Source organism: Rhodococcus sp. (in: high G+C Gram-positive bacteria) (genome assembly GCF_049299235.1).
Classification (GTDB): domain Bacteria; phylum Actinomycetota; class Actinomycetes; order Mycobacteriales; family Mycobacteriaceae; genus Rhodococcus.
In genome coordinates this window covers 1-57671 of the sequence record NZ_JBAQXC010000288.1, presented here as the reverse complement: position 1 = coordinate 57671, position 57671 = coordinate 1, and the positions used below count along the sequence as shown (strand labels likewise).

The window sequence follows — 57671 nt, the reverse complement described above, 5'->3', positions numbered from 1 at the left end:
GCGTGGGTGGGTGACTCGGCGGACGCCCCGGCCGCCGACACCGGCCACGATCTCGGCGGCCGGGCCGTGCTGCCCGGATTCGTCGAAAGCCACTCGCATCTGGTGTTCGCGGGCGAACGCGCCGAGGAATTTGCCGCCCGAATGTCGGGCGAGAAGTACGCCGCGGGTGGTATCCGCACCACCATCGAGGCGACACGCGCCGCGAGCGACAACGACCTCGCCGCGAACGTGCGCCGCTTGCTCGACGAATCACTGCGTTCGGGCAGCACCACCGTCGAATGCAAGACCGGCTACGGGCAGACCACAGCCGACGAACTGCGCAGCGCGCAGATCGCCGGACGCTTCACCGACGAGGTCACCCTGCTCGCGGCGCACGTCCCGCCGCCCGAGTTCACCGGCCGCGCCGACGATTACGTCGCGATGGTGGTCGACGAGATGATTCCCGCCTGCGCCCCGCACGCGAAGTGGATCGACGTATTCTGCGAACGCGGCGCCTTCAACCGTGAACAGGCGCACGCGGTGCTCGGCGCCGGTATCGCGCACGGACTGATACCCCGTGTGCACGGCAACCAACTCGGCGAGGGTCCGGGCGTCCGCTTGGCCGTCGAGATGGGTGCGGCCTCGGTCGACCACGTCACCTACGTCGACCGCGCCGACATCGACGCCCTCGCCGGTAGCTCGACGGTGGCGACCCTGCTGCCGGGCGCCGACTTCTCCACCCGCAACAAGTATCCCGACGCTCGCGCGCTTCTCGACGCAGGCGTCACGGTCGCGCTGGGCGCGGACTGCAATCCCGGCACCTGCTACACCACCAACCTCCCGTTCTGCATCGCCATCGCCGTCCGCGACATGCACATGACGCCCGACGAGGCCGTGTGGGCCGCGACGGCCGGCGGTGCCCGTGCGTTGCAACGCGAGGACGTCGGTAGCCTGCGCATCGGTGCCCGCGCCGATGCAATCGGACTGGACGCACCGTCGCATCTGCACCTGGCCTACCGTCCGGGTGTGCCGCTGATCCGCGAGGTGTTCAAGGACGGCGTGCTCGCCGCCGACAGCACCGCGACCACCGCAGGGAGCCACGCATGAGCTACCAGATCGACGTCGACATCGCCCCCGTACCCTGGTCCGGTCGCATCGACGGCGACACCCCGGACCATCTGCGCTGGCACCAGGCCATCACCCCGTATGCCCCCGAACCCGGCTCCGGCACCGTCCTGATCGGGTTCGCCAGCGACGAAGGTGTCCGCCGCAACAAGGGACGGCGCGGCGCCGCGAGCGGTCCCGACGCGCTGCGCGGCGCCCTCGCGTCGATGGCGCTCCCCGAACCGTTACCCCTCACCGATGCCGGCACCATCACGGTGACCGGCGAGGACCTCGAAAGCGGCCAGGCCGCCCTCGGCCGGGCGGTATCGGCGGCACTCGATGCCGGGCGACTCCCGGTCGTCCTCGGCGGCGGTCACGAAGTCGCCTACGGCACCTACCTGGGTGTCGCCGCATCCGAACTGCGGCACCGACATCCCCGCCTCGGCATCCTCAATCTCGACGCGCACTTCGATCTCCGCACCGACCCGGTGCCGAGCTCGGGCACACCGTTCCGGCAGATCGCCGAGGCCGAGGACACCGCGGGCACGAGGCACCGGTACGACGTCCTCGGTATCAGCCAGCCCAGCAACACCACCGCGCTGTTCGACACGGCGCGACGCCTCGGCGTCCGGTTCCTCCCCGACGACCGGTGCGGTCTCCTGGACCGCGCCGTCGTGGACGAGTTCGTCGACGACTTCCTCGCCGATGTCGACATCGTCTACCTGACAATCGATCTGGACGTCCTACCCGCCGCCGTCGCCCCCGGCGTGAGTGCACCCGCGGCCTACGGTGTCCCCCTCGAAACGATCCAACACGTCTGCGACCGGGTGAGTGCCAGCGGACAACTCGCCGTCGTCGACGTCGCCGAACTCAACCCGTCGCTCGACGTGGACGGCCGCACCGCCCGGACGGCGGCCCGACTCATCCACCGCATCGTCGGCGCACACGTCCCGCCCACGAGGTCGTGAACCACATCGGTTCGGGGCACTACTCCGGGAAGTGGAGTTCCTCGATGCGAACGCGTTCCCGCACCGCATCCGCATCGACCGTGTACAGCGCGTCGAGGTAGGCGACGGCGAACGAACCCGGCCCCGCCGAGTTCCCCTCCGCGATCTCGGCGGCAACCGCGACGTGCGAGTGCGCGGCCGCTAGACCGATCAGCGGAGTCGGCGCCACCGCCAGATAGGCGGCGACCAGACCACCGAGAGAACAACCCGTGGCGGTCACGCGCGGCAACAGCGCACTACCTCCTGCGATACGGACCCCCACGATCGCACCATCACGCCCACGCCCGACCAAATAGTCGACCGGACCGGAAGCCGATACCACATCAGCATATTCGAGCAACGCACACGCAGCAGGCAGCGCAGCCTCAGCCGTGGCCGCGCTGTCGACGCCGCGAGTGTCGCCACCGAACCCGGCAAGCGCGATGATCTCCGACGCATTGCCACGAATCGCGGTGGGACGCAACACCAACAACTCGACGGCCAACCCGGTGCGCCACGGCAATCCCCCGACACCGACCGGGTCGAGCACCCACGGGATTCCGGCGTCATGCGCGGCGCCGGCAGCCGCGATGAACGCCGCAGCCGTACCGTCGTCCGGTGTGCCGAGATTGACCAGAACACCACCGGCGATCCGCGCGAATCCGGCCGCCTCATGGACATTGTCGATGTGCGCGTTGACAGCTCCGGCCGCGAGCAACACATTGGTCACGAAATTCGCCGAGACAACATTCGTCAACGACTGCACCAGCGGCACCCGGGTGCGCAACGCATCGAGCGCGGCAGCCACCTCGTCAGCGGTCGGGGCGTTCGATGTCACGCACACTCCTGTCGGAGAAGGAAATTCGGGTAGCTCCGCCGACCGCGCAGCACCGGCTCAGCGTCCACTGTCGGCACCGCCGATGCGTCCACTGTCGGCACCGCCGATGCGTCCACTGTCGGCTCCCCCGAAGATCCTCTCGACAACACCACGGGCACGGCGCGTCACCCGCAGGTAGTGGTCGAGGAACTCCGACGCGTCACCGGTCCATCCCGCAACCCTCGCGACGGCGGTGAGTACCTTGCCCGGGCCGGGCAGTTGATCGGTCGGTTTGCCCCGCACCAGCACCAGCGCATTGCGGGCACGGGTCGCCGTGATCCAGGACTCGCGCAACAACTCGACATCCTCCTCGCTCACCAACTCGGCGGCGCCGATCGCATCGAGCGTCTCGAGCGTCGAGGTGTTGTGCAGCGCCGGGATTCGATCGGCGTGCTGCAACTGCAGCAACTGCACGGTCCATTCGATGTCCGCGAGTCCGCCGCGACCCAACTTGGTGTGTGTCGCGGGGTCCGCGCCGCGTGGCAGTCGCTCCGCGTCGACGCGGGCCTTGATCCGCCGAATCTCGCGGACAGCGTCCTGCGACACCCCGCCCGCCGGATAGCGCACCGCGTCGATCATGTGCAGGAAACGCAAGCCCAGATCCGGGTCGCCTGCCGCGGGGTGCGCGCGGAGCAGTGCCTGCACCTCCCACGCCTGCGCCCACTGCGCGTAGTACGCCTGGTACGCGGTCAACGTCCGCACGAGCGGCCCACTCCTGCCCTCCGGCCGCAGACCGGCGTCCACTTCGAGAGGCGGGTCGGTACTCGGTGCGCCGAGCAGTGTGCGGACCTGTTCGGCGATCTGGTTGGCCCACTTCACCGCCACGGCGTCGTCGGCACCGGGCAGCACCTCGCACACGAACAGCACATCAGCGTCGGATCCGTAGCCGAGTTCGGCACCGCCGAGCCTACCCATACCGATGACCGCGATACGCGCCGGTGCCGGGCCCTGCTTCTGCTCGGACGCGCGGATCACCGCGGCCAACGCCGCCTCCAGCACCGCGGACCACACGCTCGACAACGCCCGGCACACCTGGGGAACGTCGAGCATGCCGAGGATGTCGGCGCTCGCAACACGGGCGAGTTCGGCGCGGCGCAACGACCGGGCCGCACCGATCGCACGGACCGGATCGTCGTACCGCGCCGACGAGGTGACGATCGCCTTGGCGACCTCGTCGGGTTGCGGTTCGAGCAGTCGCGGTCCGCTGACACCGTCGGCGAACAAACGCACCACATCGGGGGCGTTGATGAGCAGGTCCGGGACGAACGCAGACGATCCGAGCACCGTCATCAGCCGTTCCGCGACCGACGGTTCGTCGCGCAGAGTCCGCAGGAACCACACCGCGTTGTACATGGCATCGGACAGCCGACGGTAGGCCAACAATCCCGCATCGGGATCAACTGTGTCGCTGAGTGATTCGAGTAGCTGAGGAAGTATCAGCGCCTGGATTCGCGCTTTCCGCGAGGCACCTCCGGACAGGGCGGTCAGGTGCCCGAGTGCGTGCTCCGGTGCGCTGTAGCCGAGTGCCGCGAGCTGACGTACAGCACCTTCCGGCGACAGGCTCACCGCATCCGCGTCGAGTCGCGCCACCGATTCGAGGAGCGGCCGGTAGAACAGCTTGGCGTGCAGTTTACGGACCCGAGCCGAGTTCCGTTTAACCTCCGACTCGAGCACCCCGAGCGCATCGTTGCGGCCGTCCGGCCGCATGTGTGCGGCACGCGCCAACCAGCGCAGCGCTTCGCGGTCGTCTGCGGGCGGTAAAGTATGGGTGCGTTTGAGTTTCTGCAGTTGCAACCGGTGTTCGAGCAACCGCAGGAACTCGTACGAGGCCCGCAGGTTCGCGGCATCGTCGCGACCGACATATCCGCCGTCGGCGAGCGCCGACAACGCCTCGACGGTGTTGGGCACTCGCAACGATTCGTCGGCACGGCCGTGCACGAGTTGCAGGAGCTGGACGGCGAATTCGACGTCGCGCAGGCTGCCGCGGCCCAGTTTGAGTTCACGGTCGCGCAGTTCCGCCGGCACGAGTTCCTCGACGCGACGACGCATCGCCTGCACTTCCGGCACGAACGCTTCACGCTCGGATGCTGTCCACACCATCGGACTGAGCGCCTCGATGTAGCGGCGGCCCAGTTCCAGGTCGCCCGCCATCGGGCGGGCCTTGAGCAACGCCTGGAATTCCCACGTCTTGGCCCAGCGGGTGTAGTAGGCGATGTGCGAGTCGAGGGTGCGGACCAGTTCGCCGCGTTTCCCTTCGGGGCGCAGTGCCGCATCGACTTCGAAGAACGCCGATGTGCCGATCCGCATCATCTCACCGGCGATGCGGCTCGCGCGGGCATCGGCCGGCTCGGCCACGAACACGACATCGACGTCGCTGACATAGTTCAATTCGCGTGCACCGCATTTACCCATCGCGATGACAGCGATGTCGATCGGGCACGGACCGTCCGGAATGATCGTCGCCACCGCGACGGCCAGCGCCGCAGTCAGCGCCGCGTCGGCGAGATCCGCGAGCATGTGCCCGACCTCGATATACGACAGGACCGGCTCGTTCTCGACGGTCGCGGCGAGATCCGCGGCGGCGATGAGCATCAACTGATCCCGGTAGCACGTGCGCAGCACCGGAATCGCGGCCGAACCGGAGACCGCGGCGCGATAGACCAGCGGGTCGTTGCCGCCCCCGGGTTCGGCGACCGCATCGACGCTGTCGAGCATGCGTGCGGTGAACGAGTGCCGGTCCGGCAGTTCCAAGGTTCCCGTGAGCATCTGCCAGCGATCCGGGTGCGCCACGACGTGATCTCCCAGTGCCGCGGACGCACCGAACAGCCCGAACAACCGTCCCCGTAGCCCCTTGTCGAACCGCAGCGCGGTGTCGAGTTCGGTCCATCCCGCGTCCCCGAGTGCCTCGTGCAGGCGCGCGAGGGTCCGGAGCGCGAGGTCGGCATTCGCGGCTCGGGACAGCGACCACAACAGTTCGATGCTGTCGGTGCCGTTCCATGCGAGTTGTGCGAGTTCGGCTGCGGCCGTGGGTTCGACGAGTCCCAGCCGGCCCGGTCCGGGAATCGCGGACCGGGCGGGCGGCGGTTTCACCACGCGCCCACCCCCGGTTCCGTCCCGGCCGGTTTCCTGTCGACGTTCCCTGCCCGCGGTCGCACGCCACTCACCCTACTCACGTCCGGCTACAGACCGAGATACTGCTCCAGCTCGAACGGTGTGACCTGACTACGGTAGTTCTCCCACTCCCGCCATTTGTTGCGCAGGAAGAAGTCGAACACGTGCTCGCCGAGCGCTTCGGCGACCAGTTCGCTCTTCTCCATCTCGCGCAGGGCGATGTCGAGGTCGGTCGGCAGTTCGCGGTAGCCCATCGCGCGACGCTCCGCGGAGGTCAACGCCCACACGTCGTCCTCGGACTCGGGCGCGAGCTCGTAGCCCTTCTCGATACCGCGCAGTCCGGCGGCCAGCAACACCGCGAACGTCAGGTACGGGTTGCAGGCCGAGTCGGGGGTGCGGATCTCGACGCGCCGCGACGACGCCTTGTTCGGCGTGTACATCGGCACACGCACCAGCGCCGAGCGGTTCGACGGGCCCCAGCAGGCGGCCGTGGGGGCTTCGCCACCGTGCACGATGCGCTTGTAGGAGTTCACCCACTGATTGGTGACGGCGCTGATCTCGTTGGAATGTTCGAGGATTCCGGCGATGAACGCCTTGCCGGTCGCGGAGAGCTGCAGCGGATCGTCGGGGTCGTGGAACGCATTGTTCTCGCCCTCGAACAGGCTCATGTGCGTGTGCATCGCGGAACCCGCGTGCTCCTGGAACGGCTTGGGCATGAACGTCGCGCGGACTCCTTCGGCCATCGCGATCTCTTTGACCACGTAGCGGAAGGTCATCACGTTGTCGGCCATCGACAGCGCATCGGCGTAACGCAGGTCGATCTCCTGCTGGCCCGGTGCGGTCTCGTGGTGACTGAACTCCACCGAGATGCCCATCGATTCGAGCGCGTCGATCGCGTGCCTGCGGAAGTGCGGCGCCGACCGGTGCACGGACTGATCGAAATAGCCGCCGTCGTCGGCCGGAATCGGTGCCGCGCCCGCCTCACCGTTCTCGATGAGGAAGAACTCGATCTCCGGGTGCACGTAGCAGCTGAAGCCCAGGTCGGATGCCTTGTTGAGTTGACGGCGCAGCACGTGCCGCGGGTCCGCCCAGCTCGGTGTTCCGTCGGGCATGGTGATGTCGCAGAACATCCGTGCCGAATACTGGTGGGCTCGATCGTCCGTCCACGGCAGCACCTGGAAGGTGGTGGCATCGGGGCGCGCCACCATGTCGGCCTCGGAGATGCGGGAGAAGCCCTCGATGGCCGAGCCGTCGAACCCGATGCCCTCCTCGAAGGCTCCTTCGAGCTCGGCCGGGGCGATCGCCACGGATTTCAATGTGCCCACGACGTCGGTGAACCACAGACGCACGAACCGAATGTCGCGCTCTTCGAGGGTGCGGAGCACGAACTCCTTCTGGCGATCCATAGGGCGAGACTAGGCACTGGGCGTTAACTCCGTGTTACATCGGTGAGTTATCGGTACGGCGTGTCGCTCACACTCACCGGCGGTCAGCAGTGCGGGTCGGATTCCGGCACCTCGAGCGACACCAGATACCGGATCACCGGGTCGTCGACGCACTGCTCCCCGTCGAGTACCACCGTGTGCTGCGTTCCGGTGAAACTGATGAGTGCGCCCCCCAACTGACGGGCCAGATCCACCCCGGCCTGGTACGGAGTCGCGGGGTCCTCGGTGGTCGAGACGACCAGCACCGGCGCCAGCCCCGGGACGTCCGGGGTGTGCGGCTCTCCGGTGTTGGGAACCGGCCAGATCGCGCACAGGTCGAGCGGCGCCTGCCCCGTCCCGCGTCCGTCGTCCAGGAACGGCGCGACCTCCCGGAACCGGGTGTCGGCCTCGCCCGCCACAGCCCGATCGGTGATCCGCGGGTCGTCGACGCACCGGATCGCGTTGAACGCGTCGTTGATGTTGCTGTAGGTGCCGTCCTCGGCGCGCCCCTCGTACATGTCGGCGAGCAACAGCAGCGTGTCGCCGTCGCCGTCGGACAGCGACGTCAGGCCACCGCGCAGCGACCCCCACAGACTCGGCGAGTACAGCGCCTGTTGCACACCGGTGATCGCGTCACGGTGACTGAGCCCCCGCGGATCGGTGGTGCGCGCAGGGGTCGCGACGAGCGGATCGACCAGCGCGCGGAATCGGGTGACCGCCTGCGCAGGATCGTCGCCGAGCGCGCACGTGTCGTAGCCGGCGCAGTCCGCGGCGAACGCGTCGAACGCCGTCTGGAATCCGGCGGCCTGCAGCATCACCTCGTCGACGGGCCCCTGCTCGGGGTCCAGCGCACCGTCCAAGACGAGCGCGCGGACACGATCGGGGAACGTCTCCGCGTACACAGTGCCCAGGCGCGTGCCGTACGAGAAACCGAGGTACGTCAACTTCTCGTCGCCGAGGACCCCTCGGATCACGTCCATGTCGCGAACCACCTCGCGCGTCCCGACATGGGCGAGCAGATCCACCCCCGACCGCTCGACGCACGCGTCGGCGTACTCCTGGTTGCGCTTCTCGGATTCGGCGATGCCCTCGGGTGTCATATCGCCGTCGTCGAGTGCCCGCTCGGCGTCCGCCTCCGCGTCGGTCAGGCAGAGCACCGCGGGTTCGGACTCGCCGACACCACGCGGATCGAACCCGATGACGTCGAATCGATCGGCGAGTTCCGTCGAGGTGGCGACGGTGGCCATGCCGAGACCGGACGCACCCGGCCCACCCGGATTGACCAGCATGGATCCGATCCGATCACCGCTCGCCGCCACCCGCGAGATCGCGATCGTCGCGGTGGCGCCGTCGGGGTCGGCGTAGTCGAGGGGGACGGTGATGCGCGCGCACTGCGCGCCCGCACGTTTCAGATAGCTGCCGTCGGCGCCGAAGTCCGTGCACGACTCCCACGTCACCGGTTGCTCGTAGAACCGTTCCAGTCCGTCCGGAACACCGACCGGGGCCGCGGGCACCGCTGTCGTCGTGGTGCTCTCGGGAGCGGAACTGCACGCGGTGACCAGCGCGAGACCGGCGACCGCCACGCCGGCGAGGACACGGGAGCGGAGCCCGCTGGTGGGTTTCGGCCCTGCGGTGGGTTTCGGCCCTGCGGTGGGTTTCGGCCCTGCGGTGAGTTTCGGCACGGCACCGATGCTAGCCACGGCGTCTGCCGGACCGAACAGGCAGCGAACTGTGACCAATCGCACCGACCGGCCCGATGCACCCGCAGCGGGGACGGTGGCAGACTCGGGGTCGTCATCACCAACCCGGGGACCCGAACGGGCCTCGAGGCAGAAAGGGACAGCGATGTCCGACAACATGACTTCCGTGTACGGCGGCGGAGCCGCGTCCGAGACCCCCAAGCGCAAGACTCGCGTGCATCATCTGCAGGCGATGAAGGCCGAGGGCCGACGCTGGGCCGAGCTGACCGCCTACGACTACTCCACCGCCCGCCTCTTCGAGGAGGCGGATATTCCGGTGCTGCTCGTCGGAGATTCCGCCGCGAACGTCGTCTACGGCTACGACACCACCGTGCCGGTCACCGTCGACGAGATGTTGCCGCTGGTCCGCGGCGTCGTCCGCGGCGCACCGCACGCGCTCGTGATCGCCGACCTGCCGTTCGGCACGTACGAGGCGTCACCCGAGCAGGCACTCGCGACGGCGATCCGGTTCATGAAGGAGGGCGGCGCCCACGCGGTGAAGCTCGAGGGCGGCGAACGCGTTGCCCCGCAGATCGCGGCGATCACCGCGGCCGGCATTCCGGTGCAGGCCCACATCGGATTCACCCCGCAGTCCGTCAACACCCTCGGCGGGTTCCGTGTGCAGGGCCGCGGCGACGGTGCCGAACAACTCGTCGCCGATGCGATCGCGGTCGAAGAAGCCGGCGCGTTCTCCGTCGTGATGGAGATGGTCCCGGCCGAACTGGCCGGCCAGGTAACCCGCAAGCTGACCATCCCCACCGTCGGTATCGGCGCGGGCAGCGAGTGCGACGCACAGGTTCTGGTGTGGCAGGACATGGCCGGGTACACCAGCGGCAAGACCGCCAAGTTCGTCAAGAAGTTCGGCAACGTCGGCGACGAACTGCGGCGTGCCGCAACGGAGTACGCCGCCGAGGTCGCCGCGGGCACGTTCCCCGGCCCGGAGCACTCGTTCTGACCGCCCCGGCTGATCGGCGTCACACCCGGTAGGGATGGCTTTGGAACCGGTGCGGCGGTTACAGTAACCGCCGGTAGCGGACGGGCCGGACGGCCCGCTCCCGGTTGCGCCGGACACCTTATGGGGGGCATTGGATGAAGCGACGTCGTTTCCTGCAGGCATCGACCTTGGCGGCAGCCGCCATGTTCGGTCCGGGACTCGCCGGGGCTCGCCCCGCGTCCGCCCTGCCGGTCGGATCCGACGCCTACCCGCGTTTGGTACCCGAACTCTTCGCCGCTCCTCCCACCGCACCCGACCACTCCGAGGTCATCGTCGTCGGATCCGGTTTCGGCGCGAGCGCCGCCGCGCTGCGCCTGGCCGAATCCGGCAGCCGTGTCACCGTCCTCGAACGTGGCCTGCGCTGGCCGCGCGACCCGCAGCGCGAAATTTTCACCACCGACCTGCTCGCCGACGGCCGCGGCCTCTATCACCGCAAGGCGTTCATCGGACCGACCGGCGTCCCGGTCATCTGCGACGATTTCGCCGGTGTCCTCGACGTCGTCGACTATCCGAATCTGTCGGTGTGGAACGGTGCCGCGGTCGGTGGTGGCTCGATCGTGTTCACCGGGGTGATGATCGCGCCGGAGCAGCGCTTCTTCGAGCACGTGTTCGGTTCCCGGCTCGACTATCGGGAGATGAACTCCACCTGGTATCCGAAGGTGCGGTCGATGCTGCGCCTTCAGGCGATGCCCGACGACGTCTATGCCGCCGCCGAGTTCACCCACTCGCGGCGGTGGGACGACGACGCCCGCGCCGCCGGATACGCCCCGCACCCCATCGACGGCATCTGGAACTGGGATGTCGTGCGGGACGAGCTCGCCGGACGGGTCCGACGCTCGGCGATCGCCGGTGAGAGCAACCTCGGCAACTCCAACGGCGCCAAGTTCGACCTGACCCAGAACTACATTCCGGCGGCCGAGAACACCGGACGGGCACTCGTGTGCCACGCGCACCGGGTGCTCGCCGTCGGTCAGGAACCCGACGGCCGGTACCGCGTCGAGGTCGACGTCGTCGACCCGTTCGGTGCGGTACTGCGCTCGCAGACACTGACCTGCGACAAGCTTGTGCTCGGCGCCGGGTCGGTCGGCACCACCGAACTGCTGCTGCGTGCCCGCCACACCGGAGCGCTGGCGAACCTCAACGACCACGTCGGCCGCGGCTGGGGCACCAACGGCGACGCCGTGCTGGTCCGTTCGTTCGCCGTCACCGACGGTTTCGGTGGCGATCAGGGTGCCCCGTCGGCATCGCGGATCGTCGACGAGACCGGGATGCCGCTGAGTCTCGAGAACTGGTTCGTGGCGGGTACTGCGAAGGATGTGGGCATGCTCGCGTCTCTCGGCATGACCCTCGACTCGCGCCGCACCGACGTCACCTACGACGCCGGCACCGACCGGGCCGTCGTGAACTGGCCGGCAGGCGGCGAACGGGACAGTGTCGACGCGCTGCGCGCCGTGCACAACGCGATGGCGGAGGCCGGGGGCACCGTGCCGGGGGCGAAACCGATGGCCACGGACGTCAACGCGTCCTTCACTGCTCATCCGCTCGGCGGTGCCGTCCTGGGTGAGGTCACCGACGGCTACGGTCGTGTGCACGGGCATCGCGGCCTGTACGTCGTCGACGGCGCCCTGATCCCCGGGAGCACCGGCACGGCGAATCCGTCGCTGACGATCGCCGCGCTCGCCGAACGCAACATCGCGCGGATCATCGCCGACCGCGGGTGAGTGGTGGCGGCGGCAGGCTCCGGTGCGCGGGTGGCACACTCGGTGTCGACATCGACCCGCCCGACCCCAGAGGTGAATCCATGACCGGACTCCGACGCACACTGACCGCGGCCGTCGCCGCTGCCGCCACGATCACTGTGCTCGGCGCCTGCGCGCCCGGATCCGCCCCCGCGCCCGGCACCCCGACCGATCCCGCACCCGCCGACGCCGGCACCCCCACAGCACTTCCCGGTGGGGTCACCGAGGCGCAGGCAGCGGACCTGTGTACCCGGATCGACGGCCAGTTGCAGAGCTGGCGCACTTACACGCCGTCGATGAGCAAGCCGGGCCTGAATCTGCTCGTCGGCGAGTGGGGCGCCGCGAACGGCGTCGATCTGATCGCGCTGGCCGGTGACCGTGGCCGCATCGACGAGATCACCGCCGCGCAATGCCCGGATATTCGCGACGAGGCACTGAAGGCGCTCGAGATCCCGGACTTCGCGTCCTCGCTCGTGGGCTACTGATGACGCCTGGACTGCCGATGACACCGCGGCGCGGGCCGTATCCCCCGATCGCGCCGCACGAGCAGGGCATGCTCGACGTCGGCGACGGCCAGCACGTGTACTGGGAGGTCAGCGGCAACCCGAACGGCAAGCCCGTGGTGTTCCTGCACGGCGGCCCCGGCGGCGGAACATCCCCGGCGCACCGGCAGTTCTTCGACCCGGCCGCCTACCGCATCGTGCTGTTCGATCAGCGCGGCTGCGGCCGGTCCGTACCCCACGTCGCAGACGGTGCGGACCTGTCCACGAACACCACCGACCATCTGCTCCGCGACATCGAACTGTTGCGCACGACCCTCGGAGTCGACCGCTGGCAGGTGTTCGGCGGCTCCTGGGGATCGACGCTCGCGCTTGCGTACGCGCAGCGGCATCCCGAGCGAGTCACCGAACTTGTCCTGCGCGGGATATTCCTGTTGCGGCGCAGCGAGATCGACTGGTACTACAACGGTGGGGCCGGACAGATCTACCCCGATCTGTGGGAGAAGTTCTGCGCACCGCTCGCCGGCGCCGCACCAGGCGAGCATCCGGTCGACACCTACCATCGACTGCTGCACTCCCCCGATCCGGACGTCGCGCTCGACGCAGCGGTCGCGTGGTCGACGTGGGAAGGTGCGACGAGTTCGCTGCTGCCCCGGCCGGAGCATGTCGCCGAGACCGGGCAGCCGCGGTTCGCGTTGGCGTTCGCCCGGATCGAGAACCACTATTTCCACCATCGCGGCTTCCTCGACGACGGCCAGTTGCTGCGGGATGCGCACTTGCTGAAGGGTATTCCCGGGGTCATCGTGCAAGGCCGCTACGACGTGGTGTGCCCGGCGACGAGCGCGTGGTCGCTACATCGGGCGTGGCCGGAGTCGACGCTGCACATCGTCGACGATGCCGGGCACGCCGCGAACGAACCCGGCATCATCCATCGCCTCGTCGAGGCCACCGACCGGTTCCGGTAGTCGCGCGGTCGAGCACCGCCGGGGCCACCATCCGCGTTGAGAATTGATTCGACAAGTGTCAATATTGATACATGTCGAAACAGCTGGGCCCGGACGATGAAGCGTGCTGCTCGCCGTTGGTGTGCGAGCCCCTGACCGCGGATTCGGCGGGTGACCTGGCGCGGATGTTCAAGGCACTCGGGGATCCGGTCCGCCTCCGGTTGCTCAGCCTCGTCGCCTCCCACGCCGGCGGCGAGGCCTGCGTGTGCGACATCTCCGGCTCGTTCGATCTGTCGCAGCCGACGATTTCCCATCACCTCAAGGTGCTTCGCGAAGCCGGACTGCTCGACTGTGAACGCCGCGGGACCTGGGTGTACTACGGGGTGATCCCGTCGGCGTTGGCACGACTGTCCGCGATCCTGTCACCCGAATCAGGTGTCGCCCAGGGTTCGACCTGCACCTCCGTCGCTGCCGATGCGGGCGCGGGCGCGGTGACACGGTGACACGGTGACACGGTGACCGAGCCGACCGACCACCGTACTGTCGTCGGCAAACTCTCCACCCTCGACCGATTCCTTCCGATGTGGATCGGCGTCGCGATGGCCGCCGGTCTGCTGCTCGGCCGCCTGATCCCGGATCTCGGGGACACTCTGAGCGCTGTCGAGATCGACGGCATCTCGTTGCCGATCGCCCTGGGCCTGTTGATCATGATGTATCCGGTGCTGGCGAAGGTCCGCTACGACCGCCTCGGCACCGTCACCGGCGACCGCAGACTACTGATCGGGTCGCTCGTGCTGAACTGGGTCGTCGGCCCGGCGCTGATGTTTACCCTGGCCTGGATCTTCCTTCCGGATCTGGCGGAGTACCGGACCGGCCTGATCATCGTCGGCCTGGCCCGCTGCATCGCCATGGTGATCATCTGGAACGATCTGGCCTGCGGTGACCGCGAAGCCGCCGCCGTACTGGTAGCGATCAACTCAGTATTCCAAGTCGTCATGTTCGCGGTGCTCGGCTGGTTCTATCTCTCCGTCCTGCCCGGCTGGCTGGGCCTCGAGCAGACCACCATCGACACGTCACCGTGGCAGATCGCGAAGTCTGTGCTGATCTTCCTCGGTATCCCACTGCTCGCCGGGTTCCTCACCCGCTACTACGGCGAGAAGGCGAAGGGCCGCACCTGGTACGAGCAGAAATTCCTCCCCCGAATCGGCCCGTGGGCGCTGTACGGTTTGCTGTTCACCATCGTCATCTTGTTCGCCCTGCAAGGGGATCGGATCACCTCGCACCCGGTCGACGTCGTGCGCATCGCGATCCCGCTGTTGGCGTACTTCGCAATCATGTGGGGCGGTGGCTTTCTCCTCAGCGCCGTCATGGGTCTCGGCTACGAGCGCACCACCACCCTCGCGTTCACCGCCGCGGGCAACAACTTCGAACTCGCCATCGCCGTCGCGATCGCGACCTACGGCGCCACCTCCGGGCAGGCCCTCGCCGGGGTGGTCGGCCCGCTGATCGAGGTGCCGGTGCTCGTCGGCTTGGTGTACGTCTCCCTCGCGCTGCGCACACGCTTCACCCCACCCGCAACCACGACCACCGCCGCCCCGGCGGCAATGAAGGAGCCCTGACATCGTGGCCGCACCGTCCGTGTTGTTCGTCTGCGTCCACAACGCCGGCCGCTCCCAGATGGCCGCCGGATTCCTCACCGCGCTGGCCGAAGACCGGATCGAGGTCCGCTCCGCCGGCAGCACACCGGCCGACCGGGTCAATCCGGCGGCGGTCGCGGCGATGGCCGAAGTCGGTATCGACATTTCCGAACAGAACCCGAAGATCCTCACTGTCGACGCCGTGCAGGCATCCGATGTGGTGATCAGCATGGGGTGTGGGGACACGTGCCCAGTCTTCTCCGGAAAGTCCTACCGCGATTGGGTTCTCGACGACCCTGCCGGGCAGGGCATCGACGAGGTTCGGTCGATCCGCGACGCGATCAAGACCAGAGTCGAGGCCCTGATCGCCGAGTTGACCACGCAACCTTTCCCGCGCTGACTGCGTCGTGGTGATCTGCAGCAGCAGTTTCCGTCAGCAGCGGCCTCCGTCAGCAGCAGGACGTTGCGGGCGCATTTCCTCGATTCGCCTCGGCCTGCGCGGCGGCGGTACCGCAGCACAGCCCACCCTCGACGCCGACCCGGTCGTCGAGATGTTGCGGGCTCTTCCCGAACGTCTCGGAATCTGCGAGGACGGTGTAGACCTCCCACTTCTCCCCGTCCGGACCGGTCACCCACACCTTGTCCTGGGTGGAGAAGCAACAGGTGGTGCCGATCTCCTCGTCGGTGAACAAGCCCGCACCGGTAAGGCGGGCAATCTCGGCGTGCACCGTCTCCGTCGATTCGACCTCGACGCCGAGGTGGTTGATGGTGCCGCCCTTTCCTGGATTTTCGAACAGCACCAGCTTCAGGGGTGGCTCGGCGATCGCGAAGTTCGCGTATCCGGGCTCGAGCTTGGCCGGTGCGGTGCCGAACAGTTTCGCGTAGAACGGGACCGCTTCCCGCAGGTCGTCGACGTTGAGGGCAAGTTGTGCGCGTGACATGACCATCCACCTTCTCTACATATGTCGAATTTATCCCTCGTTCAGGATTACACCTTTTTCACATAAGTCAAGATGGTCCGGTAGGATCGTCGCCATGCCCAAGGCACTCCCGGTCATCGACGTCTCCGCCCCCATCTGCTGCGCCCCCATCTCGGCCGCATCGATGACCGACGCCACCGCGCTCGAGTTGGCATTGCGCCTCAAGGCGCTCGCCGACCCGGTTCGCATCAAGTTGATGTCGATCCTGCTCACCGACGCCGAGAACGCTGTGTGCACCTGCGACCTCGCCGTCGGCCTCGGCCTCGCCGAATCAACCGTCAGCCACCACCTCACCCAACTCCGCAAGGCGGGCATGGTCGAATCGCAGCGCCGAGGCATGAACGTGTACCACTTGGCCGACAGGCGGGCGCTCGACGCACTACGCACCGTCCTGGACCCGAACTGTTGCCGCTGAACAACGCGAACTCACGCCCCAGTGGCCGGACAGGTCACCGGCGTTCCTCACTGCGATGTACGGAATCCGTACCGCGACAGGCGATCCAGAAATATTACAGAGTTCGGTAGCGCCGAACAGTCAGACCGTGAGGTCAGGACTCAGTCGCCCAGGAGCCCGAATCCGACGACCGCCGGATCCGACTCCCAATCCAGGTTGTGCACCCGGATTCGGCCGAACTCGTTGCCGCCGACCGTGATCGCGGAGGCACCGTCGACGGCGACCACAATGTTGGTGTGCTGACCGACCCAACTGGTGTTGTCGTAGAGCACCACATCACCGACGCCTGGCCGATAACCGGAACCGATGGGTTCGAAACGGCCTTCCTGCTGGTAGTACTCCTGCAACGTATACACCCCCGGGATCCGCCAGTACCCCGAATTCGGATTCGACAGCGGCATGCCGGCTTCACGCATGATCCAGCTCACGAAGTCGGCGCACCACGGTTCCTCGACACCCTCGGAATAGAAGGTGCCGGGCCGCTGCGAGTCGTGTTCCTGTGCGAGCAACTCGACGACCCGAGCCTGCGGTGGCGCCAGCGCCGCCGTGTCGATCTCCGGGAACGGTTCGGTGTCCCACGGCAGATAGCGACTCGGTGCGAACCACAACACGAGCCCGGCCAGCGCGGCGACCACCGCGACCACCGCGACGAACGCAACGGCGAACCGGCGACGATGCGGGGAGCGGCCGGATGCGGGGGTGGCGGCGGGACGAGTGTCGGTCACACCGTCGACGGTACCGTCACGACGAATACGCGAACTGCACCTTCCTCGTCACCGGGTCGGCCACGTCGAGAGTGACCCGCACCTGCGTGCCGTCGGCGGGGCCGCCGGAGCACGGGGCAATGACCGTTTCGGACGGGACGAACACCTTGGCGTCACGTCGGCCGTTCGCGCCCTCGAGCACGGTCGCATCGAACGTCTCGCCGATCCGCGGCGCCAACACGGTCGCCTCGGTCAGGTCGATGCACGTGCGGGCAATTTTTCCGGCGGCCGAATCCGACGCCGACATGATGCCCGGCATGGCGGCCAGTTCGTCTCGGATCGCCTGCGGCACCTCCGCACCCGCGCTGACAGCAAGGCACACCTCGATGGTGTACCGGTCCGACAACCGCCGCAGCGGAGCTGTGACATGCGCATACGGGGCCCCGATCGCGCCGTGCACCAGCAGATCCGGCAACGAGCCGTCGAGCACCCCGTAGGACGCACCGCGCAGCAACGCCGGGGCCTCGCTCATCAGCACCAAGGTGGTGGGCAGGTTCGCATCCAGGCCCGCCAGGAAATTACCGACAGGCATACCGGCGGGCCACGGAACATCCAGGGCCGCTGCGGTGTGCCGCAACGCGGCGACCGCGGCCGGATCGGCCGGCGGAAGAGTCCGCAATAAACCGACCTTCGCGTCGATCATCATCGCCGCCGCACACATCCCGGTCAGCAACGACACCTGCGAATTCCAGTCGTCGGCATCGGTACGCGGTTCGATCCGCAACGCCCAGCCGTCCCCGTCGGCGACGACGTCCTGCTCCGGCAACCGTAACTCGATCGCACCCCGCGACCGCGCGGCCACCTGACGCAGCCGACCGAAATCCGGCAATACCTGGATCGACGGATGCAGCGTTCCGGCGTCCGCGTCGGCCTGCACCCCGGCATAGTCCAGACGTGCCACCGAACGCACCACTGCACGACGCACGGTTACGGAGACGGGTTCGGCGGCCGCATCGAGTTCCATCCGCCACAGCGCCGCGGGCCGGATCACCCCGGGCAGCAAACTCGCCGAGGCCTCCGCCAGTTCGCGCGGATGCAGCGGTACCGATCCGTCGGGCAGGTAGTAGGTCTGGCCCCGCCGGTGGCTCTCGACGTCGACGGCACCACCCGGTTCGACGACGGCATGCACGTCGGCGATCGCGTAGTGCAGGACGAACCCGGCGTCGGTGCGTTCGAGATGCAATGCTTGGTCGAGGTCCATCGACCCGGGCGGATCGATCGTCACGAGCGGCAGGTGCGTGTGGTCCTCCCGCGATGCCGCGAACCGGTCAGTGCTGGTGCGGGCTTCGGTTACCGCAGCCGACGGATATCGATCGTCGAGCCCGAACTCGGCACGAACGGCACCGAAGTCGATCGCGGGCGCGACGACAATGCGTGTGTTCACCACGGGCGCGTACGACTCCTCGGTATTTCCAGCTCAGTTGTTCCAGCTCAGTTGTTCCAGCTCAGTTGTTCCAGGTCGGTTGTTCCAGGTCAGTTGTTCCACTCGTCGTCGGCGTCGTCCGCGGACTTGTTGCGTTCGGCCGCGATCTCGAGCGCGCGTTCGGCGGTGGCACGGTCCGGATAGGGGCCCATCCGATTCAGCGCGTTGGGGTCCTTACCCTGCCCGACCTTGCCGGTGCTCACGTCGTAGTACCAACCGTCGTCACTCATGTCCGACAGTCTGCCCCACCCGGTGCTCTGCGACAGAGCGAACCGGACGGTCCGGCGCGGCTGGTACCGTCGCGACCGGTCCCCCGATCCCGAAATGTGAACAAGGAGAACCGCACGTGTCCTACCTGATTTTCGACAATCTGCTGCCGTACCTGGGTGCCGACGCGGCCGCGTATTGGGCCCAGTTGCTCGTCGTCGGTCCGCTCTGAGCGGATCTGTTCCGAAGTTTTTCGCGGTGCCCGCGTGGGGCGGACGAGTCGGCGTGTAAGCCGGATCCTGTCCCCCGCCAAAGCGGGGTGGCGACCATCCATCTGGGCACACCGTCGCCGGGTACCTCGAGCGGTCCACCCGCAGGCTCGGGCGAGCAGCCCTCGAGCACCTGCGCAGCCGCACCGCTGCCCCGAGGGGCGGTGGTGCGGCCTTCAACCTTGCTCCGGGCGGGGTTTACCGAGCCACCCCGGTCACCCGGGGTGCTGGTGCGCTCTTACCGCACCGTTTCACCCTGACCTGCCCTGCTGGGCAGGCGGTCTGTTTTCTGTGGCACTGTCCCGCGAGTCACCTCGGGTTGCCGTTAGCAACCGCCCTGCTCTGTGGAGTCCGGACTTTCCTCGGCTCGGAGCCTGACACCAGGTGATGTCGGTTCCCCGATCCGCGGCCGCCCGGCCAACTCGTCCGCGTCGACAACCATACTGCCTCGACTGTCGGTGGTGCGAACTGCCTGTCGGTGGTGCGAACTACGGTGCCGTCATGGTGCGATACGTGGCTCTGTTGCGAGGAATCAACGTCGGTGGCATCACCATCCGGATGGCCGATCTCAAAGACGTGTTCACCGGCCTGGGATGCGGGAGCGTGCGGACGGTGCTGGCATCCGGCAACGTCGTGTTCGACTCCGAGAACACCGACTCGGAGGCATTGAAGGCCGAGATCGAGGTGGCACTGCGCTCACGGTTCGGTTACGAAGCGTTCGTATTCGTGTTCGAGCAAGCCGGGTTCGCCGACCTTGCCGATGCCTGCCCGCTCGAGGAGAACCGGGACGGCTGGCACACCTACGTCGTGTTCGTCGCCGACCTCGCCGCGCGCGAGGAGTTGCTCGGTATCGCCGTGGACCCGCAGGTCGAGGCGATTGCGCCGGGCGACGACGTCGTCTACTGGCACGTGCTCAGAGGAGCGACCGTGCGCAGCCCGTTCGGGAAGGCGACGAGCCGCGCCCGATACAAATCCATGACGACAACGCGAAATCTGCGCACGATCCGAAAGCTGGCGGAATAACACAGTCTTCCCGCCGTCACGGACGTCATGTGCAGGGCAACGACGCTCACAGGTGCGAGGTGTCGTTCACCAACCGCACCGACGACCCACCGTCGTCGAAAAATTCGGCGATCGACAGCGACGCCAGATCCAGGTGCAGCCGGTACAGCAGCGACGGGCTGGCGTCGAGCGCGAATTGCAGCATCGTCTTGATCGGCGTGACGTGCGATACCAGCAGCACCGTCTGTCCCGGATACCGGCCGATGAGCTCGTCGCGCGCCGTGGCGGTGCGCGCGTTGACCTCGTCGAAGCTCTCCCCGTGCGGTGGCCGCACCGAAGTGTCGCCGAGCCACGCGCGGTGCAGGTCCGGATCACGCTCGGCAGCTTCCCGGAAGGTCAGACCTTCCCAGGCACCGAAATCGGTTTCGGTGAGATCGTCGTGCACCGTCACGGGTAGATCCAAGGCCCGACCGGCGGCCGCGGCGGTGCTACGAGCCCGGTCCAGTGGTGACGACACGATCGCCGCGATGCCACCGCGCTTCCCGATCCGGGCCGCGGCAGCGGCGGCCTGTGCCCGTCCGAGGTCGGTGAGCCCAGGGTTGCCTCGGCCGGAGTAACGCCGCTCGATCGACAGTGGGGTCTGTCCATGCCGCAGCAGCAGGAAGCGGGTGGGCGAGCCGATCGCGCCGGTCCAGCCGGGTGCGGTGTTCGCCGCTGCCGGTGTCGCCGTCTGCGTCACTGCCGCCTGCGCCGGGGGCACGACCGTCGAGGTAGCGGCGTCCATCGCCTCGTTGGCGAGCCGATCCGCATGCGCGTTCTGCGCGCGGGGAATCCAGGTGTACTCGACGCGGCCGAACCCGCCGGCGAGCTCGCGGGCGCGGGCCGCGAGCGGAATCATGTCCGGGTGCTTGATCTTCCAGCGCCCGGACATCTGCTCGACCACCAGTTTCGAATCCATCCGAACGTCGACGGCATCGGCGCCGAGGTCGCGGGCCGCGGTCAGGCCCGCGATCAGCCCCCGATACTCCGCGACATTGTTGGTTGCGACGCCGATGCTCTCGCTGCGTTCGGCGAGGACCGTACCGCGACCGGCGTCGAACACCACCGCGCCGTATCCGGCCGGACCCGGGTTGCCGCGTGAGCCGCCGTCGGCTTCGACGACGACCGTCGTCACCGCCCGGATTCCTTGCGGACCAGGATCGCGTTGCATTCGGGGCACCGCACGAGCACGTCGGGTGCGGCACCGGCGATCCGGGCGATCTCACCGCGGTCCAGTTCGAGGCGGCAGGCCCCGCAGCGGCGGCCCTGCAGCAGGGCCGCACCGATACCGCTGCGCTCGCGCTGCGTGTCGTAGGCGGCGATCAGTTCGGCCGGGAACACCTCGGTGAGGGTGTCCCGATCGGTGCGGCACCGGTTCTCCGCGACGTCGATATCGGCGAGTGCCTCGTCGCGTAGTCGTTCCGCAGCGTCGATCTCCTCGTCGATCTTGGAGACCTGCGCGCCGGCGTGATCGTAGTCGGACTTGGTGGCCTCACGCCGCTCCATCACCTCGAGCAGTTCGTCCTCGAGCGCGGACTGCCTACGTTCGAGGCTCCCCAGTTCGTGTTGCAGTTCGGTGAGCTGCTTCGCTCCGATCGTTCCGCCTTCGAGGAGCGCGCGGTCGCGATCGCCGCGCTGGCGGACCGCGTCGACCTCGCCCTCGAGTTTGCGAATGTCCCGGTCCAGGTCGTCGAGGACGATCTCGACGGCGACGGCGGCGTCCCGTCGACTGGTGCGCTCGTTGTCGAGGCGTTCGACTTCCTGCTGTTCGGGCAGGGTGCGACGCCGGTGCGCGAGACGGTTCAGCTCGGCGTCCACGGCGGCGAGGGAAAGAAGCTTGGACTGCACGGCGGATTCGACGTTCACGCGGGGGGTTCCTGCTTTCGAGGGCTTCGACGACGGGACTACGGAGGGGACGGTCGTAGCTGCTTACGGTACCGCGCGGAGATGTGTCACCGGGCGGCGGTCGTCCACGGGTCGGTGCGCAGCGCGCTGACGCGCGTGACCCACCCGGGTCGGTCACCCAGTGCGGTGTCGAGAACACCGCGGGCCTGCTCGCACCACGGGTGTTCACTGGCCCAGTGCGCGACGTCGACGAGTGCGGGACCACCGGTGCGCAGGTGCTCGTCGGCGGGGTGGTGCCGAAGGTCAGCGGTCACGTAGGCGTCGACCCCGAGTTTCGCGACGGTGGACAGGAACGAGTCGCCCGACCCCCCGCACACGGCCACGGTCCGGATCAGACGGTCGGGGTCGCCGGCGCCGCGCACACCCCATTCCGTGGTGGGCAGCGCATCGGCCACCGCTTCGGTGAACGCACGCAAGGTCTGCGGTGCGGGCAGTTCCCCGACCCTGCCGAGGCCACGGGAACTCGGCAGGTCGGCGAGTTCGAACACGTCGAAGGCTGGTTCTTCGTAGGGATGCGCAGTACGCAACGCGGTCAGGACTGCGGGTCGGGCATGCCTCGGGGCGATGACCTCGATGCGGTCCTCCGCGACGCGTTCGAGGTCCCCGACGGTGCCGATCGCCGGGTTCGAGCCGGTGACCGGCCGGAACTGACCGCTCCCCGACACCGTCCAGCAGCATTCCCGATAGTTTCCGATGGCTCCGGCCCCTGCCGCGAACAGGGCGGTACGCACCGTGTCGGCGGCAGCGGACGGAACCATCACCACCCACTTGTCGGTCGCGGGTTCCGGTTTCGGCTCCAGGGGGCGCAGTCCCGTCAGCCCCAATGCCTGCGCGAGCGCGTCCGAGACGCCGGGAGCGGCGCGGTCGGCGTTGGTGTGGGCGGTGAACAGGGCACAGCCGCCGCGGATCAGCTTGTGGATCAACGCACCCTTCGGGGTGTGGGCGCCGACGGTGTCGACGCCGCGCAGCAGCAGTGGATGGTGCACGACGAGCAGTTGCGCACCCCAGGCGAGGGCGTCGTCGACGACCGCGGCGGTCGCGTCGACGGCGATCAGCACCTTGCCGACCGGTTCGTCGGGGTCGCCGGCGACCCGTCCGACCGAGTCCCACGATTCCGCCAGCGACGGCGGGTATGCCGTCTCCAATACCTCGATCACCTCGCGCAACGTCACCGCCGACACGTGTCCTCCTCGCCGTCCTCTGCTGTTGTCCGCCCTCGCGTCCGACCTTACGCGGACACCTGCCTGAGGCGGCCGCCGCGGACAACAGGGACACTGTGCGGATGACTCCCCTCGTCGACATCCGCCCGCCGGTGCTGCCGTCACCGGTGGTGCTGTTCGACCTCGACGGCACCCTTACCGATTCCGCAACCGGCGTGATCAACGGTTACCGGCACGCGCTGGCGACGCTCGGCGTCGAGGTGCCCGCCGGCAATCCGGTGCGACTCCTCGGTCCTCCCATGACCGATTCACTGCGCGCACTCGGGCTCGACGAGGAGCAGGTGGCGACGGGTTTCGCGGCGTATCTCGACTACTACACCGAGACCGGGTGGGCGGAGAACGCACTGTTCGACGGCGTTGCGGAAATGCTGGATGCCGTGCGGTCGGCCGGGAGCCGGATCGCGGTCGCGACCTCGAAGAACGAGGTCATCGCAGAGCGGATCCTGGAGCATTTCGGGATCGCCGGGATGTTCGAGTTCGTCGGTGGGGCGAGCACGGACGGTCGCCGCCGCGCGAAGGCGGACGTCGTCGCGCACAGTCTGTCGGCGCTGAGCCTCGCTCCGGTCGGCGCCGCCGCCGGTGGTACCGCAGGCGTGGTGATGGTCGGCGACCGCGAGCACGACGTGCACGGCGCGGGCCGTTTCGGTGTCCCGACAGTGTTCGTCGAGTACGGCTACGGCGCAGCCGAAGAATCCGACGGTGCGCATACTGCGGTCGGTAGCGTCGCCGCACTCGAAAGGGTCCTGACCGGTGGGCAGTGACACCTCGGCGGTACGCCGGGACACCTCGCCGGTGGGCCGGGACATCCTGCACGTGACGTTCGTGTGCACCGGCAACATCTGCCGGTCGCCGATGGCCGAGAAGATCTTCGCCGATCATCTGCGACGGGAAGGCCTCGACAGTCGGGTGCGAGTGAGCAGCGCGGGCACCCACGGCTGGCACGTCGGCGCCGAGGCCGATCCGCGTACCAACGCGGTGCTGCAGCGCCACGGCTATTCGACGGGTCACCGTGCGGCGCAGCTCGGCGCCGATCATCTCGATGCCGATCTGGTGGTGGCGTTGGCGTCCGGACACGACCGCGCACTCGCGCATCTGGGCGTGCCCAGCGACCGTCGGGCACTGCTGCGCAGTTTCGATCCGGACGCCGATTCCGATTCGGTTCCGGACCCGTACTACGGTGGGCTGCCCGAGTTCGAGCTGGTGTGTGTGCAGATCGAGGCGGCGATTCCGGGTCTGCTCGCCTGGGTGCGGGAGCGGTGAGACCCGCCTCACCGTCTACCGTGGACACGTGCGACGTCTGAAGTTTCTGCTGCGCCCGAGCTGGTTGTTGCTGGCACTGGTGGTCGTCGGCTTCGCCTACGCATGCTTCACGGTGCTGGCACCGTGGCAGCTCGGGAAGAACACGAGCACCGAGGAACGCAACGATCGGATCGCCGAATCGTTGTCGCAGGATCCCGTTCCGGTCGATGATCTGCTGGGCGAAGCGACGCGGGACGACGAGTGGCGTCGTGTCACCGCAACGGGCCGCTACCTGCCGGATTCGGATGTGCTGGTGCGGTTGCGCAGCGTCAATGGCCAACCCGCATACGAGGTGCTCACCCCGTTCGTTCTCGACACCGGCCAGTCGACGGGCACCGCACAGACGGTCCTGGTCAACCGCGGTTTCGTCCGCCCCGTGCGCGGCACCGAGGTCCCGTCGATCGACGCGGCCCCCACCGAGCAGGTGACATTGGAGGGCCGTATCCGGATCTCGGAGGGCACGGTCCCCGGCAAGGAACCGTTCGAGGACGCCGGGTTCCTGCAGGTGTACTACATCGACACTCCGCAGATCGCGATAGCGACGGGTACCGACCTGGCCGGCGGCTATCTGCAACTCTCGGACGGGCAGCCCGGAGGCTTCGGCACCATCCCACTGCCGCAGCTCGATGCCGGTCCGTACCTGTCGTACGGCCTGCAGTGGCTCGCGTTCGGCATCATGGCTCCGCTGGGTCTCGGCTACGTCCTGTGGGCGGAACTGCGTGAACGGCGCAAGGCCAAGGCACGGTCCGCGGACATGCCGGAATCGGAGGCGCCACCTGCGCCGCGCACCACCGAAGAGAAACTCGCCGACCGCTACGGCAGGCCCCGGTGAGCGACACGCCCGAGGAGTATCCGATGTACGCGTCCGTCGACGACTATCTGGCCGACAAGGATCCTGCCGGAGTCGAAGGTTTCCTCCGGTTTCGGGACATGGTGCTGGCGCTCGGTTCCGATGTCGACGAGCGGGTGCGCCGATCGGATGTCGCGTGGGCCCGCGACCGCGTGTTCGCCGCGGCGTTCGTGTATTCGACGCGGCTCGAGGTGGCGATCGATCTGCAACGTCGGATTCACCATCCGCGGTTGCGGGAGGCGTTTCCGACCACGGACACGATCACCACGCACCGGCTCAGCATCGTCTCCCCCGACCAACTCGACGATCAGGTTGCGACGCTCCTGGCCGAGTCCTACAAGACCGCGGGCGCCGACACACACTGACGGACAGGACGCACTCGGGTCCGGCACAATGGTCTCGTGTCGACTCGGGCCACCCTGGCCTGGCGGTATGTTCGCAGCGCCCCGGGCACCTTCGTGTGGCTCGCGATTCTGCTGGTCACGTCCACGATTGCGCGGCACCTGCCGCCTGCCACGCTGCAGGAGGTGCTCGGCGACCGGTCGACCAATCTGTATCACCTGGCCGTAGACCCGATCCGGGTGCTGATGTCCAGTGCGTTCTGGCTCGCCGGGGGCGGTTGGGTCTGGTATTTCGTGCTCTACAACATCTTTCATGTTCCCGCCGAACGGTGGCTCGGCACCGTGCGCTGGCTGGGTGTCGTCGTACTCGCGCACGTCGGCGCGACCTACCTGAGCGAGGGACTGCTCTATCTGGCGATCCGGCACGGCGATGCCCCCACATCCGCGGTGAACACCTTGGATGTGGGGGTGAGCTATGCGCTGGCCGGTGTGGTTGCGGTGCTGGCCTACCGGATCCCGGTGCCGTGGCGGTACGCCTATGCCGGTGCCGTCCTGGTCGTGTACACGATCCCGTTGTTCGGCGGCCTGACCTTCACCGACATCGGCCACCTCACCGCGGCCCTGATCGGATTCGCCTGCTATCCACTGACGCGGCGCCGTCCCTCGGTCGCCTCGGGACCGATCATCTAGGTCCGGGCCGGCCTGCCGATGAGGAACGACACGGCGACCGCGACGAGCGACACGACCCCGCCGTACAGGAACGCGGTGTGGATGCCGGCCTGGGCGGCGTCGATATCGGTGACGCCGTCGGCGGCACGAGACGTTGCGACGACGGTCATGACGGTCACGAACAGGGCCGTACCTGCGGCACCGGCCAACTGCTGGATGGTGCTGAAGATTGCGCTTCCGTGCGAGTAGAGATCATCGGGCAACGAGCCGAGCGACGACGTCATCAACGGTGTCATGACCGAGGCGAGGCCTGCCATCAGCAGCGAATGGGTCAGGACGACCATCGGCAGCGCCGAATCGGTGTCGAGCAGCGCCAACAGCCACAACGCAGCGGCGACGACGATCGAACCGGAGATGACCAGCAGGCGAGGGCCGGTGCGGTCGTAGACGCGGCCGACGAACGGCGACAGCACACCCATGACCAGACCGCCGGGCAGCAACAACAGGCCGGTGGTGAGGGTGTCGAGACCCCGGACGTTCTGCAGGTACAACGGCAGCAGGATCAGCGCGCCGAACAGCGACATCATGCTGATGGCGAGCATGCCGAGACCGAGGCTGAATGCCGGAGTGGTGAACGGGCGCAGGTCGAGCAGTGCCCGTCCGTCTCCCTGCCTGGAGAGTTGCCGCAGCACGAACACGATCAAAGCCGCCACTCCGACGACAAGCGGAATCCACACCGGAACGCGCGATTCGTTCGCCGAGTGACCGATGCTGCTCAGTCCGTAGACGATGCCGCCGAACGCGAGCGCGGACAGCACCACCGACACCACGTCGAGCGGTGCCGCGCCGGTCGTCGTCACATTCCGGACAAGGGCTGCGCCGGCGGCGAACGCGACCAGCGAAATCGGCAGGACGATCCAGAACATCCAGCGCCAGTCGAGCATGTCGAGTACGACCCCGGAGATGGTGGGGCCGATCGCGGGGGCGACCGCGATGACGATCGAGATGATGCCCATCATGCGGCCGCGTCGGCTCGCCGGCACCACTCGCAGCACCGTCGTCATGAGCAGCGGGAGCATGATGGCCGTGCCAACGGCCTGGGTGACGCGTCCGGCCAGCAGCAACTCGAATCCGGGTGCGGCCGCCGCGAGCAGGGTGCCGAGGCTGAACACGCCCATCGAGGTGATGAACATCTGCCGCAGCGTGAAGCGCTGGAACAGATAGCCGGTGATCGGGATGACGACGGCCATCGTCAGGAGGAACCCGGTGGTGAGCCACTGGGCGGTGCTCGCGGGGATATCGAGGTCGACCATCAGTCGCGGCAGAGCGACGCTCATGATCGTCTCGTTGAGGATCATCACGAACGCCGCGACGACGAGGACTCCGATCAGCAGTTTGCTTCCGGGTGCCAGTGTTTCCTCGGCGTGGGCGTCCGGCCGGTCGTCCACCTGGGGTGTCTGCATGTCCGAGGAACCTTCTCGTCGGGGATGGAACCGCGGGAATCCGCGGCAGGTGTGACAGCATGTCTCGATGTGGAAGTGACTGTCAAATTGTTTTTCGAGTGTGATCGGCCTCGATGTGCATGTGGACCGTGGGAGGGCAAGTGAGTCGACCGAGCAGCGCAACATCACACCCACACGTCTTGGGCCTGCGCGAACGCCGACGCCAGGAGACGCTTCTCGAGATCAACCGGGCGGCACTCGACTTGTTCGAACTGCACGGCGCCTCCGCGACGACGGTCGACGAGATCGCCCGTCGAGCCGGAGTGTCCCCCAGCACCTTCTTCCGGTGTTACGCGACCAAAGAGGAATCGGTCTGCGCGCCCGACCGCGAATTCGAATCCGAGATCACCGCGTGGCTCGACTCGGTGGCACCGGAGGATGTCGACCTCGACGGCATCGAAGCACTGTACGAGCGCTCCCTGAACCGACTCCTGAACACCTCCACCGACATCAAGGATCGGCTACTGCGCACCCGCAGGCTCATCACCTCGGACGATCACCTGCGCGCGGCGGCGTTCGCAGCCGATGCGATCGCCGTGTGCCGCATCACCGAACAGGTCGCGCGGAAGATCGCGCCGGTGCGACCCCCGTCGTACGCGCGGTTGCTGGTCGAAGCCGGAGCGGTCGCGAGTCGGCTCGCCTTCGACACGTGGGTCACCCGCGTCGAAGGTGGCGACGATGCCGACCTGGTGGAGATCTATCGGGCGACCCGGCGCGAACTGCGCGAGATCGTCGCCGGCTGACCGGCCGCTGTTCGTGTCTCGGCGCGACACTCTCCCGTCCGCACTGGTCGCGCACCCCGAAAACCAGTTCGGACGATTCGACGTGTGCCGGGTCACGACCAACCACACAATGTATCGATGACGCAGCGGCGAACGGCGGCTTCCCTGCTCCGGGTGATGCCCGGGATCGAGTCCGCCGCCACCTACCACAAGAGTTGGCTCGCGAAGGACCTCGTCGCCGGAATCGTGCTGTCGACCCTGCTCGTCCCACAAGGGATGGCCTACGCCGAGTTGGCCGGGCTACCCCCGATCACCGGTTTGTACACGAGTGTCCTGTGTCTGCTCGCCTACGCGGTGTTCGGCCCGTCGCGGATACTCGTGCTCGGACCGGATTCGTCGCTCGGCCCGATGATCGCCGCGACGATCCTGCCGCTCGTCGCGGCCGGTGGCGACCCGGCACGTGCAGTCGCGCTCGCCTCGATGCTCGCGATCATGGTCGCCGTCATCATGATTCTCGCATCGGTCGCCAAGCTGGGCTTCATCGCCGACCTCATTTCCAAGCCCACCATGATCGGCTACATGAACGGCCTGGCCCTGACCATCCTGGTCGGCCAGTTGCCGAAGCTGTTCGGCTTCTCGGTGGATTCGGAGAACTTCTTCGGAGACATCATCGGATTCGCGACCGGTGTCGCCGACGGCGACGCGAACGGTGCCGCGGTCGCGGTGGGTGTCGGCGGGGTCGTGTTGATCCTTGTGATGCAGCGGTGGATCCCGAAAATCCCGGCGGTACTGGTGATGGTGGTCCTGGCGATTGCGGCGTCGTCCATGTTCGATCTCGCCGAGCGCGGTGTGTCGCTCGTGGGGGAATTACCACAGGGGTTCCCGCCGTTCACAATTCCGCACGTCGAATTCGCCGATCTGGCGTTGTTGTTCGCCGGCGCATTGGGGATCGCGCTGGTGTCGCTGACCGATACGATCTCGACCGCGTCGTCGTTCGCGGCGCGCACCGGCCAGGAGATCCGCGGCAACCAGGAGATGATCGGAATCGGCGCAGCCAACCTGGCTGCCGGCCTGTTCCAGGGATTCCCGGTGAGCACGAGCGGCTCACGGACCGCGGTCGCCGAACGATCGGGGTCGAAGACACAGCTCACGGGACTGACCGGGGCCGTACTCATTCTCGTGATGATCGTGTTGCTGCCCGGCTTGTTCCGCGATCTTCCCCAGCCCGCGCTCGCGGCCATCGTCATCACCGCGTCGCTGTCGCTCGCCGACATTCCCGGCACCATCCGCCTGTGGCATCAACGCAAGACCGAGTTCTGGCTGTCGATCGCCGCGTTCCTCGGCGTCGCCGTTCTCGGTGTCCTGCCGGGTATCGCCGTGGCAGTCCTGCTCTCGATCCTCAACATCTTCCGGCGGGCGTGGTGGCCGTATCAGACGGTGCTCCGCCGGGTGCCCGGACTCGAAGGGTTCCACGACGTGACCGTGCACCCCGATGCGCGGCACCTGGCCGGACTCGAGATCTACCGGTTCGACGCGCCATTGTTTTTCGCGAACGTCAGGACCTTCCGCGACAACGTGCGGCGCCTGGCCCACCAGGATCCGAAACCCCGGTGGATTCTGATCGCCGCCGAACCCATCACCGACGTCGACACAACGGCGGCGGACGTGTTGTTCGAACTCGATCGTGAACTCGACGCCCAAGGCACGTCGTTGGTCTTCGCCGAGGTCAAGCACCCGGTCCGGATGAAAATCGAACGCTACGGCCTGACCGAGGCGATCGAGTCGGAGCACTTCTACCGAACCGTCGAGGCTGCGGTAGCCGCCTACATCGAGCACACCGGGGTCAACTGGACCACCGACTCCTGATCCGACTGTGCATGGTTCCGCGCGGCGACGTTCAGGCACAGACCGATTGCCGTGTCCCCACCCGAAACGGACGGGTCGATGCGAGGATGCGAAGTTGGGAGTATGCGAAGGGAGTCGACGTCGGTGCCAGCGACCACAGTGAAATCCGCGCGCAAGAATCTGAAAAGCCTGGTCCGCGACGTCACCAGCGACACCGTCGCCGTCGAGATCGTCGGCGAGCAGGACAACGCGGTGCTGATCTCACTGGCCAGGTACACCGCACTGCGTGAGGCGACGTTCCTGCTGCGCTCCCCCGAACTGATGGAGAGTTTGCGGCGAGAGGCCGCCCGGTCCCTGATGCCACCCGCACCGGGCGACGACTTCGTGGACACCGTCGTCCACGACACCATCGCCGACGCGACCGCAGCGGACCGGGCGGTCGCGTCCTCCGAAAAACCCGAGCCGAAGCGCCGCACCAGGAAGAAGCGCAAGAAGAAGCGGTCCAGGCGCCGCTGACGTGCCACACACGTCGCATCCGGCGAACGGCAACTGCACGGGAAAAGACAGCCGCACGCGTCCGGAACGTGAGCGGCTGTCTTTTTGTCGGCGGATGACGCCTGCGCGGTTGGCTGGCGGGCCGACCTTGTGCCGGTGGAAGATGCGGTGGGCGCGGAGGGTTTCGAACCCCCGACCGCTGGTGTGTAAAACCAGAGCTCTACCACTGAGCTACACGCCCCGATCTCCGGCGGAAAATTTCCGCCGGAGTCGACTCAGGACTCTAGCGCGGCGAGCGCTCTGGCCCAAGCGCCCTGGTCACGAGGCTCTCCGGGCTGGTTTTCCTCGGCAAAACGCACGATTCCCGTCTTGTCGATGACGAACGTGCCGCGGTTCGCGAAACCGAGCTTGTCGTTGAACACGCCGTACGCCTGCGCGACCTCACCATGCGGCCAGAAGTCGGCCAGCAGCGGGAACGTGTACCCCTGCTCGGCAGACCAGATCTTGTGGGTCGGCGATGCCCCGACCGAGATCGCGAGGATCGCGGTGTCGTCGTTCTCGAAGGTGGGCAGGTCGTCACGCACCGCGCACAGCTCGCCCTGGCACACACCGGTGAATGCGAGCGGGTAGAACACCAGCAGCACGTTCTTGTCACCGCGAAAACTTGCCAGTGACAGTTCCTGATTGTTCTGGTCCTTCAGGGTGAAATCGGGCGCCACGGCGCCCACCTCGATAGCCATCGCGTGGTTGGGTCCTTCGCTGGTGGTGAAGCTCAGCGCTTCGGGCGGGTGACCTTCGGCTGCACCAGCCGACTGCCCGTCCAGTCGCCGAGGTTGGCGGCGGACGTCTGGGTGAGACCGGCGGTGGTCGCCGATTCCGCGATCTCGCTGGGCTCCACGTGGTCGGAGCGGCCCGTCTTGGGGGTCAGAACCCACACGACGCCTTCGTCCGACAGGGGGCTGATCACGTCCATCAGTGCGTCGACGAGATCACCGTCGCTGTCGCGCCACCACAGGAGCACGACGTCGACAACATCGTCGGAATCCTCGTCGAGCAATTCGGAACCGGTGGCCTCCTCGATGGCGACGCGGATCTCGTCGTCCACGTCGTCGTCCCATCCGAGTTCCTGCACCACGTGGTCGTGGGTGATACCGAGCTTCTGAACGTAGTTCTTGGCGTCCGCCGCGGCGACCACGGTGGTTCCCTCCTTCGGGTTCGACGGCACCCGGTTTTCCGGCTGCCCATATGACGACGATCGAATCGACTTGTCAAAGCGAACATCGTCACGCCGCTCAACGCAAGCCGAATCGCGATGAAAGACGTGAGTTTCTTTGTCGACGCTACTCCAATCGGGCTGTCTGTCCGATTCGGGCGGTTCTCGGCTGTTGTCCGCCGCGGGACAACCGGGCACCGGCCGCTGCCACGCGGGCACGAATGGGGGAAGATGAGGAGTGCATCATGTTCAGATGTCGATGAGTCGGCTCCCACAAGAGCCGATCAACGGAGCGGGCGCCACACCTGCGCGCCCCACCACGATGAGGAGCAGACGTTGACTGACCTGATCCACGGACCCCAATCCCGAGATGGCGCCGACACTCCGGGCGCCGCGGGTACGGGGCCCTCGACTTCGACGGCACCGGCCACCGACAGCCGCGTTCGCGTCATTCGCGAGGGTGTGGCCTCATACCTGCCGGACATCGATCCGGCCGAGACCACCGAGTGGCTCGAATCGTTCGACGGAATGCTCGACGCAGCAGGCCCGTCTCGCGCGCGTTACCTGATGCTACGGATGCTCGAACGCGCCGGCGAGCGGCACGTGTCGATTCCCGCGTTGACCTCCACCGACTACGTCAACACGATCCCCACCGAGAGCGAACCGTGGTTCCCCGGCGACGAAGAGGTCGAGCGCCGATTCCGCGCCTACATCCGATGGAACGCGGCGATCATGGTGACCCGTGCGCAGCGACCGGGCATCGGCGTCGGCGGGCACATCTCGACGTACGCGTCGTCCGCGGCGCTCTACGAGGTCGGGTTCAACCACTTCTTCCACGGCAAGGACCATCCGGGCGGCGGCGACCAGATTTTCATCCAGGGCCACGCCTCCCCCGGAATCTACGCGCGCGCGTTCCTCGAGGGCCGCATCTCCACCGACCGCATGGACGGATTCCGCCAGGAGCACAGTCACGCGTCGCTCGGTGGTGGCCTGCCGTCGTACCCCCACCCGCGGTTGTTCCCGGAGTTCTGGGAGTTCCCGACGGTGTCGATGGGTCTGGGCCCGATGAACGCGATCTACCAGGCGCGGTTCAATCACTATCTGCACGATCGCGGTATCAAGGACACCTCACAGCAGCATGTGTGGGCGTTCCTCGGCGACGGCGAGATGGACGAACCGGAGTCCCGCGGTCTGGCGCATGTCGCCGCGACCGAGGGCCTGGACAACTTGACCTTCGTCGTCAACTGCAACCTGCAGCGACTCGACGGCCCGGTGCGCGGCAACGGCAAGATCATCCAGGAACTGGAGTCGTTCTTCCGGGGCGCCGGATGGAATGTCATCAAGGTCGTGTGGGGCCGCGAGTGGGACGCGCTGCTGCAGGCCGACAAGGACGGCGCCTTGGTCAATCTGATGAATGTCACCCCGGACGGTGACTACCAGACGTACAAGGCCAACGACGGCGCGTTCGTCCGCGAGCACTTCTTCGGACGCGATCCGCGCACGAAGGAGCTCGTCAAGGACCTGACGGACCAGGAGATCTGGAATCTCAAGCGCGGTGGCCACGACTACCGCAAGATCTTCGCCGCCTACAAGATGGCCATGGAACACAAGGGCCAACCGACGGTGATCCTGGCGCACACCATCAAGGGCTACACCCTCGGTAAGCATTTCGAGGCCCGCAATGCGACGCATCAGATGAAGAAGCTGACGCTCGAGGACCTGAAGTACTTCCGGGACCTGCAGCGCATCCCGATCTCGGACGCAGAACTCGAAGCGAATCCGAAGATGCCTCCGTACTATCACCCCGGTTTCGAATCCCCCGAGATCCAGTACATGCTCGATCGTCGCCGCCAACTGGGCGGATTCCTGCCCGAGCGCCGCACCTCCGTGGCGCCCCTGGCCCTGCCGGACGAGAAGACCTACGACGTCGTGCGCAAGGGCTCGGGCAAGCAGCAGGTCGCCACGACCATGGCACTGGTGCGTGTGCTCAAGGAACTGCTGCGCGACAAGGAGATCGGCAAGCGCATCGTGCCGATCATCCCCGACGAGGCCCGCACGTTCGGCATGGACTCGTGGTTCCCGTCGTTGAAGATCTACAACCGGAACGGTCAGCTCTACACCTCGGTCGACGCCGATCTCATGCTCGCCTACAAGGAGAGCCAGGTCGGTCAGATCCTGCACGAAGGCATCAACGAAGCCGGATCCACGGCATCGTTCACCGCGGTGGGCACGTCCTATGCCACGCACGGGGAACCGATGATCCCGGTGTACATCTTCTATTCGATGTTCGGGTTCCAGCGCACCGGCGACGGCCTGTGGGCGGCCGCCGACCAGATGGCGCGCGGGTTCGTGCTCGGGGCGACCGCCGGCCGGACCACACTGACCGGTGAGGGCTTGCAGCACGCCGACGGCCATTCGCTGCTGCTCGCGTCCACCAATCCGGCGGCGGTCACCTACGATCCGGCGTTCTCCTACGAGGTCGCGCACATCGTCCGCGACGGTCTGCGCCGCATGTACGGCGGAACCCCGGGGGTGGAAGGCTTCGGCGGCGAAGACATCTACTACTACATCACGCTCTACAACGAGCCGTATGTGCAGCCGGCCGAGCCCGAGAACCTCGACGTCGACGGATTGCTCCAGGGCATGTATCTGTACCGGCCGGGGGCGGACTCCGGACCGAAGGCGCAGGTCTTGGCGTCCGGTGTCCTCCTGCCGGAGGCGTTGCGCGCACAGCAGATGCTCGCCGACGAATGGGGTGTCTCCGCGGACGTGTGGTCGGTGACATCGTGGGGTGAACTGCGCCGCGACGGCATCGAGTGCGATCGACGCGCCCTGCTCGATCCCGGCACGGACGCGCCGGTCCCGTACGTGGCGCGAGTGCTGTCGGATGCGGCGGGTCCGTTCGTCGCGGTGTCCGACTGGATGCGTGCCGTCCCCGACCAGATCCGCCAGTGGGTGCCCGGCGACTACACGGTGCTCGGCGCCGACGGATTCGGGTTCTCCGACACCCGCCCCGCCGCGCGGCGCGTGTTCAACATCGATGCCGAATCAACGGTCGTCGCAGTGCTCGCCGCATTGGGCCGCGAAGGTGCGGTCGATCGGGCGCGGGCCGTCGAGGCCGCCGCGAAGTACCGGATCGGCGATGTCACCGCCGCACCCGAGCAAACATCGGATCCGGGTGTCGCCTGAACCGGGACCCGTACTGCATCGCACGCACGGGCACGGGCGTACTTTCGTCACATGGTCGAGGACTCTGCGTCGTCGCGGTTGACACGCGCATCGGGCGCCCCAGCGGGGCGTCCGATGCCACCCGCGCGCCCGGAGCGCGCCCAGTTACCCGACGCACTGCTGCGTCGGGTCAAGCAGTACTCGGGCCGCCTGTCCACCGAGGCTGTGCATGTGATGCAGGAGCAGTTGCCGTTCTTCTCCGATCTCGACGCCTCGCAGCGCGCAACGGTGCAACTGGTCATCCAGTCGTCGGTCGTCGAATTCATCGAGTGGGTACGCGACCCGGAGATCGCCATCCGATTCAGCACCGACGCCTACCAGTTGATCCCGCAGGACCTGGCGCGGCGACTGACCTTGCGGCAGACCGTCGACATGGTGCGTGCTGCGATGGGGTTCTTCGAACAGTGGTTGCCTGCGCTGGCACGGAACGAACAACAGCTGGTGGCGTTGACCGAGGCGATCCTGCGGTACGGGCGGGAGTTGGGTTTCGCGGCGGCGTCGGTGTACGCCAGCGCGGCCGAGTCGCGCGGCGCGTGGGATACGAGGCTCGAGGCGCTCGTCGTCGATGCCGTGGTGCGCGGTGACACCGGTGCGGACATGCAGTCCCGCGCGGCGACGCTGAACTGGGATGCGACGGCGCCGGCGACGGTGCTCGTGGGAACTCCCCCGCCGGACGAGAACGTCTCGGTGGTCACCACCGTGCACACCATCGCTCAACAGCACGGGCGTGCGGCACTGGCGGTTGTGCAAGGTGAGCGGCTCGTGATGGTGGTAAGCGGGATCCTGCACGGCGCCCCGGACGCGGTGGCGTTCCGCGACGAGTTGATGCGCGCATTCTCGGACGGTGCGGTCGTGATCGGTCCGACCACGCCGTCGCTCGGGTCCGCGCATGTGTCGGCGGTCGAGGCGATGGCCGCGATGGGTGCGGTCGCCGGGTGGCCCGGTGCTCCGCGGCCGGTGCATGCCGCGGAGTTGCTGCCCGAGCGCGCACTGCTGGGGGACGCGGCAGCGATCGCTGCACTCGAGGACGACATCGTGGATCCGCTGGCGTCGGCCGGTCCGGCGCTGTCCAACACGCTCGATGCCTATCTGGACAGCGGGGGCGCTGTCGAGACCTGCGCCCGCAAGCTGTTTGTTCATCCAAATACCGTCCGGTACCGCTTGAAGCGCATCACAGAAGTGACGGGGCGGGACCCCACAAATCCCCGTGATGCTTACGTTCTCCGAATCGCTGCGACAGTGGGTCGCTTGGCTCGAAGTCATAACAAACTCCGAACTTCCTCCTCATCCGTCACACGGTTCACAATTCGCGATTCGGACACGTAACACAGACTGCAGACGGATCGATAGCGACGATCGACTTGGGCTTTTGTAGGAACCCTCCAAATCCGTGCGCAAGACTTCATGCCCGACGACATCTCGGGGAGGTGCCCGCAGGGTGTTCCCTGATCATCGTGATTTCGCTGCTTGCCCCCGGTCAGGGGTCCCAGACACCCGGCATGCTCGCTCCCTGGTTGGAGCAGCCCGGCGCCCGCGATCGCGTCCAGGTCTGGTCGAAGACCTCCGGACTCGACCTCGAGCGCCTCGGCACCACCGCGACCGCAGAGGAAATCACCGACACGGCGGTCACGCAACCCTTGGTCGTCGCCACGGCACTGCTCGCCTACGAGGAACTCGACGCCCGCGGCCTGATCCCGGCCGAGATGATCGTCGCGGGGCACTCGGTCGGCGAACTCGCCGCAGCGGCGATCGCCGGTGTCATCTCCGCCGATGACGCCGTCGCCCTCGCGGCGATCCGAGGCGCGGAAATGGCGAAAGCCTGCGCGCTCGAACCGACCGGCATGTCCGCGGTCCTCGGTGGGGCCGAGGACGCGGTCCTCGCCCGACTCGCCGAACTCGACCTGACCCCGGCCAACGTGAACGCGGCCGGACAGATCGTCGCCGCCGGGCGAATCTCAGCCCTCGAGGAACTTGCCGCGAATCCACCGGAGAAGGCGCGCATCCGGCAACTGCCGGTCGCGGGCGCCTTCCACACCCGATTCATGGCTCCCGCGCAGGAGGCGGTCGCCGACGCCGCGGCAAAGATCACGCCCAGTGAACCGACTCGCACCCTGCTGTCCAACTTCGACGGCGCACCGGTTGCGTCCGGGGAGGACGCGCTCTCCAAACTGGCCGCACAGGTCACCCGGCCTGTGCGGTGGGATCTGTGCACCGCGCACCTGCGCACCGCCCAGGTCTCGGCCGTTGTCGAACTCCCCCCGGCGGGCACCTTGGTGGGTATCGCCAAGCGCGAGATGCGCGGCACCCCCACTGTGGCGCTCAAATCCGCCGAAGAGTTCGCCGCACTGGCCGAATTGCCCGGACTCGGTTAAGTTGCTGCCCGCACCACGCAGCAACATCTGTACGCCCGATCCGGGCAGCAAGGTCCGGCCGGATACCCGGCCGGATATCGGAAACCCACTGAAATACACGAAGGGAGCCACGACGTGGCCACCAGCCAGGAAGAAATCATCGCCGGTCTCGCGGAGATCATCGAAGAGGTCACCGGTATTGAGCCCTCCGAGGTGACCATCGAGAAGTCCTTCGTCGACGATCTCGACATCGACTCCCTCTCCATGGTCGAGATCGCCGTCCAGACCGAGGACAAGTACGGCGTCAAGGTTCCGGACGAGGACCTCGCGAACCTCCGCACCGTCGGGGACATCGTCGCCTACATCCAGAAGCTCGAGGCCGAGGGCGTTCAGATCTCGAACGACAACGAGTGAGCCCGACCGTGACTTCCGCCTCTCCTACGTTGCGTAACGTCGTCGTCACCAGCCTTGCGGCCACGACGTCGATCGCCGGTGATGTGGACGCCACGTGGAAGGGACTTCTCGCCGGAGAAAGCGGCATCAGCGCACTCACCGGCGGATTCGTCGAAGAGTTCGACCTTCAGGTCCGCATCGGCGGAACCCTGAAGGTCAGCCCGGACGAAGGGCTCTCCCGCGTCGAGATCCGCCGTATGAGCTTCGTCGAGAGGCTCGCCTTGACCCTCGCGCGGACGGCATGGAAGGACGCCGGCAGCCCGGAGGTCGATCACGAGCGGCTCGGTGTCGTCATCGGTACCGGTATCGGCGGTGGGGAATCCCTCATCGACGCGGTGGACAAGCTGCGCGAAGGCGGGTACCGCAAGGTGTCACCGTTCGCCGTGCAGATGGTCATGCCGAACGGGCCTGCCGCAACGGTCGGTCTCGAACTCGGTGCTCGTGCCGGGGTCATCACGCCCGTGTCGGCGTGCTCGTCCGGGTCCGAAGCGATCGCCCACGCCTTCCGGATGATCGCGCTCGGCGATGCCGACATCATCGTCACCGGCGGTGTCGAAGGTCGCCTCGACGCGGTGGCCACCGCCAGCTTCGCGATGATGCGCGCGCTGAGCACCCGCAACGACGACCCGAAGGGCGCCTCCCGCCCCTTCGACTCCGGTCGTGACGGTTTCGTCTTCGGTGAGGCAGGCGCGTTGCTCGTCCTCGAATCCGAGGAACACGCCAAGGCGCGAGGCGCAACGATCCATGCCCGTCTCCTCGGTGCCGGCATCACCTCGGACGGGTATCACATCGTGGCCCCCGATCCCGAAGGCACGGGCGCTGCCCGCGCGATGACCCGGGCAATCGAGACCGCCGGACTCACCAAGTCCGACATCGCGCATGTCAACGCGCACGCAACCGCCACCCCCATCGGCGATACCGCCGAAGCAAAGGCGATCGGCGCGGCCGTGGGCAACCACGCCGCGATCTACGCACCGAAGTCGGCGCTCGGACATTCGATCGGCGCGGTGGGTGCACTCGAGGCAGCACTGACGGTCCTCAGTCTGCGGGACGGAGCAATTCCGCCCACACTCAATCTCGAGAATCAGGATCCAGAAATCGATCTCGACGTGGTCAAGGGCGAACCCCGCTACGGCAATTTCGATTTCGCGCTGAACAACTCGTTCGGATTCGGTGGGCACAACGTGGCACTTGCGTTCGGCCGGGCCTGACCCGTCCAACGCCCCGCTCGACGATCGTGGTGGAGGTTCCGTCGTCCTCTTCGGCACCTCCGCCACGATCACCCACCACCGTCCTTCCCGAGGAGCATCGATGACCATCTTGGATCCCGCCGACACTCGGAACACCGCCGTGGACCCCCGCGACCCGCTGACGAGACTCGAGAACCTGTTCGACGCAGGCAGCGCCGAGTCCCTTCACCCCCGCGACAAGTCCGGTGTCCTCGCTGCAATCGGCTACATCGACGGAATCCGCACCGTCGCGTATTGTTCCGACGCCACCGTCATGGGCGGCGCGATGGGCGTCGAAGGTTGTCGGCACATCGTCACCGCGATCGACACCGCGATCGACCACGACCTGCCCATCGTCGGACTCTGGCACTCCGGTGGCGCCCGCCTCGCCGAGGGCGTCGAGGCCTTGCATGCCGTCGGTCTCGTGTTCGAAGCGATGGTCCGTGCGTCCGGCCGGGTCCCCCAGATTTCGGTCGTTCTCGGATTCGCCGCCGGCGGTGCCGCATACGGCCCCGCCCTCACCGACGTCGTCATCATGGCGCCGGAGGCTCGCGTGTTCGTGACCGGACCCGATGTGGTGCGCAGCGTCACCGGCGAACAGGTCGACATGGAGTCGCTCGGCGGTCCGGACACCCACACCAAGAAGTCCGGCGTCGCACACATCGCCGCCGACGACGAAGAGGACGCCTTGCACCGCGCACGGCGCCTGGTGTCGATGATCGCCGAGCAGGGCGAGTTCGACACAGGCGTCGCTGCCCGCGGCGACACCGATCTGCGTGCCATGCTGCCGGAATCGCCGCGACGCGCCTACGATGTGCGCCCGATCGTCCACGAACTGCTCGACAACGTCGAAGGCGAGTCGAGTTTTGAAGAACTGCAAGGCAACTGGGCCCGAAGCATCGTCACCGGCTTCGGCCGGCTCGGCGGTCGCACGGTCGGTGTCATCGCCAACAATCCGCTGCGGCTCGGCGGCTGCCTCAACTCGGAAAGCGCTGAGAAGGCTGCGCGCTTCGTGCGCATGTGCAATGCGTTCGGTGTGCCCCTCGTCGTTCTCGTCGACGTCCCCGGTTACCTGCCCGGAGTCGGCCAGGAATGGGAGGGTGTCGTGCGCCGCGGAGCGAAGTTGCTACACGCGTTCGCCGAGGCCCGTGTTCCCCGCGTGACGCTGGTGACCCGCAAGATCTACGGAGGCGCCTACATCGCGATGAACTCCCGTGCGCTCGGCGCGACCGCCGTGTTCGCGTGGCCGGAAGCCGAGGTCGCCGTGATGGGCGCCAAGGCCGCCGTCGGAATCCTGCACAAGCGCGCTCTCGCCGCTGCCTCCGACGAGGAACGCGACGCCCTGCACGACCGTCTCGCCGCCGAACACGAAGCGATCGCCGGTGGTGTCGGCCGGGCGATGTCGATCGGCGTCGTGGACGAACTCATCGACCCGGCCAAGACCCGCAGTACGCTGACCGCGGCACTGGCCGGTGCGGCACCTGCACGCGGACAGCACACGAACATTCCCCTATAGTCCGGGGCACCGCGGACGGGGACACCGGTATCGACGCAACGCAACGATGCCCTTCCGGATCGACGAGATCGGCAAGGGCATCGTTACGAGCGTTCATCGAGTCCTGTTGCGGTGCAACATATCAGCCGACATTGCGGTGCAGCCAGGTGACTTCGGCGCCGTCGCCGCCGCTGCGGTAGGGCTCGAGCACCTCGTCCCATGCGGTTCCGAGTGCCCGGTGCAGTTCGGCAGCGAGGTTGCCCGACACGAGGAGTGCACGCAGTCGACCCTCGCCGATCGTCACGTCGCCGTTCGCCGAAGTGTTGCCCCGCCACAGTCCGAGTCCGGGTGCGTAGCTGTAGCGTTCGCCGTCGACGCCGTCGCTGGGATCTTCGGTGACTTCGAAACGGAGCATTTGCCATACGCGAAGTGCGTCGACGATCCGCGCGGCGGTCCCCACGGGTCCGGTCCAGCTGACGGTGGTGCGCAGAAGACCGGGATCTGCGGGTTGCCCGATCCATTTCAGGTCGGGTCGACTGTCGAGGGTGGCAGCCAGCGCCCACTCGATATGAGGACACACAGCAGCGGGCGACGAGTGGACGTACACCACCCCCGTTGTCGCATCCGCGAACTGGTTCGACGCGCGCATACCCACCTCCGTGTTCGACGAGGACGTCTTCCCCAACGAACGTCGTCCACGGTGGCCGCACCCGGCGACACTCGACATAGTCTGCCCTTGTGACCGGTGTTTCGCTAGCGAACCGATGAGGTTTCTGTGATCTCACCCAAAACAGCGTCGGATAATTGTGGCCACAGTGGCTTGGCCCAGTCCCCGAAGGTGCGGTTCGTCAGCACGATGCACGCGACTCCCGGCTCCGGGTCGACCCAGAGGAAGGTGCCGGACTGACCGAAGTGACCGAAGGTACGCGGCGAATTGATCGAGCCGGTCCAGTGCGGGTTCTTGTGACCGCGGACTTCGAATCCCAGACCCCAGTCGTTGGGCTTGTGCGTGCCGTAGCCGGGGACGAGACCATCGAGTCCGGGGAACTGGATAGAGGTCGCCGCAGCGAGGGTCTCCGGCGAGATCAGGGTCGGGGCGAGCAGTTCCGCGGCGAACCACGTCAGATCGGTGACCGACGAGTGCCCACCGTGCCCGGCTGGTCCCGGCAGCGTCGATTCACGCATACCCAGAGGCGCGAACACCGCTTCGGCCAGATAGTCGGGAAACGCTATTCCGGTTTCGGCGGCGATCAGATCGGCGAGGACCTCGAAGCCCGCGCTCGAGTAGATGCGTTTGCGCCCTGGCTCGGCCTGGACCTTCCGCTCCGCGAACGCGAGGCCCGACGCGTGGGCGAGCAGGTGCCGGACCGTCGATCCGGGTGGTCCCGCCGGCTGGTCGAGTTCGATCGCGCCTTCCTCGACAGCGACGAGAACCGCGTAGGCGACGAGCGGCTTGGTGACCGACGCCAACGGATAGACCGCGGCGGTGTCACCGATGGCGCCGACCACACCGTCGCGCGTCACGACTGCGGCGGCGGCGTGGTCGACGGGCCATGAGGAGATCAGTTCCAGACTGCGCACCGGTCCAGATTACGAGACCGGGGCGAGTCCGGTCGTCACCAGTCGGCTTCGGTGAAGCGGATCACGCCACGGATGTTCTTTCCGTCGAGCATGTCCTGGTAGCCGTCGTTGATCTGTTCGAGGCTGTAGGTGCGGGTGACCATGTCCGTGAGGTTGAGCCGACCGTCTGTGTAGAGATCCAGCAGGTTGGGGATGTCCACGCGGGCGTTGCAGCCGCCGAAGATGTTGCCCTTGAGGGTCTTCTGGAGCATCGCGAACGTGAAGTTGTTCATCTTCACGTCCATGTCCGACATGAAGCCCATCGCGGTGACGACGCACGTGCCGTTCTTGGCCGTGATGGTCAACGCCGGATCGACGTACTCGCCGCGCATCTCGCCGACCGTGATGATCGTCTTCTGGCACATCTTGCCCCAGGTGATCTCCATGATCGGGACGATGGCTTCTTCGAGCGATGCGAAGGTGTGCGTGGCACCGAACTTCACGGCCTGCTCACGCTTCCACGGCACCGGGTCGATCGCGAAGACGTGCCGCGCACCGGATGCGACGGCGCCCTGCAACGCGCTCATGCCGACGCCACCGACACCGACGATCGCGACCGAGTCGCCCGCCTTGACATCGGCGACGTGCGTGGCCGATCCCCAGCCGGTCGGGACACCGCAGCCGACGAGGGCTGCGAGCTCGAACGGGATGTCCTTCCGAATCTTGACGACCTGGGTCTGATTGACGGTCATGTACGGCGCGAACGTGCCGAGCAATACCATCGGGATGACGTTCTGGCCACGGGCCTGGATGCGATGGGTACCGTCCGAGATGGCCTGCCCGCCGAGCAGGCCTGCGCCGAGGTCGCACAGGTTCGAGTTTCCGGTCGCGCAGGACGGACACTTGCCGCACGCGGGGATGAACGACAGGACGACGTGGTCGCCGACCTCGAGATCGGTGACTCCTTCGCCGAGCTTGGTGATGACGCCCGAACCTTCGTGTCCGCCCATCGCCGGGAAGGAAACCATGGGCGTCGCACCGGTGACGATGTGATGGTCGGAGTGGCACATACCGGCCGCTTCCATGCGGATCTGCACTTCGCCCGCGACGGGGTCACCGAGTTCGATCTCCTCGACCGACCACTTCTCGTTGATTCCCCACAGCAGCGCACCCTTGGTCTTCATGCCACATCACCCTCCATCGCATTCGTACATTCGAACGTGACGATAGCCACGATCCACAAAAATTGAAACTGGTTCTATAGCCCCGCTTCGGCAAGCCCTCTGACCTGGACCTGCACGCAATCGGAGGTCCCGATAGGCGGAATGCGGCACGTCACCCAACCTGCACACGCAGTGTGAATATTCTCCTCTCATTGATGAGAATGTAATTTCCGTCTACCGTAAGCGTCATGCAGATCGCCCGCGGCGGACGCGTGCGACAGCTCCCGACTCGAAGGACTACGCAACATGACAACGAAGGCGCTCGCGCCCGACGTATCGACCTGGCCCGCCGAAGATCCGCACTTGATCGGGAGCCGATGCGCGGACTGTTCGGCAACGACGTGGCCGCAACAGCCACGCTGCCCTCGCTGCAGCGGCCCGAACATGTCCGAACTGCTCCTCCCACGCCGCGGCACCCTGGTGGCGTGGACGACGCAGGGCTTCGTCCCGAAACAGCCGTACGCGGGCAGCGAAACCGCGGAAACGTTCACGCCCTTCACGTTCGGGCTTGTACAGCTCGGTGACACGGTGCGGGTCGAGGCGCGCCTCACCGAGAGCGATCCGGCCGGGTTGCGCCCCGGCATGGAACTCGAGCTTCGATTTGTCCCGTTCTACACGGACCGGGACGGCACCGAGATCGTCACCTGGGCATTCGAGCCGATCTGACCACCACACCCCTGATCCACACCCCTGATCGAGGAGTTCCGAGAAACATGAACGACGTTGCCATCATCGGGGTCGGCCTGCACCCGTTCGGCAGATTCGGCACGAAGTCGGCCATCGAGATGGCCGCCGATGCGATCCAACTCGCACTCGCCGACTCCGGCGTCGCCTGGAAAGACATCCAGTTCGGCATCGGCGGCAGCTACGAGGTCGACAACACCGATGCCGTCACCCGACTGGTCGGCCTGACCGGGATCCCCTTCACGAACGTGTTCAACGCGTGCGCCACGTCGGCCAGTGCGATCGAGCAGACCGCCGACGGTATCCGCTCGGGCAAGTACGACATCGGTATCGCCGTCGGCACCGACAAGCATCCCCGCGGTGCGTTCACCGCCGATCCGGCGATGCTGGGCCTGCCCGCCTGGTACGCCGAGAACGGCCAGTTCGTCACCACGAAGTTTTTCGGCATGAAGGCCAATCGGTACTGCATCGACCACGACATCTCGCACGAGACACTCGCTCGGGTCGCCCAGAAGAATTACCGCAATGGTGGCCTGAATCCGAAAGCGTTCCGCCGCACCGAATTCAGCGTCGAGGAGATCCTCCAATCGCCGATGCTGAACTACCCGTTGACCGCCAAGATGTTCTGCGCTCCCGACGAAGGCGCGGCCGCCGTCATCATGTGCCGGGGCGATCTGGTGGCCAAGTACACGACGAACACACCGGTGTACCTGCGCTCCAGCGCAATCCGCACACGCACCTACGGTGCGTACGAAGTGCACGCGACCTGGGCCGCCGTCGACGAGGATGTTTCCCCGACGGTGTACGCCGCGAAGGCCGCCTACGAGGCCGCCGGTATCGGCCCCGAAGACGTCGACATCGCCCAGTTGCAGGACACCGACGCCGGCGCAGAGGTCATCCACATGGCCGAGACCGGTCTGTGCGCGGACGGCGACCAGGTGAAGATGATCGCCGAGGGAGTCACCGAGATCGGTGGCTCACTGCCGGTGAACACCGACGGCGGCCTGATCGCCAACGGTGAACCCATCGGCGCCTCGGGCATCCGTCAGGTGCACGAACTGGTGGTGCAGTTGCGCGGCCAGGCCGGCGACCGCCAGGTGCCGAACAACCCACGGGTCGGCCTCGCGCAGGTCTACGGCGCCCCCGGCACGGCCGCCGCCTCGATCCTGTCCCTCTGACCGGACATCACGGTCCGGGCGGCCCTGCCTCCTCCGGGGGGTGGGGCCGCCCGGACGGGGTGGCCGCATCACCGGATCCGGTGATCCTCGACGTCCAGTTCGATCCGCGCCACCACGGCACGGTGATCTGTTCCCGGTATGTCCACGGTGGTCACCTCGGTTGCTCGCCCACCCGCCACGAGTATGTGGTCGATGCCGACCACCGGCGGGAACGTCCGGTCGGAGGGGTAGGTCGCCAGACTTCCTGCACCCACCTGTTCGGCCGCGTTGGCGAAACGCCCGGACAGCAACGCGCGGAACTGCGTATGGCCGAAGGTCGCGTTGAAGTCGGCCCCGACGATCGCCGCGTGCTCCGCGGGCGCACGTTCGAGAATGACGCGCAGACGGAACAGTTCGTCGACCCACGTATGCGTTCCGAAAACCGGAGGAACGGGATGGAAGGCGTACACCGCGACCGGTCCGACCGCGGGTACATCCGCGATCGCCGAAAGTTGATTCATCACGAACCCGTCGTATTCGACGGTGCCGGAAAGCGGATAGGCACTCCAGATTCCGGTTCCGTTCGCCCCCACCGCCGGCGACAGGTACCGATGCGGTAACATATCGTCGAGGCCTTCTCGGGCCAGGGCGTCGACGGACTCCGGTGAGAGTTCATCGACGGTGAGTATCATGATGCCCCGCGTGCGCACCTCGTTCACCACGGCGGCAGCATCGGCTCCCCCGAACAGAATGTTCGCCTGCATTACCTGGACCGCGACTCTGCCTGCCGTGTCCGAGGCCACCGGGCCCGACTCGCCGACATGGAGCGGTACCTGCGTCACCACCGCACCGATCGCGACGAGACCCGCGATCGCAACACCCCGCCACCTTCGCAGCGCCGCGAACACGACTGCGCCGACGAACCCACCGGCCATCAGGTAGTGCGCACCCGACGCCGCGAGCACCAGCGGACGCGCCGACGACACACTGAAATGCAGGGCGAGCCCGATCGCCCCGATCCCGGTGGCCATCCACGCGACGCCACCGAGTCCGGCCCGCACCCACTTCGTTTCCATATCCGCCAGACAACCACGACGAGGTCGGAGCGCGTGGTTCACTCCGACACGGACAGCTCGACCGCGTCGTCGTAGAAGCACACGTACCCGGCGATGAGCCCCAACCCGGGCAACGGCTCCTCGTACGACCACGCCACATTGCCGGCCGGCGGTGGCCCCGCGAACGACCAGTACCTCGCCGTGCCCTTGTACGGACAACCCGTCCGCAGATCCGACCCCTCGAACAGGGAGAAGTCCACATCTGCGGGTGGAATGTAGAAGCGGGTCGGCAAGCCGGTCTCGAACACCAGCACCGGTGCACGGGTCTCGGCAACGACCGCGTCCCCCACCGAGACACGGACGTGACGAGAACTGGGGAGCGCATCGACGCGATGATGCGGGTCGCGCGGGTGACTGAACACCTCGGCTTCCTCCTCGTACCAATGCTCACCCTCGTCGACGTAGACGGCGTCACCCGGTTCCGGTTCGCCCTGCCGGAACCAGGCGAACCCAAGGCGATCGTCGAGCCGGTCGACGTCGAGTTGGAACACCGGCGAATAGGCACGCCGATCGCCGACGACGATGTCGTACCACTGCCACACATCGGGGCGGCTACGGCTCGGTGACAGCGACGCGGCGAGCAGATCGAAGCGCACGTCGTCGCGCGGGAAGGCGTAGAACGGCACCGGCTTCTTCGGAGCCCACACCAGGACGGCGCGCGCGCTGTCCACGACGGTCCGCCCGAACCACACTCCCCGGACCCTGCGCTCGCTGGGTTCGTACAGGTAGTCGTCGGTGTCGAGGGCGGGCCGGGGCACGGCGATCTTGCGGACTGGCATACTTCGACCGTATCGCGGGTGGACACGAACCGGTACGGACCCGGCAACCCGGCTGATGAGATGGCGGGCGGGATGCGCTGCTCAGCAGATGATCGACGAGCATTCCTTGCGACTTCGGCAGTTTCGTGCCATCCTCGACAACCATGATCACAGGAAAGGCGGCCTCCGCCCCCATCGCGTGACCGTCGTGGCGACCAACCGGGCGGTCGGCGACCGCGTCCCAAGCCATGACATATCCCTTCGCGCCACCCCTCCGCACAGCACCATCCCTCACGAACTGGCCACCGCTGTTCGGATTCGACGCGACCACTGGCTCGCACACGGACTGAGCAGCAGGCCCGCGGATCGGTCCCCCGCAGAATCCGCGGTGGCAGAACTGTACCGGCGAGCCGGGTTCGATCCACCCGAGTTCACATGGTTACCGTCACCCGCCGCGGCGTCGACGTTCATTGCGGATCAATCGCTTCCGGGGCCATCATCGACCTTCGACGACACCCACCCGTCGGTGCAGATCGCGTCGTTGCTGTCGACGTCACGGGGCCGAATGGACGCTCGGATCCAATGGCGCTATCCGACACCGGACTTCGGATACATGCCCCACTATGAAGGCCCGATTTCCCGGCACGGACCGCCACCGAATCCGGAGCGCACAATCCGTCGACTTGTTCGGGATTCGTTGCGCACCACACTCTTCGGAAATGTTGCCACCGCGATCCGCAGGATGCTTCCCCGCCCCATCGGTACGGTGAGTTGGTACGGGCAGCAGGAAGCCCACAGGATCGGATACTACGACACCATCCGGCACTGCGGTCTCGCCGGATTCGGCCGTGACGACCACGACCTCCTCGACCTCCAGACCACCCTCGCCGCGAGCACCGGATGGTGGTGGGCGTTCGGTGGAATATGTGTGATGGCCGATCGCCCCACCAGACTGCACACCGAACTGGAACCGGGCGGCGTCGACGGCGAGCGCCGCCTCCACCATTCCGACCGTGCGTCCCTCGAATATCAGTATGGAACAAGAATTTTCGTTCATCATGGCACCACCGTCCCGGAATGGGTGATGTGCGATCCGAACGCCGAACGTATCGGACGGGAACGCAACGTCGAGGTCCGTCGGTGCGCGATCGAACGGATCGGCTGGGACGCCTACATCGAGGCGGCCGGACTCACACTCGTCGATCGCGTCGACGATCCCGGTAATCCGGGCTGCCTATTGGAACTGTACGACACCCCGGGTGGTTGGGGTATGCCCGGACGGATCCTGCTCGCCGTCAACGGATCACCCGAACGCGACGGCACTCGCCGTCGCTACGGACTGCCCGTCCCCGCCTGGGTGCCGTCCGCCCTCGATGCCGCCGGGTGGACGTACGGAATCAGCGGCTCCGACTACTCCTTGCTCGTTCGCCGAACATGAACTCCCCGAGGTGAATCCATGGAATCTCCGCACAGCCTGTCCGACATCACCGAGTGGTGTGGCATCTACGTCTTCGACCATCTCGACCGAGAGGTATCGGTTCCCGTGGTCGACGGCCCGCAGGCCCAGGGCGATCTCATCGTCGTCCCGCATACGATGCTCGCACACGTGGTGACCTACGAGCCGTGGACCCGGACCGTTCCAGTCGCGCCGTCCGGCGTCGAGTTGCTGCGCAGCGCCGCCGGCGGCAATCCACATTCGCTCGTCGCAGACGAAGGTGCCTGCACCTGGGCCACTCCGGTCGCCGATCCGCGGGGTCTCGCGCTCGGGATCGTCGAGGTGACCGGGGCCGCGTACCTCATCCACCCCGAGCACGGTGCCACCGGCATCGCACCCGGCCGGTATGTCGTCGGCCGGCAGCGTGAACGCGGGAGCGGTCTCTACGGTGCGGCGAGGCTCGTCGCGGACTGATCACTCGCGCGCGGTCTCGTCGCCATGCCGAAGGCAACGATCAGCAGCCATGCCACGAGCCCCGGACTATCGGGCGCGTGCCGGCCGTGACTCGAACGCGCCGGCGCCTGCGAAGGCGCGCTCCGCGAATCGTTCACCGATGAGCCGGTGCGTGTCGGTGTCGGGGTGCAGACGGTCGGGCAGCGGCAGGTCAGCGTGGTCGTTCTCCCCGTACAGGTCACGCCCGTCGAGGTAGTACAGGTTCGGATCGTCCTCGGCGCGCTGCGCAACGATGCGGGCCAGATCGTCACGAATGGTCGTGAGCGTCAGCTTCCCCGCGGCCTGCTCGGCCGGATCTCCCGTCGCCACGAACGCGAGGGTCCCGGCGGCGAGGGCATCGGTGTCGAATGCGCCGGGGCCGGGAGTGTCCTCGTGGATCGGACAGTGGATCGGTGAGACGACGAGCAGCGGCGTCGTCGGATGCCCGTCCCGGATGGTATCGAGGAAGCCGTGTACAGCCGGGCCGAATGCGCGACGTCGCATCAGGTCGGAGTTGACGACGTTGATACCGATCTTGATGCTGATCAGGTCGGCCGGGGTGTCCCGCATCGTGCGGGCGGTGAACGGGTCGAGCAGGGCGCTGCCTGCGAGCCCGAGGTTGACCAGCTCCACTCCCCCGCGCGCGGCAGCGACCGCCGGCCAGATTCCGGACGGGGTGGCAGCGTTGGAACCGTGGCTGATCGAGCTGCCGTGGTGCAGCCACACCGGGCGGCCCTCGTCGCCCACCGGTTCGACCGGGGCGTCGGTGCGCAGCGCGACCAGTTCGGTGGTCTCGTTGTGCGGCAACCAGATCTCGACCTTCTTCGGCTCGAGCGGCAGGTCGGCGAACCGCGCGGTGCCGACGGTCCCGGAGCGGTGCTCGACGCTGCCGGTGACCAGGTCCACGATGATGGTGTTACCACCCGACACGCTTGCCCGACCGGCGAGCCTGCCGTCGACGAGCAGGTCGTACACCCCGGTCGGGCGGGGTGGGGCGCCGAGGTAGGTCCGTGTGGTCGGCAGGATGTCGAGTTCGATCGCCGTTGCCCGGGTGCGGAACACCAGCCGGACACCGGACGGCTGAGATTCGGCCATGAGCAGCTGCGGGTCCTCGCACTGGCGACGAGCCCGGGCGGGCAGCCGGTGCGGAAGGATGCCGTGCTCGGTGCGTTCGAGTTCAGCGGCACCGCGGAGCAGGTCCTGTGTGATCGGGGTGACCGCCGGGTCGGTCGAACGTGTCATGGATTCACCCTCCCCTCCCTAATGGCAAATGTAAATTGCCTATAGAATTTAGGCAAGGTGGGGGTACTCGAGCGAATAAGGTTCGGGGCATGGCACGAGCTGGGTTGACGACGGAACGACTGACGCTGGCCGGGGCCGAACTGGCCGACGAGGTCGGCTTCGACCGGGTGACGCTGTCGGCCCTCGCCCGGCGATTCGACGTCAAGGTCGCGAGCCTGTACTCCCACCTGCAGAATTCGCAGGACCTGCGAACCCGCATTGCGCTGCTCGCACTCGAGGAGATGGCGGATCGCGCGTCCGACGCCGTGGCCGGACGCGCAGGCAAGGACGCGTTGTTCGCGTTCGCGAACGTCTATCGCAGCTACGCCGGAGAGCACCCCGGCCGGTATGCCGCTGCCCGTATGCCCCTCGAGCCGGAGATCGCCGCCGCGAGCGCCGGGATCAGGCACGCGGCCATGACCCGGGCGATCCTGCGCGGCTACGACATCGACGAGCCGGACCAGACGCACGCGGTTCGGTTGCTGGGCAGCGTCTTCCACGGATACGCGAGCCTGGAGCTCAGTGGCGCATTCTCGCACAGCGAGCCCGATTCCGAGCAGAGCTGGAACCGGATCCTCGACACGCTGCACGACACGTTGAACAACTGGCAATCGACGTAGCTCGCCACTCCCGACCTCGGCCGGTCACCTCACCAAGGGTCGCCGGCGCGGCACCTCGTGGCGACAGGCGGCCGACCTACCGGTAGTAGACGGCCAGTGGACCGCTCGGCCCGTCGATGCAGGTGACGGGGGTGTCGAAGACGCGGCTGAGCGTGTCGTCGACGATGATCTCTGCCGGGGTCCCGAACTCGACGACCGAACCGTTCTTCACCGCGCAGATCCGGTCGGCGTACTGGGCCGCGAAGTTGATGTCGTGCAGGACGATGACGACGGTCCGTCCGAGTTCGTCGGCGGCCCGGCGCAGGTGTTGCATCATCAGAACCGAATGTCGCATGTCGAGATTGTTCAGCGGTTCGTCCAACAGCACGTATTCGGTGTCCTGGCACAGCACCATCGCGACATAGGCACGCTGGCGCTGCCCACCCGAAAGCTGATCCAGGTAGCGGTTTTCCAGCGGAGCGAGGTCGAAGAACTCGATCGAACGACTGATGATCTCCTGATCCTGCGCGGTGATCCGGCCTTTCGAATAGGGGAACCGGCCGAACCCGACGAGCTGCCGTACCGTCAGCCGGGTCACGAAGTGATTCTCCTGGCGCAGAATGGAGACGATCTTCGCCATATCGTTCGAGGACGTGCGGGTGATGTCGTATCCCGCGATCTCGATGGACCCGGAATCTGCGCCGAGCAGCCGGCCGATGATCGTCAGCAGCGTGGACTTCCCTGCCCCGTTGGGTCCGACCAGGGCGGTGATGCCACCGGCCGGGATCTGCAGGTCGACGGGGCCGATCGACACTTCACTGTTGTAGTCCTTACGGACACTTTTCAGTTCGATCACAGCCTGCCCTTTCGGAGGATGACGTAGAGGAACACCGATCCGCCGACGGCTTCGATGATGATGGACACCGCGCCTTCGGCGTAGAAGACGTTCTTGAGGACGAAGTAGGCGCCGGTGAGTACGACGAATCCGGTGAGCACCGCAACCGGGAACACGTAGCGATGGTCGTGAGTGTTCGCGAATTGATATGCGAGGGTCGCGACGAGGAAGCCGAGGAAGGTCATCGGCCCGATGAGCGCGGTCGAGACCGCCATGAGAATCGAGACGAGAAACAGCACGATCATGATCTCGCGGCGGTGGTCGAGACCGAGGTTCGTGGTGACGTCCCGGCCCAGCGCAACAAGATTGAGCTTTCGTGCGCGCAGCCACAGGGCTACCGCGGCCGCGACGCACAACGGTATCGCGATGGGAAGATACGACGGGTCGGCGCTCGACACGGAACCGAACAGCCGGGCGGTGAGAACGTCGAACTCGCTCGGCGTGAGCAGTCGTTGCATGAAGGCGGACACGGAGCCGAGTCCGCCGCCGAGGATAATGCCGACCAGCAGCATGACCTGCAGGTTGCCGTATTTTCCCGAGAGCAACCATCCGTAGAGCAGCAACGAGAAGAGCACCATCACCGCGATCTGCAGGATGAACTGCGGTGTGCCCTGGAGCGCCACCACGCCGGTCGCTCCCAGGAAGTACACGGCCGCCGTGGAAATCGCGACGTAGAGCGACTCGAATCCCATGATCGAGGGCGTGATGATGCGGTTGTTGGTCGCGGTCTGGAAGGCAACGGTCGCGGTCGCCTGGCACACGACGACGACAGCGATGACGACGAGACTGGTCGCGCGCATCTCCGCGATCCGCCAGAATCCGGCACTTCCGAACGGAACCGGATTGCCCCACATCAGGGTGCCCGCGGCGAAGAGGCAGGCGAGAACCACGAGACCGACGACGAGAAGCACGTAGCGGCGACGTGCTCGTGATGTCGGAAACGCATCCGATCCGGAGCGCTTCGTCGATCGGTCCGCCGCCGTGTGCGTCGAGGACGGTGAAATCTCAAGCATAGCGACGGCTCCGGAGCAGGAGAGCAACGAACACCACGGCGCCGACGACGCCGAGGATGAGGGAGACCGGGATTTCGAACGGCGCGATGATCGTGCGTCCGATGAGATCGCACACCGTCACGATGGCGATTCCCAGCAGGCAGACCCACGGTAGGTTGCTGCGCAGATCGTCACCGCGGAACATCGAGACGATGTTGGGGACGATGAGCCCGATGAACGGTAGATTGCCCACGACGACGGTCACGACTCCGGTGGCGATCGCGATGAGTCCCGTGCCGAGGAAGATGAGCCGGTTGTAGTTCAACCCGACATTGGTCGCGACGTCCTGGCCGAGGCCGGCCACGGTGAATCGGTCTGCGACGACGAACACCGCGATGGCCACCAACGCCACGATCCAGAGAACTTCGTACTGCCCCCGCAGGATCGAAGTGAAGCTACCGGCGAACCACACGCCGAGGCTCTGCAACATGTCGGTGGCCAGCGCGAGATAGGTCGTGATGGCACCGACGACCGCACCGAGCATGATGCCCACGATCGGCACGATGAGCGACGACGACAGCGAGACGCGGCGAAGGAACAGGAAGAAGATCATCGTCCCGACGAAGGCCGCGGCGATGGCTCCGGCCATGCGAGGCATGATGCCCGCGCCGGGTACGAGAATCATCATCAGGATGAGTCCGAGACCGGCCCATTCCGTGGTGCCCGCAGTCGTCGGCTCGACGAATCGGTTCTGAGTGAGCAATTGCATGACCAGACCGGACATCGCCATTGCGGCACCGGCAAGAACCAGCGCGATGGTCCGGGGGATGCGAGTGATCGCGAACATTTCCCAGCCGTTGTCCGCACCGACGATGTCGTAGACCCCGGTGAACAGCGACAAGACCAGCAGTATGCCGACTCCGAGGATTCCCAGCCCGAGTTTCCAGTCGAACAGGCCCCTTTCGGTGCGGGCGGGAACAGTGGGTGCGCTCATGATGCGTCGTCTTTCGTGATGCGATCAAGCCTGCTGCCCCGCGGTCTCGACCCGCGGGGCAGCAGAAGTGACGAGAATCAGGCCTTCTGCTGTTCGAGCAGGTCCGCCAGGGCGTTGAAGAATTCCGTGTAGGTCTGAATGCTCTCGTTGGTGTACGTGTCGGTCGGCAGATAGATCACGTTGCCTGCCGTGACCGCGGAGACACTCTTCAGCGCTTCGGTGTTCTCGATGATGTTCGCGGCAGGTACGAAGCCCTCGGCCGTTCCGGAACCGGTACCGGCGTCACGGTCCATGATGATGATCAGATCCGGGTTGGACGCGGCGATAGCTTCAACGGAGATGTCGTCGCCCTGGTGGTCGTCGGAGCCTTCGGGAACCTGCAGAGCCGGGGTGAGACCGAAGATGTCGAACATGGGGCCGATGGTGCGGCCGTTGCTCGGTGCGACATAGCCGATCTGGCCGGACGAGGTGATCAGACCCATCACCGTGGTGTCAGGGGTGTAGGCAGCCTGGACACGTGCGATCGACGCGTCGAACGCGTCGTTGAGTGCCTGCGCCTCGGACTGCTTCCCGAAGATCTCGCCGAGGACGGTGGTCCCGCGCTTGAGTTCGGAATCGAACGGCTGGTCGTCGCGCGGGTCGACCTCGACGATGGCGGCGTCCGGTGCGAGGCGCTGGAAGTCCTCACGGAACTGCGCGAACCGGCCGCCGTTGATGATCAGGTCGGGGTCGGCGGCGATGACGGCCTCGAGGTTCGGTTCGCGGTGGCTGCCGAGGTTGACGATGCTGCCGTCGGTCTTGTAGCCGATCGTGTCCGGGATGAGGGTCACGGCCGCGGCCGACAGGTCGATGCCCCAGGTGTCGAGTGTCTCGAAGGTGCTGTTGTCGGTCGCCACCACGGACCGCGGGGGGATCGTCACAGTTTGCTCGCCGAAGTTGTCCTCGACGGTGACGGTCGTCGCGTCCCCGGCGTCGTCGGCCGACGTGTCGGTCGTGGAGGTCGAGCACCCGGCCAGGGCAACGACGGCCAGGGCGCCGATCGCGGCGCGCCGGTACGAGATGGTGGCGTTCATAACTGGTGATCCTTGTTCTGCGTCGGGAGGCGGTGCGGCACCGCAGTAGAGCCACCTTAACCTAGCCTTACCTACCCATTTGTTGCGGCCACTACGGAGATTCAGCCAGGGCACGTGCCAGCGGGAACGGAATGCGGACACCGCATCCGGGTCGGCACCCGGGCCGGTCGCCGTGTCGGCACCGCCCGCACCCAGGCGATCCTGGTGTTGCGCTGGTTCCGCGACGATGCTCCACTGCGGCCACTGGCTGCCGAGGCCGCACTGCCGATCTCGACCTCGTACCGGTATCTGCACGACGGTATCGACGTGATCGCCGACCAAGCCCCCGACCTGCACGAGGTGCTCGGTCGGGCCCGGTGGGAAGGCTGGTCGCACGTGAGTCTGGACGGGACGTTGATCGAGATCGACCGGGTCTACGAGCGCAGCGAACACGGTCTCGGCCTCGAGGTCGATGCCGGCGATGCGGCCGCATCCGGGTTCGTGGCCGCGGTCAGAAACTTCCCGGGATGTCGAGAACCTCGATGCCCGCCGTCTGCTGCACGGCATTCCACAGATCGGGTCGGTCCGATAGCCCATCGGAACCCAGGACGGTGAAGTCAGTGGGCGTCGTCGGTGCGCTGCTCTGGTCTCCGCTCGGCGCGAACAGCGCGACGCAGGCGTCCGCGTGCGTCATCTCGTGCCGTGCCCAATACCGGATACCGTCGAAGCCTGCGTCTCGTAGAGCGCGAGCCCACTGCTGGGTGAGGGGGTAGTCAATGGTCGTGGAGATCTCCGACGTCACGCCGAACTGGATCGCAGCGTTGGAGGTCATGTCCGCGACCCACAGTTCCCTGCCGGCAGCCAGCGTCGAGATCGATCGTTTGTCGACTTCGGGTTGCGGAATGCGCTGGATGCCGCCCCAGGTCTCGAGCATCGTGATCAACTCCGACTCTGCGGCGTAACAGGTTCCGTCGGGACCGGAGAGGTCGAAGCGGCCGGCGCCGCTGGTGCCGAACCACCACGGAGCGAACTTGGATCCGTGGGTGCGATACATGTGTGTACCAGCGGGAACGGCGACCACAGGGAACCGTCCCCGGAGTTCATCCAGGGACGGTGGCGGGCTCAAATGCTGCCGGGCGCGCGGTGCGCTCACGAGGTCACCCGTGCAGATGCTTGCTGCGCGAGGGTGGTGACGGCGGGCACATCGCCGTCGAGGAGGGCCCGGCGTGGGGTACGCCCACCGAGTTCAGGCTGCGGACTCGACATCCACGAGGCGATGGTCCAGCCTTCGACATCGGCGTGCGCCCACCCGCCCAGAACGTTCTTGATCCCCAGGATCGGGGTGTGGGGTGCGGCGTCGGTCAATCCGCCGGACCAGTAGCCCACTCCCCCGTCGGCGGCTTTCAGCTGGAGCACGCGGCGGTCCCGGACAGCCTGACTGAGAGCCTGCTTGGACCAGCCGGTAACCTCGAGAGCTTGCTTGTGAGTGAGGATCGCGCCGATGTGGTTCTCCCACGCGCGGCGGGCCCTCAGATTCGACAGCACGGCCTTCACCCCGGCGGCGACGTACCTCGCATCGGCGGCGTCGAGCGGTTCGCCGGCCATCCCGCTGGCGTCAAGCTGGTCGTCGACGATTTTCTTCAGTGGGATACTCATGCACTTCATCGTCACCGGTCAAGCAGGTCAAGTCAAGGAGGTCAAGTCAAGGAGGTCAAGTCATTTGATACATGCGCCGGCACCGCAGACGGGTGTTCCTCTGCGGCAAGGCCGCACACGGCGCCCATGTCGGATGCGTTGTCCCGGCGCGGATCGAGCACCCGGCCCAGGGCCTCGACCGTCCGGGGTGCTCGGTGCGTCGCAGTACTGCACGGCGAACGACCTCATCGACCCGCTCACCCTCCTGATCGCGACGGGCCTACGCCGCCTCCGAGTTGCTGCGCTGCGGTGGTCGGAGGTAGACGACGAGGCTGACACCGTGACCGTGTCAGGGAAAGTCGTGCGGTCGACGAGTGCTACGTAACAGCGCGTCGCAGCGCTGATCGACGAGAAGGTCCTGTCCGTCCGGGTCGGTGCCGACTACCTCGGGTATCGGCACAATAGATGATGGATCAGTCCACCAAGGTGGACCGAAACACCCTCTGACGTGGGGCGGGCGGGGCTCGAACCCGCGACCAATGGATTATGAGTCCACGGCTCTAACCGACTGAGCTACCGCCCCAGTGCAGCCGCCTCCCGGCAGCGCGTTCCGAATGCTACCTGGCCCGGCAGACCACGCGACCCACCGGCTCACCGGAGCTGTCGACGCAGTGAACGATCCCGGGTTAATGGCCAGAATGTGTGTACAGAACCCCCAATATTTGGGCCCTGACCTCGAATGACGAGACACCGAACATGCTCTGAAAGCATGTTCGGTGTCGGTTACCCGGAATCCCCCCAACTGTGGTG

General features: G+C 66.8%; 55 protein-coding genes, 2 tRNA genes, 1 other RNA gene and 1 pseudogene (1 of these 59 running past the window's edge). 30 read left to right on the top strand and 29 right to left on the bottom strand.

Translation table 11 applies throughout. From position 1 onward, the window contains the following. On the top strand, window positions 1-1086 hold the 3' portion of the coding sequence (gene hutI / locus WAX14_RS17345) for an imidazolonepropionase (protein ID WP_422629285.1). It extends 132 nt beyond the left edge of the window; the window shows 1086 of its 1218 coding nt (coding positions 133-1218); its start codon lies off the left edge, out of view; the stop codon is at window positions 1084-1086. Then, window positions 1083-2051, top strand: coding sequence for a formimidoylglutamase (gene hutG / locus WAX14_RS17340; protein ID WP_422629284.1), 969 nt, complete (start codon window positions 1083-1085; stop codon window positions 2049-2051). The genes hutI and hutG overlap by 4 nt, the downstream gene beginning before the upstream one ends. Window positions 2052-2070: 19 nt before the next feature. Here hutG and thiM read toward each other — a convergent pair whose 3' ends face one another. From thiM to WAX14_RS17320, 4 genes and pseudogenes are all read right to left on the bottom strand, one after another. Next, window positions 2071-2907, bottom strand: coding sequence for a hydroxyethylthiazole kinase (gene thiM, locus WAX14_RS17335; RefSeq protein WP_422629283.1), 837 nt, complete (start codon window positions 2905-2907; stop codon window positions 2071-2073). 126 nt (window positions 2908-3033) lie between these two features. Then, a pseudogene (locus WAX14_RS17330) lies at window positions 3034-6039 on the bottom strand (bifunctional [glutamine synthetase] adenylyltransferase/[glutamine synthetase]-adenylyl-L-tyrosine phosphorylase); the annotation flags it as partial. An 86-nt stretch (window positions 6040-6125) separates the two neighbouring features. Next, on the bottom strand, window positions 6126-7463 hold the full coding sequence (gene glnA / locus WAX14_RS17325) for a type I glutamate--ammonia ligase (protein ID WP_422629282.1): 1338 nt from the start codon (window positions 7461-7463) through the stop codon (window positions 6126-6128). A gap of 83 nt (window positions 7464-7546) precedes the next feature. Next, window positions 7547-9064 carry an alpha/beta hydrolase gene (locus tag WAX14_RS17320; protein ID WP_422629297.1) on the bottom strand — a complete coding sequence of 506 codons (1518 nt, stop codon included), beginning with the start codon at window positions 9062-9064 and terminating at the stop codon, window positions 7547-7549. A gap of 262 nt (window positions 9065-9326) precedes the next feature. Here WAX14_RS17320 and panB point away from each other — a divergent pair, with 262 nt between their 5' ends. The 7 genes from panB (at window position 9327) to WAX14_RS17285 (ending at window position 15434) form a co-directional block, all read left to right on the top strand. Continuing rightward, entirely contained in the window at window positions 9327-10175 is an 849-nt protein-coding gene (gene panB, locus WAX14_RS17315) for a 3-methyl-2-oxobutanoate hydroxymethyltransferase (protein WP_422629281.1), read from the top strand. A gap of 134 nt (window positions 10176-10309) precedes the next feature. Beyond that, the gene (locus WAX14_RS17310) at window positions 10310-11935 is read left to right on the top strand and encodes a GMC oxidoreductase (protein WP_422629280.1); all 1626 of its coding nucleotides are present in this window, start codon (window positions 10310-10312) and stop codon (window positions 11933-11935) included. Between the two features lie 80 nt (window positions 11936-12015). After that, a complete protein-coding gene (locus tag WAX14_RS17305) occupies window positions 12016-12438 on the top strand; it encodes a hypothetical protein (protein ID WP_422629279.1) in 423 nt (140 codons plus the stop codon). Between the two features lie 17 nt (window positions 12439-12455). Continuing rightward, the gene (gene pip / locus WAX14_RS17300; protein WP_422629278.1) at window positions 12456-13418 is read left to right on the top strand and encodes a prolyl aminopeptidase; all 963 of its coding nucleotides are present in this window, start codon (window positions 12456-12458) and stop codon (window positions 13416-13418) included. A gap of 71 nt (window positions 13419-13489) precedes the next feature. Next, complete coding sequence (locus WAX14_RS17295; protein WP_422629277.1) at window positions 13490-13900, top strand: ArsR/SmtB family transcription factor; 411 nt, start codon at window positions 13490-13492, stop codon at window positions 13898-13900. Window positions 13901-13912: 12 nt separating this feature from the next. Next, the gene (gene arsB / locus WAX14_RS17290) at window positions 13913-15016 is read left to right on the top strand and encodes an ACR3 family arsenite efflux transporter (RefSeq protein ID WP_422629276.1); all 1104 of its coding nucleotides are present in this window, start codon (window positions 13913-13915) and stop codon (window positions 15014-15016) included. Between the two features lies 1 nt (window position 15017). Then, window positions 15018-15434, top strand: coding sequence for an arsenate reductase ArsC (locus tag WAX14_RS17285; protein WP_422629296.1), 417 nt, complete (start codon window positions 15018-15020; stop codon window positions 15432-15434). A 49-nt stretch (window positions 15435-15483) separates the two neighbouring features. Here WAX14_RS17285 and WAX14_RS17280 read toward each other — a convergent pair whose 3' ends face one another. Next, a complete protein-coding gene (locus WAX14_RS17280) occupies window positions 15484-15975 on the bottom strand; it encodes an ArsI/CadI family heavy metal resistance metalloenzyme (RefSeq protein WP_422629275.1) in 492 nt (163 codons plus the stop codon). A 94-nt stretch (window positions 15976-16069) separates the two neighbouring features. Between WAX14_RS17280 and WAX14_RS17275 the strand changes: the two genes are divergently transcribed. Continuing rightward, entirely contained in the window at window positions 16070-16429 is a 360-nt protein-coding gene (locus WAX14_RS17275) for an Rv2640c family ArsR-like transcriptional regulator (protein WP_422629274.1), read from the top strand. A 140-nt stretch (window positions 16430-16569) separates the two neighbouring features. Here WAX14_RS17275 and WAX14_RS17270 read toward each other — a convergent pair whose 3' ends face one another. The 4 genes from WAX14_RS17270 to rnpB form a co-directional block, all read right to left on the bottom strand. Next, on the bottom strand, window positions 16570-17112 hold the full coding sequence (locus WAX14_RS17270; RefSeq protein ID WP_422629295.1) for a CHAP domain-containing protein: 543 nt from the start codon (window positions 17110-17112) through the stop codon (window positions 16570-16572). 97 nt (window positions 17113-17209) lie between these two features. Then, window positions 17210-18619: an RNB domain-containing ribonuclease gene (locus WAX14_RS17265; protein WP_422629273.1), complete on the bottom strand. Its 1410-nt coding sequence runs from the start codon at window positions 18617-18619 to the stop codon at window positions 17210-17212. Between the two features lie 86 nt (window positions 18620-18705). Next, entirely contained in the window at window positions 18706-18885 is a 180-nt protein-coding gene (locus tag WAX14_RS17260) for a hypothetical protein (RefSeq protein WP_422629272.1), read from the bottom strand. A gap of 249 nt (window positions 18886-19134) precedes the next feature. Continuing rightward, window positions 19135-19556: RNase P RNA component class A (rnpB, locus tag WAX14_RS17255), an RNA gene on the bottom strand. 76 nt (window positions 19557-19632) lie between these two features. Here rnpB and WAX14_RS17250 point away from each other — a divergent pair. Further along, window positions 19633-20154, top strand: a complete 522-nt coding sequence (locus WAX14_RS17250) for a DUF1697 domain-containing protein (RefSeq protein WP_422629271.1) — start codon at window positions 19633-19635, stop codon at window positions 20152-20154. Window positions 20155-20200: 46 nt separating this feature from the next. Here the strand turns inward: WAX14_RS17250 and WAX14_RS17245 are convergent, their stop codons facing one another. From WAX14_RS17245 to WAX14_RS17235, 3 genes are all read right to left on the bottom strand, one after another. Further along, on the bottom strand, window positions 20201-21343 hold the full coding sequence (locus tag WAX14_RS17245; protein WP_422629270.1) for a bifunctional RNase H/acid phosphatase: 1143 nt from the start codon (window positions 21341-21343) through the stop codon (window positions 20201-20203). Beyond that, complete coding sequence (locus WAX14_RS17240; protein ID WP_422629269.1) at window positions 21304-22038, bottom strand: zinc ribbon domain-containing protein; 735 nt, start codon at window positions 22036-22038, stop codon at window positions 21304-21306. The genes WAX14_RS17245 and WAX14_RS17240 overlap by 40 nt, the downstream gene beginning before the upstream one ends. A gap of 86 nt (window positions 22039-22124) precedes the next feature. Continuing rightward, window positions 22125-23258 carry a Nif3-like dinuclear metal center hexameric protein gene (locus tag WAX14_RS17235; RefSeq protein ID WP_422629268.1) on the bottom strand — a complete coding sequence of 378 codons (1134 nt, stop codon included), beginning with the start codon at window positions 23256-23258 and terminating at the stop codon, window positions 22125-22127. Between the two features lie 101 nt (window positions 23259-23359). Here WAX14_RS17235 and WAX14_RS17230 point away from each other — a divergent pair, with 101 nt between their 5' ends. The 5 genes from WAX14_RS17230 to WAX14_RS17210 are packed head-to-tail and all read left to right on the top strand — an operon-like array spanning window position 23360 to window position 26477. After that, entirely contained in the window at window positions 23360-24058 is a 699-nt protein-coding gene (locus tag WAX14_RS17230; protein ID WP_422629267.1) for an HAD hydrolase-like protein, read from the top strand. 43 nt (window positions 24059-24101) lie between these two features. Then, window positions 24102-24557, top strand: a complete 456-nt coding sequence (locus WAX14_RS17225) for a low molecular weight protein-tyrosine-phosphatase (protein WP_422629294.1) — start codon at window positions 24102-24104, stop codon at window positions 24555-24557. A 28-nt stretch (window positions 24558-24585) separates the two neighbouring features. Beyond that, window positions 24586-25428: an SURF1 family protein gene (locus WAX14_RS17220; RefSeq protein WP_422629266.1), complete on the top strand. Its 843-nt coding sequence runs from the start codon at window positions 24586-24588 to the stop codon at window positions 25426-25428. A 23-nt stretch (window positions 25429-25451) separates the two neighbouring features. Further along, the gene (locus WAX14_RS17215; protein WP_422629293.1) at window positions 25452-25811 is read left to right on the top strand and encodes a DUF5655 domain-containing protein; all 360 of its coding nucleotides are present in this window, start codon (window positions 25452-25454) and stop codon (window positions 25809-25811) included. Window positions 25812-25847: 36 nt separating this feature from the next. Then, entirely contained in the window at window positions 25848-26477 is a 630-nt protein-coding gene (locus WAX14_RS17210; RefSeq protein ID WP_422629265.1) for a rhomboid-like protein, read from the top strand. Here the strand turns inward: WAX14_RS17210 and WAX14_RS17205 are convergent. Beyond that, the gene (locus WAX14_RS17205; RefSeq protein WP_422629264.1) at window positions 26474-27919 is read right to left on the bottom strand and encodes a DHA2 family efflux MFS transporter permease subunit; all 1446 of its coding nucleotides are present in this window, start codon (window positions 27917-27919) and stop codon (window positions 26474-26476) included. The genes WAX14_RS17210 and WAX14_RS17205 overlap by 4 nt on opposite strands. 179 nt (window positions 27920-28098) lie before the next feature. Here WAX14_RS17205 and WAX14_RS17200 point away from each other — a divergent pair, with 179 nt between their 5' ends. The 3 genes from WAX14_RS17200 (at window position 28099) to WAX14_RS17190 (ending at window position 31041) form a co-directional block, all read left to right on the top strand. After that, entirely contained in the window at window positions 28099-28701 is a 603-nt protein-coding gene (locus tag WAX14_RS17200; protein WP_422629263.1) for a TetR/AcrR family transcriptional regulator, read from the top strand. A 117-nt stretch (window positions 28702-28818) separates the two neighbouring features. Beyond that, window positions 28819-30546 (top strand): SulP family inorganic anion transporter, encoded by a 1728-nt coding sequence (locus WAX14_RS17195; RefSeq protein ID WP_422629262.1) that lies wholly within the window; start codon window positions 28819-28821, stop codon window positions 30544-30546. A 123-nt stretch (window positions 30547-30669) separates the two neighbouring features. Beyond that, entirely contained in the window at window positions 30670-31041 is a 372-nt protein-coding gene (locus tag WAX14_RS17190; RefSeq protein WP_422629261.1) for a type II toxin-antitoxin system Phd/YefM family antitoxin, read from the top strand. A gap of 148 nt (window positions 31042-31189) precedes the next feature. On the opposite strand, the gene WAX14_RS17185 is transcribed toward WAX14_RS17190, so the two are convergent. From WAX14_RS17185 to WAX14_RS17175, 3 genes are all read right to left on the bottom strand, one after another. Beyond that, window positions 31190-31261: transfer RNA gene (locus tag WAX14_RS17185), tRNA-Val, on the bottom strand. A gap of 34 nt (window positions 31262-31295) precedes the next feature. Next, window positions 31296-31760, bottom strand: a complete 465-nt coding sequence (locus tag WAX14_RS17180; RefSeq protein WP_422629260.1) for a peroxiredoxin — start codon at window positions 31758-31760, stop codon at window positions 31296-31298. A gap of 32 nt (window positions 31761-31792) precedes the next feature. Beyond that, window positions 31793-32215, bottom strand: a complete 423-nt coding sequence (locus WAX14_RS17175) for a DUF3052 domain-containing protein (RefSeq protein WP_422629292.1) — start codon at window positions 32213-32215, stop codon at window positions 31793-31795. Window positions 32216-32569: 354 nt separating this feature from the next. On the opposite strand from WAX14_RS17175, the gene aceE reads away from it, so the two are divergent. From aceE to WAX14_RS17145, 6 genes are all read left to right on the top strand, one after another. Continuing rightward, window positions 32570-35422 (top strand): pyruvate dehydrogenase (acetyl-transferring), homodimeric type, encoded by a 2853-nt coding sequence (aceE, locus tag WAX14_RS17170; RefSeq protein ID WP_422629259.1) that lies wholly within the window; start codon window positions 32570-32572, stop codon window positions 35420-35422. Between the two features lie 114 nt (window positions 35423-35536). Next, window positions 35537-36787, top strand: coding sequence for a PucR family transcriptional regulator (locus WAX14_RS17165; protein ID WP_422629291.1), 1251 nt, complete (start codon window positions 35537-35539; stop codon window positions 36785-36787). Between the two features lie 128 nt (window positions 36788-36915). Beyond that, window positions 36916-37833: an ACP S-malonyltransferase gene (locus WAX14_RS17160; RefSeq protein ID WP_422629258.1), complete on the top strand. Its 918-nt coding sequence runs from the start codon at window positions 36916-36918 to the stop codon at window positions 37831-37833. Between the two features lie 114 nt (window positions 37834-37947). Then, window positions 37948-38226 (top strand): meromycolate extension acyl carrier protein AcpM, encoded by a 279-nt coding sequence (gene acpM / locus WAX14_RS17155; RefSeq protein WP_068162700.1) that lies wholly within the window; start codon window positions 37948-37950, stop codon window positions 38224-38226. Between the two features lie 8 nt (window positions 38227-38234). Continuing rightward, on the top strand, window positions 38235-39476 hold the full coding sequence (locus tag WAX14_RS17150) for a KasA/KasB family beta-ketoacyl-ACP synthase (protein WP_422629257.1): 1242 nt from the start codon (window positions 38235-38237) through the stop codon (window positions 39474-39476). 100 nt (window positions 39477-39576) lie between these two features. After that, complete coding sequence (locus tag WAX14_RS17145) at window positions 39577-41010, top strand: acyl-CoA carboxylase subunit beta (protein ID WP_422629256.1); 1434 nt, start codon at window positions 39577-39579, stop codon at window positions 41008-41010. 121 nt (window positions 41011-41131) lie between these two features. Here WAX14_RS17145 and WAX14_RS17140 read toward each other — a convergent pair whose 3' ends face one another. From WAX14_RS17140 to WAX14_RS17130, 3 genes are all read right to left on the bottom strand, one after another. Then, a complete protein-coding gene (locus WAX14_RS17140) occupies window positions 41132-41638 on the bottom strand; it encodes a DUF3145 domain-containing protein (RefSeq protein ID WP_422629255.1) in 507 nt (168 codons plus the stop codon). Window positions 41639-41742: 104 nt separating this feature from the next. Continuing rightward, window positions 41743-42570 carry a serine hydrolase domain-containing protein gene (locus WAX14_RS17135; RefSeq protein ID WP_422629254.1) on the bottom strand — a complete coding sequence of 276 codons (828 nt, stop codon included), beginning with the start codon at window positions 42568-42570 and terminating at the stop codon, window positions 41743-41745. Window positions 42571-42605: 35 nt separating this feature from the next. Next, window positions 42606-43733 carry an NDMA-dependent alcohol dehydrogenase gene (locus WAX14_RS17130; RefSeq protein WP_422629253.1) on the bottom strand — a complete coding sequence of 376 codons (1128 nt, stop codon included), beginning with the start codon at window positions 43731-43733 and terminating at the stop codon, window positions 42606-42608. A gap of 285 nt (window positions 43734-44018) precedes the next feature. On the opposite strand from WAX14_RS17130, the gene WAX14_RS17125 reads away from it, so the two are divergent. Beyond that, on the top strand, window positions 44019-44438 hold the full coding sequence (locus WAX14_RS17125) for a Zn-ribbon domain-containing OB-fold protein (protein ID WP_422629252.1): 420 nt from the start codon (window positions 44019-44021) through the stop codon (window positions 44436-44438). Window positions 44439-44485: 47 nt separating this feature from the next. Then, window positions 44486-45634, top strand: a complete 1149-nt coding sequence (locus WAX14_RS17120; protein WP_422629251.1) for a thiolase family protein — start codon at window positions 44486-44488, stop codon at window positions 45632-45634. A 68-nt stretch (window positions 45635-45702) separates the two neighbouring features. On the opposite strand, the gene WAX14_RS17115 is transcribed toward WAX14_RS17120, so the two are convergent. Continuing rightward, on the bottom strand, window positions 45703-46689 hold the full coding sequence (locus WAX14_RS17115; protein ID WP_422629250.1) for an endonuclease/exonuclease/phosphatase family protein: 987 nt from the start codon (window positions 46687-46689) through the stop codon (window positions 45703-45705). 38 nt (window positions 46690-46727) lie between these two features. Further along, window positions 46728-47507: a DUF427 domain-containing protein gene (locus tag WAX14_RS17110; RefSeq protein ID WP_422629249.1), complete on the bottom strand. Its 780-nt coding sequence runs from the start codon at window positions 47505-47507 to the stop codon at window positions 46728-46730. Window positions 47508-48183: 676 nt separating this feature from the next. On the opposite strand from WAX14_RS17110, the gene WAX14_RS17105 reads away from it, so the two are divergent. Both WAX14_RS17105 and WAX14_RS17100 read left to right on the top strand, forming a co-directional pair. Then, on the top strand, window positions 48184-48924 hold the full coding sequence (locus WAX14_RS17105) for a DUF6745 domain-containing protein (RefSeq protein WP_422629248.1): 741 nt from the start codon (window positions 48184-48186) through the stop codon (window positions 48922-48924). An 18-nt stretch (window positions 48925-48942) separates the two neighbouring features. Beyond that, entirely contained in the window at window positions 48943-49395 is a 453-nt protein-coding gene (locus tag WAX14_RS17100; protein ID WP_422629247.1) for a hypothetical protein, read from the top strand. 66 nt (window positions 49396-49461) lie between these two features. On the opposite strand, the gene WAX14_RS17095 is transcribed toward WAX14_RS17100, so the two are convergent. Further along, complete coding sequence (locus WAX14_RS17095; protein ID WP_422629246.1) at window positions 49462-50655, bottom strand: GDSL-type esterase/lipase family protein; 1194 nt, start codon at window positions 50653-50655, stop codon at window positions 49462-49464. An 89-nt stretch (window positions 50656-50744) separates the two neighbouring features. On the opposite strand from WAX14_RS17095, the gene WAX14_RS17090 reads away from it, so the two are divergent. Beyond that, entirely contained in the window at window positions 50745-51314 is a 570-nt protein-coding gene (locus tag WAX14_RS17090; RefSeq protein WP_422629245.1) for a TetR/AcrR family transcriptional regulator, read from the top strand. A 76-nt stretch (window positions 51315-51390) separates the two neighbouring features. On the opposite strand, the gene WAX14_RS17085 is transcribed toward WAX14_RS17090, so the two are convergent. From WAX14_RS17085 to WAX14_RS17055, 7 genes are all read right to left on the bottom strand, one after another. Further along, window positions 51391-52149, bottom strand: coding sequence for an ABC transporter ATP-binding protein (locus WAX14_RS17085; protein WP_422629244.1), 759 nt, complete (start codon window positions 52147-52149; stop codon window positions 51391-51393). Continuing rightward, window positions 52146-53201 (bottom strand): iron chelate uptake ABC transporter family permease subunit, encoded by a 1056-nt coding sequence (locus tag WAX14_RS17080; RefSeq protein WP_422629243.1) that lies wholly within the window; start codon window positions 53199-53201, stop codon window positions 52146-52148. The genes WAX14_RS17085 and WAX14_RS17080 overlap by 4 nt, the downstream gene beginning before the upstream one ends. Continuing rightward, complete coding sequence (locus WAX14_RS17075; protein ID WP_422629242.1) at window positions 53194-54174, bottom strand: ABC transporter permease; 981 nt, start codon at window positions 54172-54174, stop codon at window positions 53194-53196. Before WAX14_RS17075 ends, WAX14_RS17080 begins: the two co-directional genes overlap by 8 nt. A 77-nt stretch (window positions 54175-54251) precedes the next feature. Next, the gene (locus tag WAX14_RS17070; protein WP_422629241.1) at window positions 54252-55247 is read right to left on the bottom strand and encodes a siderophore ABC transporter substrate-binding protein; all 996 of its coding nucleotides are present in this window, start codon (window positions 55245-55247) and stop codon (window positions 54252-54254) included. 490 nt (window positions 55248-55737) lie between these two features. Continuing rightward, entirely contained in the window at window positions 55738-56280 is a 543-nt protein-coding gene (locus tag WAX14_RS17065) for an RES family NAD+ phosphorylase (protein WP_422629240.1), read from the bottom strand. Between the two features lie 95 nt (window positions 56281-56375). Further along, a complete protein-coding gene (locus WAX14_RS17060; protein WP_422629239.1) occupies window positions 56376-56882 on the bottom strand; it encodes a hypothetical protein in 507 nt (168 codons plus the stop codon). Between the two features lie 488 nt (window positions 56883-57370). Further along, window positions 57371-57444, bottom strand: a tRNA-Ile gene (locus WAX14_RS17055). Between the last annotated feature and the right edge of the window lie 227 nt (window positions 57445-57671).

What these genes read in the sequence shown, in the direction of transcription:
- pip (WP_422629278.1), top strand. Translation starts at nt 12,456, where the DNA reads ATGACACCGCGGCGCGGGCCGTATCCCCCGATCGCGCCGCACGAGCAG.
- WAX14_RS17295 (WP_422629277.1), top strand. Translation starts at nt 13,490, where the DNA reads ATGTCGAAACAGCTGGGCCCGGACGATGAAGCGTGCTGCTCGCCGTTG.
- WAX14_RS17180 (WP_422629260.1), bottom strand. Translation starts at nt 31,760, where the DNA reads ATGGCTATCGAGGTGGGCGCCGTGGCGCCCGATTTCACCCTGAAGGAC.
- WAX14_RS17075 (WP_422629242.1), bottom strand. Translation starts at nt 54,174, where the DNA reads ATGAGCGCACCCACTGTTCCCGCCCGCACCGAAAGGGGCCTGTTCGAC.
- WAX14_RS17120 (WP_422629251.1), top strand. Translation starts at nt 44,486, where the DNA reads ATGAACGACGTTGCCATCATCGGGGTCGGCCTGCACCCGTTCGGCAGA.
- WAX14_RS17245 (WP_422629270.1), bottom strand. Translation starts at nt 21,343, where the DNA reads ATGCAACGCGATCCTGGTCCGCAAGGAATCCGGGCGGTGACGACGGTC.
- WAX14_RS17260 (WP_422629272.1), bottom strand. Translation starts at nt 18,885, where the DNA reads ATGAGTGACGACGGTTGGTACTACGACGTGAGCACCGGCAAGGTCGGG.
- WAX14_RS17110 (WP_422629249.1), bottom strand. Translation starts at nt 47,507, where the DNA reads ATGCCAGTCCGCAAGATCGCCGTGCCCCGGCCCGCCCTCGACACCGAC.
- WAX14_RS17090 (WP_422629245.1), top strand. Translation starts at nt 50,745, where the DNA reads ATGGCACGAGCTGGGTTGACGACGGAACGACTGACGCTGGCCGGGGCC.
- WAX14_RS17195 (WP_422629262.1), top strand. Translation starts at nt 28,819, where the DNA reads ATGACGCAGCGGCGAACGGCGGCTTCCCTGCTCCGGGTGATGCCCGGG.
- WAX14_RS17250 (WP_422629271.1), top strand. Translation starts at nt 19,633, where the DNA reads ATGGTGCGATACGTGGCTCTGTTGCGAGGAATCAACGTCGGTGGCATC.
- WAX14_RS17305 (WP_422629279.1), top strand. Translation starts at nt 12,016, where the DNA reads ATGACCGGACTCCGACGCACACTGACCGCGGCCGTCGCCGCTGCCGCC.
- glnA (WP_422629282.1), bottom strand. Translation starts at nt 7,463, where the DNA reads ATGGATCGCCAGAAGGAGTTCGTGCTCCGCACCCTCGAAGAGCGCGAC.
- WAX14_RS17065 (WP_422629240.1), bottom strand. Translation starts at nt 56,280, where the DNA reads ATGTATCGCACCCACGGATCCAAGTTCGCTCCGTGGTGGTTCGGCACC.
- WAX14_RS17280 (WP_422629275.1), bottom strand. Translation starts at nt 15,975, where the DNA reads ATGTCACGCGCACAACTTGCCCTCAACGTCGACGACCTGCGGGAAGCG.
- WAX14_RS17140 (WP_422629255.1), bottom strand. Translation starts at nt 41,638, where the DNA reads ATGCGCGCGTCGAACCAGTTCGCGGATGCGACAACGGGGGTGGTGTAC.
- WAX14_RS17205 (WP_422629264.1), bottom strand. Translation starts at nt 27,919, where the DNA reads ATGCAGACACCCCAGGTGGACGACCGGCCGGACGCCCACGCCGAGGAA.
- WAX14_RS17095 (WP_422629246.1), bottom strand. Translation starts at nt 50,655, where the DNA reads ATGACACGTTCGACCGACCCGGCGGTCACCCCGATCACACAGGACCTG.
- WAX14_RS17125 (WP_422629252.1), top strand. Translation starts at nt 44,019, where the DNA reads ATGACAACGAAGGCGCTCGCGCCCGACGTATCGACCTGGCCCGCCGAA.
- WAX14_RS17100 (WP_422629247.1), top strand. Translation starts at nt 48,943, where the DNA reads ATGGAATCTCCGCACAGCCTGTCCGACATCACCGAGTGGTGTGGCATC.
- WAX14_RS17115 (WP_422629250.1), bottom strand. Translation starts at nt 46,689, where the DNA reads ATGGAAACGAAGTGGGTGCGGGCCGGACTCGGTGGCGTCGCGTGGATG.
- WAX14_RS17230 (WP_422629267.1), top strand. Translation starts at nt 23,360, where the DNA reads ATGACTCCCCTCGTCGACATCCGCCCGCCGGTGCTGCCGTCACCGGTG.
- hutG (WP_422629284.1), top strand. Translation starts at nt 1,083, where the DNA reads ATGAGCTACCAGATCGACGTCGACATCGCCCCCGTACCCTGGTCCGGT.
- WAX14_RS17080 (WP_422629243.1), bottom strand. Translation starts at nt 53,201, where the DNA reads ATGCTTGAGATTTCACCGTCCTCGACGCACACGGCGGCGGACCGATCG.
- WAX14_RS17130 (WP_422629253.1), bottom strand. Translation starts at nt 43,733, where the DNA reads ATGAAGACCAAGGGTGCGCTGCTGTGGGGAATCAACGAGAAGTGGTCG.
- WAX14_RS17165 (WP_422629291.1), top strand. Translation starts at nt 35,537, where the DNA reads ATGCCACCCGCGCGCCCGGAGCGCGCCCAGTTACCCGACGCACTGCTG.
- WAX14_RS17070 (WP_422629241.1), bottom strand. Translation starts at nt 55,247, where the DNA reads ATGAACGCCACCATCTCGTACCGGCGCGCCGCGATCGGCGCCCTGGCC.
- panB (WP_422629281.1), top strand. Translation starts at nt 9,327, where the DNA reads ATGTCCGACAACATGACTTCCGTGTACGGCGGCGGAGCCGCGTCCGAG.
- WAX14_RS17145 (WP_422629256.1), top strand. Translation starts at nt 39,577, where the DNA reads ATGACCATCTTGGATCCCGCCGACACTCGGAACACCGCCGTGGACCCC.
- WAX14_RS17060 (WP_422629239.1), bottom strand. Translation starts at nt 56,882, where the DNA reads ATGAGTATCCCACTGAAGAAAATCGTCGACGACCAGCTTGACGCCAGC.
- WAX14_RS17215 (WP_422629293.1), top strand. Translation starts at nt 25,452, where the DNA reads ATGTACGCGTCCGTCGACGACTATCTGGCCGACAAGGATCCTGCCGGA.
- WAX14_RS17275 (WP_422629274.1), top strand. Translation starts at nt 16,070, where the DNA reads ATGCCCAAGGCACTCCCGGTCATCGACGTCTCCGCCCCCATCTGCTGC.
- WAX14_RS17310 (WP_422629280.1), top strand. Translation starts at nt 10,310, where the DNA reads ATGAAGCGACGTCGTTTCCTGCAGGCATCGACCTTGGCGGCAGCCGCC.